This window comes from Flavobacterium sp. F52, from assembly GCF_000278705.1.
GTDB classification, from domain to species: domain Bacteria; phylum Bacteroidota; class Bacteroidia; order Flavobacteriales; family Flavobacteriaceae; genus Flavobacterium; species Flavobacterium anhuiense.
Genome location: NZ_AKZQ01000006.1, coordinates 57672 through 115342, shown reverse-complemented (window position 1 = coordinate 115342; position 57671 = coordinate 57672). Strand labels below are relative to the sequence as shown.

General features: G+C 33.4%; 55 protein-coding genes (2 of these 55 cut by a window edge). 17 read left to right on the top strand and 38 right to left on the bottom strand.

Annotated elements, in window-relative coordinates:
* Both FF52_RS02050 and FF52_RS02045 read right to left on the bottom strand, forming a co-directional pair.
* Nucleotides 1-1909: the 5' portion of a YfhO family protein gene (locus tag FF52_RS02050; RefSeq protein ID WP_008462525.1), read on the bottom strand. Its footprint begins 536 nt before the window's first position; only the first 1909 of its 2445 coding nucleotides appear in the window; it begins with the start codon at nt 1907-1909; its stop codon lies beyond the left edge, outside the window.
* Between the two features lie 49 nt (nt 1910-1958).
* Nucleotides 1959-2252 (bottom strand): DUF4834 family protein, encoded by a 294-nt coding sequence (locus FF52_RS02045; RefSeq protein WP_008462524.1) that lies wholly within the window; start codon nt 2250-2252, stop codon nt 1959-1961.
* 124 nt (nt 2253-2376) lie between these two features.
* Between FF52_RS02045 and FF52_RS02040 the strand changes: the two genes are divergently transcribed.
* Nucleotides 2377-3345 carry a transporter gene (locus FF52_RS02040; protein WP_008462523.1) on the top strand — a complete coding sequence of 323 codons (969 nt, stop codon included), beginning with the start codon at nt 2377-2379 and terminating at the stop codon, nt 3343-3345.
* 45 nt (nt 3346-3390) lie between these two features.
* A complete protein-coding gene (locus FF52_RS02035; RefSeq protein WP_008462522.1) occupies nt 3391-4509 on the top strand; it encodes a hypothetical protein in 1119 nt (372 codons plus the stop codon).
* Nucleotides 4510-4603: 94 nt separating this feature from the next.
* On the opposite strand, the gene FF52_RS02030 is transcribed toward FF52_RS02035, so the two are convergent.
* Both FF52_RS02030 and FF52_RS02025 read right to left on the bottom strand, forming a co-directional pair.
* Nucleotides 4604-5089 carry a hypothetical protein gene (locus FF52_RS02030; protein WP_008462521.1) on the bottom strand — a complete coding sequence of 162 codons (486 nt, stop codon included), beginning with the start codon at nt 5087-5089 and terminating at the stop codon, nt 4604-4606.
* Nucleotides 5090-5213: 124 nt separating this feature from the next.
* The gene (locus FF52_RS02025) at nt 5214-6473 is read right to left on the bottom strand and encodes an aminotransferase class I/II-fold pyridoxal phosphate-dependent enzyme (protein WP_008462520.1); all 1260 of its coding nucleotides are present in this window, start codon (nt 6471-6473) and stop codon (nt 5214-5216) included.
* 255 nt (nt 6474-6728) lie between these two features.
* Here FF52_RS02025 and nirK point away from each other — a divergent pair, with 255 nt between their 5' ends.
* Genes nirK through FF52_RS02010 form a run of 3 tightly spaced genes read left to right on the top strand, consistent with a single transcriptional unit; the run spans nt 6729 to nt 9581 of the window.
* Nucleotides 6729-8174, top strand: a complete 1446-nt coding sequence (gene nirK / locus FF52_RS02020; protein ID WP_008462519.1) for a copper-containing nitrite reductase — start codon at nt 6729-6731, stop codon at nt 8172-8174.
* Between the two features lie 16 nt (nt 8175-8190).
* Nucleotides 8191-8967: a formylglycine-generating enzyme family protein gene (locus FF52_RS02015; protein WP_008462518.1), complete on the top strand. Its 777-nt coding sequence runs from the start codon at nt 8191-8193 to the stop codon at nt 8965-8967.
* Between the two features lie 17 nt (nt 8968-8984).
* On the top strand, nt 8985-9581 hold the full coding sequence (locus tag FF52_RS02010; protein WP_008462517.1) for an SCO family protein: 597 nt from the start codon (nt 8985-8987) through the stop codon (nt 9579-9581).
* Between the two features lie 41 nt (nt 9582-9622).
* Here the strand turns inward: FF52_RS02010 and FF52_RS02005 are convergent, their stop codons facing one another.
* The 5 genes from FF52_RS02005 to FF52_RS01985 form a co-directional block, all read right to left on the bottom strand.
* Nucleotides 9623-10846, bottom strand: a complete 1224-nt coding sequence (locus tag FF52_RS02005; protein ID WP_237718511.1) for a cbb3-type cytochrome c oxidase subunit I — start codon at nt 10844-10846, stop codon at nt 9623-9625.
* A gap of 260 nt (nt 10847-11106) precedes the next feature.
* Nucleotides 11107-11838: an iron-sulfur cluster repair di-iron protein gene (gene ric / locus FF52_RS02000; protein ID WP_008462515.1), complete on the bottom strand. Its 732-nt coding sequence runs from the start codon at nt 11836-11838 to the stop codon at nt 11107-11109.
* A gap of 24 nt (nt 11839-11862) precedes the next feature.
* A complete protein-coding gene (locus tag FF52_RS01995; RefSeq protein ID WP_008462514.1) occupies nt 11863-14100 on the bottom strand; it encodes a nitric-oxide reductase large subunit in 2238 nt (745 codons plus the stop codon).
* A gap of 91 nt (nt 14101-14191) precedes the next feature.
* Nucleotides 14192-14719, bottom strand: coding sequence for an azurin (gene azu / locus FF52_RS01990; RefSeq protein WP_008462513.1), 528 nt, complete (start codon nt 14717-14719; stop codon nt 14192-14194).
* Between the two features lie 21 nt (nt 14720-14740).
* Complete coding sequence (locus FF52_RS01985) at nt 14741-15190, bottom strand: RrF2 family transcriptional regulator (protein WP_035690583.1); 450 nt, start codon at nt 15188-15190, stop codon at nt 14741-14743.
* Nucleotides 15191-15390: 200 nt separating this feature from the next.
* On the opposite strand from FF52_RS01985, the gene FF52_RS01980 reads away from it, so the two are divergent.
* On the top strand, nt 15391-16173 hold the full coding sequence (locus FF52_RS01980) for an NYN domain-containing protein (RefSeq protein ID WP_008462511.1): 783 nt from the start codon (nt 15391-15393) through the stop codon (nt 16171-16173).
* Nucleotides 16174-16208: 35 nt separating this feature from the next.
* Nucleotides 16209-17723, top strand: a complete 1515-nt coding sequence (locus tag FF52_RS01975) for an FMN-binding glutamate synthase family protein (protein WP_008462510.1) — start codon at nt 16209-16211, stop codon at nt 17721-17723.
* 53 nt (nt 17724-17776) lie between these two features.
* Here the strand turns inward: FF52_RS01975 and FF52_RS01970 are convergent, their stop codons facing one another.
* From FF52_RS01970 to FF52_RS01960, 3 genes are all read right to left on the bottom strand, one after another.
* Entirely contained in the window at nt 17777-18205 is a 429-nt protein-coding gene (locus FF52_RS01970) for a hypothetical protein (RefSeq protein WP_008462509.1), read from the bottom strand.
* Nucleotides 18206-18472: 267 nt separating this feature from the next.
* Nucleotides 18473-18877: a hypothetical protein gene (locus FF52_RS01965; RefSeq protein WP_008462508.1), complete on the bottom strand. Its 405-nt coding sequence runs from the start codon at nt 18875-18877 to the stop codon at nt 18473-18475.
* Nucleotides 18878-18883: 6 nt separating this feature from the next.
* Complete coding sequence (locus tag FF52_RS01960; protein WP_008462507.1) at nt 18884-20062, bottom strand: glycoside hydrolase family 88 protein; 1179 nt, start codon at nt 20060-20062, stop codon at nt 18884-18886.
* 293 nt (nt 20063-20355) lie between these two features.
* Between FF52_RS01960 and FF52_RS01955 the strand changes: the two genes are divergently transcribed.
* The 4 genes from FF52_RS01955 to FF52_RS01940 all read left to right on the top strand — a co-directional run bounded on the left by FF52_RS01955 (nt 20356) and on the right by FF52_RS01940 (nt 24436).
* Nucleotides 20356-20760: a DUF2809 domain-containing protein gene (locus tag FF52_RS01955; RefSeq protein WP_008462506.1), complete on the top strand. Its 405-nt coding sequence runs from the start codon at nt 20356-20358 to the stop codon at nt 20758-20760.
* Entirely contained in the window at nt 20726-21304 is a 579-nt protein-coding gene (locus FF52_RS01950) for a non-canonical purine NTP diphosphatase (protein WP_008462505.1), read from the top strand. Before FF52_RS01955 ends, FF52_RS01950 begins: the two co-directional genes overlap by 35 nt.
* A 203-nt stretch (nt 21305-21507) precedes the next feature.
* Nucleotides 21508-23412, top strand: a complete 1905-nt coding sequence (locus tag FF52_RS01945; RefSeq protein WP_008462504.1) for a DEAD/DEAH box helicase — start codon at nt 21508-21510, stop codon at nt 23410-23412.
* Between the two features lie 244 nt (nt 23413-23656).
* Nucleotides 23657-24436 carry a carboxypeptidase-like regulatory domain-containing protein gene (locus tag FF52_RS01940; RefSeq protein ID WP_008462503.1) on the top strand — a complete coding sequence of 260 codons (780 nt, stop codon included), beginning with the start codon at nt 23657-23659 and terminating at the stop codon, nt 24434-24436.
* A gap of 114 nt (nt 24437-24550) precedes the next feature.
* Here FF52_RS01940 and FF52_RS01935 read toward each other — a convergent pair whose 3' ends face one another.
* The gene (locus FF52_RS01935) at nt 24551-26011 is read right to left on the bottom strand and encodes an aminoacyl-histidine dipeptidase (RefSeq protein WP_008462502.1); all 1461 of its coding nucleotides are present in this window, start codon (nt 26009-26011) and stop codon (nt 24551-24553) included.
* A gap of 178 nt (nt 26012-26189) precedes the next feature.
* Between FF52_RS01935 and FF52_RS01930 the strand changes: the two genes are divergently transcribed.
* The 3 genes from FF52_RS01930 to FF52_RS01920 all read left to right on the top strand — a co-directional run bounded on the left by FF52_RS01930 (nt 26190) and on the right by FF52_RS01920 (nt 28545).
* Complete coding sequence (locus FF52_RS01930) at nt 26190-27251, top strand: DUF3810 domain-containing protein (RefSeq protein ID WP_008462501.1); 1062 nt, start codon at nt 26190-26192, stop codon at nt 27249-27251.
* A 158-nt stretch (nt 27252-27409) separates the two neighbouring features.
* Nucleotides 27410-27904, top strand: coding sequence for an RNA polymerase sigma factor (locus FF52_RS01925; protein ID WP_008462500.1), 495 nt, complete (start codon nt 27410-27412; stop codon nt 27902-27904).
* An 8-nt stretch (nt 27905-27912) separates the two neighbouring features.
* Nucleotides 27913-28545 carry a hypothetical protein gene (locus FF52_RS01920; protein ID WP_008462499.1) on the top strand — a complete coding sequence of 211 codons (633 nt, stop codon included), beginning with the start codon at nt 27913-27915 and terminating at the stop codon, nt 28543-28545.
* A 293-nt stretch (nt 28546-28838) separates the two neighbouring features.
* Here FF52_RS01920 and FF52_RS01915 read toward each other — a convergent pair whose 3' ends face one another.
* A complete protein-coding gene (locus tag FF52_RS01915; protein ID WP_008462498.1) occupies nt 28839-29648 on the bottom strand; it encodes a lysophospholipid acyltransferase family protein in 810 nt (269 codons plus the stop codon).
* Nucleotides 29649-29780: 132 nt separating this feature from the next.
* Nucleotides 29781-30425 (bottom strand): NUDIX hydrolase, encoded by a 645-nt coding sequence (locus FF52_RS01910; protein WP_008462497.1) that lies wholly within the window; start codon nt 30423-30425, stop codon nt 29781-29783.
* Nucleotides 30426-30516: 91 nt separating this feature from the next.
* Between FF52_RS01910 and FF52_RS01905 the strand changes: the two genes are divergently transcribed.
* Nucleotides 30517-30954 carry a DUF4268 domain-containing protein gene (locus FF52_RS01905; protein ID WP_008462496.1) on the top strand — a complete coding sequence of 146 codons (438 nt, stop codon included), beginning with the start codon at nt 30517-30519 and terminating at the stop codon, nt 30952-30954.
* A gap of 140 nt (nt 30955-31094) precedes the next feature.
* Here FF52_RS01905 and FF52_RS01900 read toward each other — a convergent pair whose 3' ends face one another.
* The 4 genes from FF52_RS01900 to mnmA are packed head-to-tail and all read right to left on the bottom strand — an operon-like array spanning nt 31095 to nt 35315.
* The gene (locus tag FF52_RS01900) at nt 31095-31505 is read right to left on the bottom strand and encodes a hypothetical protein (RefSeq protein WP_008462495.1); all 411 of its coding nucleotides are present in this window, start codon (nt 31503-31505) and stop codon (nt 31095-31097) included.
* A gap of 20 nt (nt 31506-31525) precedes the next feature.
* Nucleotides 31526-32470, bottom strand: coding sequence for an NAD(P)H-dependent flavin oxidoreductase (locus tag FF52_RS01895; RefSeq protein WP_008462494.1), 945 nt, complete (start codon nt 32468-32470; stop codon nt 31526-31528).
* 5 nt (nt 32471-32475) lie between these two features.
* On the bottom strand, nt 32476-34083 hold the full coding sequence (locus FF52_RS01890) for a S8 family serine peptidase (RefSeq protein ID WP_008462493.1): 1608 nt from the start codon (nt 34081-34083) through the stop codon (nt 32476-32478).
* A gap of 44 nt (nt 34084-34127) precedes the next feature.
* A complete protein-coding gene (gene mnmA / locus FF52_RS01885) occupies nt 34128-35315 on the bottom strand; it encodes a tRNA 2-thiouridine(34) synthase MnmA (RefSeq protein ID WP_008462492.1) in 1188 nt (395 codons plus the stop codon).
* A 141-nt stretch (nt 35316-35456) separates the two neighbouring features.
* On the opposite strand from mnmA, the gene FF52_RS01880 reads away from it, so the two are divergent.
* A complete protein-coding gene (locus FF52_RS01880) occupies nt 35457-37334 on the top strand; it encodes a PEP/pyruvate-binding domain-containing protein (RefSeq protein ID WP_008462491.1) in 1878 nt (625 codons plus the stop codon).
* Here FF52_RS01880 and FF52_RS01875 read toward each other — a convergent pair.
* The 19 genes from FF52_RS01875 to FF52_RS01795 all read right to left on the bottom strand — a co-directional run bounded on the left by FF52_RS01875 (nt 37331) and on the right by FF52_RS01795 (nt 57113).
* Entirely contained in the window at nt 37331-37888 is a 558-nt protein-coding gene (locus FF52_RS01875; RefSeq protein WP_008462490.1) for a DUF4956 domain-containing protein, read from the bottom strand. The two genes, FF52_RS01880 and FF52_RS01875, sit on opposite strands and share 4 nt — an antisense overlap.
* Before the next feature lie 87 nt (nt 37889-37975).
* Complete coding sequence (locus FF52_RS01870) at nt 37976-38701, bottom strand: toxin-antitoxin system YwqK family antitoxin (protein ID WP_008462489.1); 726 nt, start codon at nt 38699-38701, stop codon at nt 37976-37978.
* Between the two features lie 94 nt (nt 38702-38795).
* Nucleotides 38796-40718: a membrane protein insertase YidC gene (gene yidC, locus FF52_RS01865; protein ID WP_008462488.1), complete on the bottom strand. Its 1923-nt coding sequence runs from the start codon at nt 40716-40718 to the stop codon at nt 38796-38798.
* Between the two features lie 81 nt (nt 40719-40799).
* Nucleotides 40800-42413: a CTP synthase gene (locus tag FF52_RS01860; RefSeq protein ID WP_008462487.1), complete on the bottom strand. Its 1614-nt coding sequence runs from the start codon at nt 42411-42413 to the stop codon at nt 40800-40802.
* Nucleotides 42414-42667: 254 nt separating this feature from the next.
* Nucleotides 42668-43993 (bottom strand): HlyD family efflux transporter periplasmic adaptor subunit, encoded by a 1326-nt coding sequence (locus FF52_RS01855; protein WP_008462486.1) that lies wholly within the window; start codon nt 43991-43993, stop codon nt 42668-42670.
* Complete coding sequence (locus tag FF52_RS01850; protein WP_008462485.1) at nt 43986-46172, bottom strand: peptidase domain-containing ABC transporter; 2187 nt, start codon at nt 46170-46172, stop codon at nt 43986-43988. Before FF52_RS01850 ends, FF52_RS01855 begins: the two co-directional genes overlap by 8 nt.
* A 31-nt stretch (nt 46173-46203) precedes the next feature.
* Nucleotides 46204-46713 (bottom strand): hypothetical protein, encoded by a 510-nt coding sequence (locus tag FF52_RS01845; RefSeq protein ID WP_008462484.1) that lies wholly within the window; start codon nt 46711-46713, stop codon nt 46204-46206.
* Nucleotides 46714-46717: 4 nt separating this feature from the next.
* Nucleotides 46718-47305: a hypothetical protein gene (locus tag FF52_RS01840; protein ID WP_008462483.1), complete on the bottom strand. Its 588-nt coding sequence runs from the start codon at nt 47303-47305 to the stop codon at nt 46718-46720.
* Between the two features lies 1 nt (nt 47306).
* Nucleotides 47307-47459, bottom strand: coding sequence for a hypothetical protein (locus tag FF52_RS23575; protein ID WP_157498489.1), 153 nt, complete (start codon nt 47457-47459; stop codon nt 47307-47309).
* Nucleotides 47460-47529: 70 nt separating this feature from the next.
* Nucleotides 47530-47904 carry a hypothetical protein gene (locus tag FF52_RS01835; RefSeq protein ID WP_008462482.1) on the bottom strand — a complete coding sequence of 125 codons (375 nt, stop codon included), beginning with the start codon at nt 47902-47904 and terminating at the stop codon, nt 47530-47532.
* A 16-nt stretch (nt 47905-47920) separates the two neighbouring features.
* Nucleotides 47921-49084 (bottom strand): hypothetical protein, encoded by a 1164-nt coding sequence (locus tag FF52_RS01830; protein WP_008462481.1) that lies wholly within the window; start codon nt 49082-49084, stop codon nt 47921-47923.
* A gap of 51 nt (nt 49085-49135) precedes the next feature.
* On the bottom strand, nt 49136-49969 hold the full coding sequence (locus FF52_RS01825; protein WP_008462480.1) for a DUF6625 family protein: 834 nt from the start codon (nt 49967-49969) through the stop codon (nt 49136-49138).
* Between the two features lie 177 nt (nt 49970-50146).
* Nucleotides 50147-50473 carry a DUF2752 domain-containing protein gene (locus FF52_RS24015; protein ID WP_416371843.1) on the bottom strand — a complete coding sequence of 109 codons (327 nt, stop codon included), beginning with the start codon at nt 50471-50473 and terminating at the stop codon, nt 50147-50149.
* 75 nt (nt 50474-50548) lie between these two features.
* Nucleotides 50549-50959 (bottom strand): DUF4190 domain-containing protein, encoded by a 411-nt coding sequence (locus FF52_RS01820; RefSeq protein WP_008462479.1) that lies wholly within the window; start codon nt 50957-50959, stop codon nt 50549-50551.
* A gap of 104 nt (nt 50960-51063) precedes the next feature.
* Nucleotides 51064-51294, bottom strand: a complete 231-nt coding sequence (locus FF52_RS01815; protein WP_008462478.1) for a DUF3820 family protein — start codon at nt 51292-51294, stop codon at nt 51064-51066.
* A gap of 342 nt (nt 51295-51636) precedes the next feature.
* A complete protein-coding gene (gene nagB / locus FF52_RS01810) occupies nt 51637-53565 on the bottom strand; it encodes a glucosamine-6-phosphate deaminase (protein ID WP_008462477.1) in 1929 nt (642 codons plus the stop codon).
* Between the two features lie 24 nt (nt 53566-53589).
* Entirely contained in the window at nt 53590-54969 is a 1380-nt protein-coding gene (locus FF52_RS01805; protein ID WP_008462476.1) for a sugar MFS transporter, read from the bottom strand.
* A 165-nt stretch (nt 54970-55134) separates the two neighbouring features.
* Nucleotides 55135-56016: a sugar phosphate nucleotidyltransferase gene (locus FF52_RS01800; protein WP_008462475.1), complete on the bottom strand. Its 882-nt coding sequence runs from the start codon at nt 56014-56016 to the stop codon at nt 55135-55137.
* A 5-nt stretch (nt 56017-56021) separates the two neighbouring features.
* Nucleotides 56022-57113: a galactokinase family protein gene (locus FF52_RS01795; protein WP_008462474.1), complete on the bottom strand. Its 1092-nt coding sequence runs from the start codon at nt 57111-57113 to the stop codon at nt 56022-56024.
* A gap of 231 nt (nt 57114-57344) precedes the next feature.
* On the opposite strand from FF52_RS01795, the gene FF52_RS01790 reads away from it, so the two are divergent.
* Nucleotides 57345-57671 carry the 5' portion of a LacI family DNA-binding transcriptional regulator gene (locus FF52_RS01790; protein WP_008462473.1) on the top strand. The gene runs 714 nt beyond the window's last position, so 327 of the gene's 1041 nt are visible here — the first part of the coding sequence; its start codon is at nt 57345-57347; its stop codon lies beyond the right edge, outside the window.

The window sequence follows — 57671 nt, the reverse complement described above, 5'->3', positions numbered from 1 at the left end:
CGTCTTTATCCACTTGAATAACATACTTAACATTAAGCATATTAAGCACTTCAAGATTATTTTTAGCAATTTGATAATCGTACAATTGCTGCATTCTTCTTGGTCTTACCGCACTGTATCCTCCAATTGTTTTATGGAAATAAGAAGATCTTCCTTGCAATTGTCCTTGAAGATCAAATACACGGTAAATCGAAGTATCTTTTAAAATCTGAGCATCTGCCTGTGTTTCTTGGAAAGGTGCCGAAATCTGAACTGGACTAACAAAATCTTTAGCAGAAACATATTTTTTATCCACAAAAAACAAATCGAAAATCATTACGATTCCAATTACAATTAAAGTTGTAGTTTGAGAAAATTTGTTTTTGATAAACATCCATAGCACAACAAAAGTAATTACAATTAAGAATCCTGATCGTAATATATCAGCATAATACATGGTAATTCTGTCTTCTTTTAAAGCATCTACAAAACCTGGTCCGTAGCTTTCCAAATAAGCATTATCATTTATTCCTGTAAAATGGAAGAAACTTTTTGCTATCAATAAAATAACAAGCACGCCTAAACCAAAAACTCCTGTCTGCACTAATGCTTTCTGCTGTAATTTTGGCTCATCTTTAGCTTTAAAGAATGATTGTAATCCCATAACAGCTAAAACAGGGAAACATAATTCTAGAATAACCTGAATTGAAGATACAGCTCTAAATTTATCATAAAGCGGGACATATTCAATAAAAAAATCTGTCAATAAAGAGAAGTTTTTTCCCCAAGAAAGCACTAAAGTGAAAAGTGCTCCAGCAAGAAAAACATATTTGATTTTTCTTTCGTCAATAAATAAAGCTAAAACTGCCAAAAAGAAAACTACAGCTCCAATATAAGCTGGTGCCGAAACAATTGGCTGATCTCCCCAATAAGTAGGCATTCCGGAAACAAAATCCTGAGCTTGAGAAGCAGGAACTCCCTGTTCAAGCATAAACGCGTACATACGGCTGTCTGTCCCTACATTTTCATGGCTTGAACCTCCAAAAATTCTAGGAGCAATTAAATTTAAACTCTCTGCAATACCATAACTATATTCTGTAATATAATCAGTAGTCATGGAGGCAGTAGTTTCATTTTTAGATCCGTCTGGATTAAAAGTCAACTCGCTTTTATCTCTAATACTGTATTTAGCATATTCGTTTGTTGCCATTAAATTACCTGCATTGGCACCCAGGGCAAAAATTCCCGCAACTAATAAAACGCCGCAAGAAATAAGAAGTCCTTTAAAATCTTTTTCTTTGATAAAATTATACGCATAATATCCCACCAAAATCAATAAGAAAATCAATAGATAATAGGTCATTTGGAAGTGGTTCGCACTAATTTCTAATGCCACGGCAAACATAGTGAGCAGACCTCCCCAAATGTATTTCTTCTGAAAGACGAGTATAAATCCAGCAATTACCAATGGCATATAAGCAATAGCATGTGCTTTTGCATTATGACCAACTCCTAAAATGATTATCATATAAGTTGAAAAACCAAAGGCAATTGAACCGATAAAAGCTTTTAGGGGATCTGTTTTTAAAACCAACAATAAGCCATAAAAACCAAGAAAATATAAGAATAAGTAATCTGCAGGACGCGGTAGAAAACGCAATACGTCATCTACTTTACCAATAAAATCGTTCGGATAATTTGCTCCAAGCTGATAGGTTGGCATACCTCCAAAAGCAGAGTTTGTCCAATAAGGTTCAGCATTTTCAGCAGCTCTAAAGTCATTTTGCTCTTTGGCCATTCCGGTGTATTGAGCAATATCAGACTGGAAAATCTGTTTTCCCTGAAGAACTGGATAAAAATAAATTAATGAAACAAAAATAAAGCCCAATATAACAAGGGCATGCGGATAGAACTTATTTACTATTTTCAATTTTGGCTGGTTTGGGTTAAAATGAATCCTAAATTTTCAGGACACAAATCTAATCTATTTCTTCGTAATCAACATACTCTCCCACCTTTTTGGTTTCGCGCGGGTTTTTAGCATTAGCAGTATTAATAATTATTTCGTCTTTATTATTATTTGTGTTCTGCCAAGTGTTGCCTTGATTGTATTGTTGGTATTGCTGCTGTTGTCTTTGAAAATTTTCGCTAGCATTTTCTACTGCCTTTTTTACCAAAACTGGCAAAAAGATTCTAGCCAAAAATTTCATGATATAATAAAAGGCGATTAGCCCAATAATGAATCTTAAACCTGAAAATGATGCTTCTTGCATAACTCTATAATTTTTTTCCAAAATTAATAAATCCGTTGTTTAAAAATAAAATATGAATCTTAAATAAATAATAAAATATGTACATTTGAAATGCGTTATTATTTTTTAATCCAAAAAAAATTATATGTTCCAAATTAAAAACTTACTTGCCCCGGTACTTTTTTTTATTCCACAACTATTTTTTGCGCAATACACCGACGTTATTAATTCCAACCGCCCCGGAGAAACCATGTCAGCTTATGCTGTCGGAAAATCGGTTATTCAAGCCGAACTTGGAGTTTATGGCATTAAAGAAAAACACGATTTATTAGACTACGATGCCAGCGGTTTTGGCACAGATTTAACTATCCGATTTGGTGCTTTTCTAGAACAATTGGAATTTATTGCTGATCTTCAATATCAGACAGAAAATTTTGACACTCCGTACACTAGCTACAAAAAAAACAATTTTAGACAGACGGTTTTAGGAGCTAAATATCTTATTTACGATCCGTACAAAAATTACAAACGTGAAGTAAATATTTACAGTTATAAAGCCAATCGTAATTTTCAATGGCGAGAGCTGATTCCTGCAGTTTCGGTTTTTGCTGGAGCCAATTTTGTTGGTGCCGATAATCCGTATTATTTTTCTCCAGATGGAGCCATTTCTCCTAAAGTTTCGATCATTACCCAAAACCTTCTTGGAGGCGGATCTTGGGTTTTTGTTACCAATATTATTGCAGATTATATCGGTACAGACTATCCAAGTTACGGATATGTATTAACTTTGACGCACGGATTTAATGACAAATGGTCTGGTTTCCTTGAAAATCAAGGATATAAAAGCGACTTTTACAGCGATTCAATTCTTCGTACAGGTGCCGCTTATCTCCTTTCTTCGAACTTACAGGTTGATGCTTCAATAAGCACTAACTTTAAGAACACGCCTTCAATTTTATATGGCGGAGTTGGAGTATCATGGCGTTACGATGGATGGTATAAAGAAAAACTGATAGAAGACAAAACTGCTGCAAGAGCAAAAAAGAATCCAGACAATGAGAAACCTATAGATTATCAGGAAAGAGAAAGAAAACGTAAATCGAAATACGAATAAAACATAAATAACCAGATCCTTTTTAAGGACTCTCAATACCATCTAATGATTACAATTAAAGAAGCCAAAAGCAAGAAAGAATTAACCGAATACATTAAATTTCCTTTTTCATTGTATAAAGACAATCCGTATTGGGTGCCGCCTATTATTTCAGACGAATTGGAATCTTTTGACAAAACCAAAAATCCTGCATTCGATAATGCTGAAGCTTATTTTTATTTGGCTTACAGAGACAATAAAATTGTAGGACGTATTACTGCTATTATCAATTGGTCTGAAGTAAATAATCAGCACAAGAGGAAAGTTCGTTTTGGATGGTTTGACGTAATTGATGATATTGAAGTTACAAAAGCACTTCTAGAAAAAGTATATGAATTAGGAAGAAAACACAACTTAGAACATGCTGAAGGCCCGATGGGATTTTCAAATTTAGACAAGGTTGGACTTCTTACTGAAGGATATGATCAAATTGGAACTATGATAACGTGGTATAATCACCCATACTATGTAACCCATTTGGAACAATTAGGCTTTCAGGTTGAAAAACAATATATTGAAAGTATATTCCCATTTTCAAATGTGAAACCAGAATTCTTTCAGAAAGCACAAGAATTAATCAAAAAACGTTACGGACTTAAAGCGCTTAATTTTACGAGAACCAAAGACATTATGCCTCATGTAGACAAAATGTTCGATTTGTTTAATGAAAGTTATGCTAAACTAGCTTCGTTCGTAGCAATTTCAGATGTACAGAAAGAGTATTTCAAAAAGAAATATATCAGTTTTATCAATCCAGAATACATTAAATTTGTGGTTGATAAAGATGATAATTTAGTTGCTTTTAGTATCGTAATGCCAAGCTTCGTTGAAGCTTTACAGAAAATAAAAGGTAAATTATTCCCTTTTGGTTTTCTGCAATTATTAAAAGCGAAAAAACATAGTAAAGATGTTGTTTTTTACCTCATCGGAGTTCATCCTGAATATCAAAATAAAGGTGTAACAGCTATCATTTTTGATGAATATTACAAAACGTTTTCCGCAAAAGGAATCCAGAATTGCATTAGAACTCCAGAATTATTAGAAAATAATGCCATTCATTTGCTTTGGAAAAATTTTGATCCAATTATTCATTGTCAGAGAAAAACGTATTTGAAGAATCTTTAATTTTAGTATTCAGTCGTAGCTACACAATAAAAAAATCCATTCGCCCCCGAAACGAATGGATTTTTCACTTTATAAAACATATCATTACTCTACATTACTCCACTTTGCAATCTATTTTAACCAAAGTATTTTTTGCATCAAATTTCAGTTTTGATTTATCTTTAAAAGAAACCTTATTATTTGCATCGACAACATCGCCGTAACCCTCAACAAAAGCTCCATTTTTTTGAAGAAAAACAACTTCTCTAACAGATGAAACGCCTTCAGAGTTAAACGTATAATCAGCAATTAAAGTATCGCCTTTCATGTTTCCTATTAAGGTTCCTTCGTTTTTATCTTTTCCAACTAGATTGTAACTTAATTTTCCGTTTACTTCTTGATGAGAATTAACATTAAAACTCATCTCAATAACGTTTCCATTAGATTTCCATGCATAACATTGATCGCCGGCAGGTTCAACAATTTCAGCTTCTTTTGGTGGACTTGGTGTAATTTGTATCGGTTCTGTTGTCATCGCTTCTTTTTTACAAGAAGTAAAAACTGCAAGCGCCATCACCGTAAGTATTAGTGCTTTTTTCATAATTTTCATTTTTATCTTGTTGATTATGATACTAAAGTTACCTTAAATAAAAAAAAATCCATTCGTATAACAAATGGATTTTTTTATATAATTTCCACTTAAGGAAATCTATTTTATACTGAATTTACGAAACGTCTACAGTTGTACGCTCTGCAATTTCTTTATAAGTTCCGTTAGTCAGTTTCTCACGAATCGCTTCGAAAGCAGTTAACGTTTCATTGATATCTTCTAATGTATGAGAAGCTGTTGGTATCATTCTCAATAGGATAATTCCTTTTGGAATAACTGGGTAAACTACTATAGAAAGGAAAATACCATAATTTTCTCTTAAATCGTTTACCATTACCATTGCCTCAGGAATACTTCCTTCTAAGTAAACTGGTGTAATACAAGTGTTTGTATCTCCAATATTAAATCCTTTTTCTTTAAGACCGTTTTGCAACGCGTTTACGTTTTCCCAGAGTTTGTCTTTAATTGCAGAAGATTTACGCAATAATTCTAAACGTTTCAAAGAACCAATTGTTTGAATCATTGGCAACGCTTTAGCAAACATTTGAGATCGCAAGTTGTATTTCAAATAATCGATAACCGTTTTATCAGCCGCTACGAAAGCTCCGATATTAGCCATAGATTTTGCAAAAGTAGAGAAGTAAACATCAATCTGATCTTGAACTCCCTGCTCCTCACCTGCTCCAGCACCAGTTTTACCTAAAGTACCAAAACCGTGAGCATCATCTACCAATAATCTGAAATTGTATTTTTTCTTTAATTCAGCAATTTCTTTTAATTTTCCTTGCTGTCCACGCATTCCAAAAACACCTTCAGTAATAAATAAAATACCTCCCCCTGTTTCTTCTGCCATTTTAGTAGCACGCTGCAAGTTTTTCTCCATACTTTCCAAATCATTGTGTTTGTATGTGAAACGTTTACCCATGTGTAAACGAACTCCATCAATGATACAAGCATGTGAATCTACGTCATAAACGATAATGTCATTTTTAGTAACCAAAGCGTCAATGATAGACACCATACCTTGGTAACCAAAATTTAATAAATAAGCAGATTCTTTCATTACAAATTCTGCTAATTCATTTTCTAATTGCTCATGGTACGTAGTGTGTCCAGACATCATACGAGCTCCCATCGGATATGCTGCACCAAACTGAATTGCCGCATCTGTATCTGCTTGACGAACTTCTGGATGATTAGCTAGACCTAAATAATCATTTAAACTCCAGTTTAAAATATTTTTTCCGTGAAATTGCATTCTAGGACCCAACTCTCCTTCTAACTTTGGGAAAACATAATAACCTTCTGCTTGAGAAGCCCATTTTCCTAAAGGTCCTTTATTGTCCTGAATTCTTTCGAATAAATCTTTTACCATAATATATGTAGTAATTTTTTTTACTTAATCAGCGAGCAAAAATAATCATTATTAATTTAAAATGAAGAACCTCAATTATTTTTATTCAAAAATATTATGCTTACATAAAATAATACGATTTTACGTATATTTATATGCCTCGAAATATTTATTAGCTCGTTAATCATATAAAAACATGATTATTATCACAATAAAGGATAAAAAAGTCTTTTATTTTTGTTTAGGAATTTAACGCAAAAACAAATCTAATATATTATGAAAAGAACTAACAAAACCTGGATTAAAACGAGTCTGCTTATTGGCTCGTTATTTATGCTTCTAATCTTAGGAAGCTGTAAAAAAGAAGAAGCCAAAAATTACGCAGACATTATGACTGAAGGCGAAATGGATGCAGAACTTACATCTCCTCCGCACGTTCCAAAACCAGTTGGAGACAGAACTGCAATGAAACTGAAATTAAACATGGAAATCAAAGAACAAGAAGGTACAATGACTGATGGCGTAAAATATACGTATTGGACATTTGGAGGTTCTGTCCCTGGAAGTTTTATCAGAACTCGCGTTGGTGATGAAGTAGAATTTCACTTAAAAAACCATCCCGATAATAAATTGCCTCACAATATCGATTTGCACGCCGTAACGGGGCCAGGTGGTGGAGCAACCTCATCTCTTGTAGCTCCAGGACATGAAAAAGTATTTAGTTTTAAAGTAATTAATCCAGGATTATATGTATATCACTGTGCAACAGCTCCTGTGGGAATGCATATTGCAAATGGAATGTACGGATTGATTTTGGTGGAACCAGAAGGCGGACTTCCTCCTGTTGACAAAGAATACTATGTAATGCAAGGTGATTTTTACACTCAAGGTGAATATGGTGCAAAAGGACTTCAGCCATTTGATATGAATAAAGCCGTAAAAGAAACTCCTGACTATGTTGTATTTAATGGAAAGGTGGGCGCTTTAACGAATGGAAATGAATTGACAGCAAAAGTTGGAGAAACTGTTCGTCTGTTTGTTGGAAATGGTGGACCAAATTTGGTTTCTTCTTTTCATGTTATTGGCGAAATATTTGACAATGTACATATTGAAGGAGGTAGCACTGTCAATAAAAATGTGCAAACGACTTTGATTCCTGCTGGAGGCGCCGCAATTGTAGATTTTAAAGTAGAAACTCCTGGAACTTTTATTTTGGTTGATCACTCTATTTTTAGAGCATTTAATAAAGGCGCATTAGGAATGCTAAAAGTTGAAGGGAAAGAAAATAAAAATATTTACTCTGGAACTATTCAAGAAGGAATTTATTTGCCTGAAGGCGGAACAATTCAGAAAATGCCAGGCGGAACGTCTGCAAAAGTAGCAATCCCAAAACGTACAGTTGAAGAAAAAATTAAAATTGGAAAACAAATTTTTGGAACAACTTGTTTTGCCTGCCACCAATCTGAAGGACAAGGCATTCCAAATACTTTCCCTCCTTTGGCTAAATCAGATTATTTAAATGCTGATTCTAAACGTACAATTAAAACTATTTTACATGGCTTAACGGGAGAAGTTACTGTTAACGGCAAGAAATATAATAACGTAATGCCTGCTCAGAATTTATCTGACGATGAAATCGCTAATGTATTAACCTACATCTATAACAGCTGGGGAAATAACAAAACCGAAATTACACCAGAAATGGTAAAAGCATTAAGATAAACAGCAAACATTCAGCATGAAAAAATACATTTTCATACTAACTTTTTTTTTCTCTGTGTTTAGTGTCATGAAGGCGCAGGAAAAAGAAATGGCTTTCATAAAAGAGGGATCTTATATCCCTCTTTATGGAGCTGTTTCTCAAAAGCCTGTTACTGTAAAGTCGTTTTACATAGATATTTATCCTGTCACAAATATGGAGTTTTTAGCATTTGTCAAAAAAAATCCGTCCTATCAAAAATCAAAAATTAAAGGAATTTTTGCCGATAAAAGTTATTTGTCTTACTGGACAAACGATTTTGATTTTGGAAATGCAAAACCAAAATCGCCCATAACAAGTGTTTCTTGGTTTGCTGCAAAAAAATACTGCGAATGTCAAGGAAAACGTTTGGCAACAATGGACGAATGGGAATATGTGGCAATGGCTGACACCAAAAAAATTGACGCACGAACCAAAAAAGAATTCAACGAGTACATTTTATCCTGGTACGAAAAATCTAAAACCTATGAAAATGAAATTGGAAAAACGTTCAAAAATTACTGGGGCGTTTATGACATGCATGGTTTAGTTTGGGAATGGACATCTGATTTCAACAGTATTTTTTTATCTGGAGAATCTAGAAAAGATAAAAGCACTGACAAAAACCTTTTCTGCGGAAGCGGATCAGTAAACGCATCCGATTTAATGGATTATGCCGCTTTTATGCGTTACGCTTTTCGCGGAAGTCTAAAAGCACAATATTCTACAAGAAATCTTGGCTTTAGATGCGCTAGCACGACAAAACCGAAAATCTAATTTAAAATTAGTTTACAATGAAAAAAACAGTAATCGCTTTTCTTCTCTTATTCTCTTTTTACAGCTGTAAAGAAGCAGATAAAAAAGAAAACAAAGCAGAAACAAATAAAGAAATTAGTGATTTATCAATTTACAATCTTCCTTCAAAATGGACAAAACAAGATGGCAAAGACATTGAATTAAAATCACTCAGAGGAAATGTTCTCGTAATGGTAATGATTTACACAAGCTGCAAAGCTGCATGCCCAAGATTAGTAGCAGATATGCGAGACATTGAATCAAAACTCGAGAAAAAAACAAAACAGCATGTAAAATTGATTTTGGTAAGTATTGATCCAAAAACAGATACTCCTGAAAGATTAAAATCGTTTGCAATTGAAAATAAAATGAATCAAGATCCTTGGATTTTCCTTCGTTCATCTGAAGAAGATACAAGAGAATTTGCCGCAGTTTTAGCTGTCAATTACAAACAAATTTCTCCAATAGATTTTTCGCACTCTAATATTATTAGTGTTTTTAATCCAGAAGGAGAATTAGTTTTTCAGCAGGAAGGTTTAGGAGTTAATAATGAAAAAACAATTGAAACAATAAATCTGGAAGCAGCAAAAATATAGATATTTAAATAGGTTAATTAGTACGAAGCAAAAGTACGATTCTAAGAAGAAATCGACTCTTGCTTTTTATTTATAAAAGATCCCATTATCAAAGCCAATCCAAAAACCAAAAGAATACTGAATATCAAAATACTTTGAAAATATGCTGAAAGAGTTCCTTTTCCAAAAAAGAAAAACCAGCCTTGCAGAAACAATAAAACTTCTGTCGAAATATAGCCTAAAATAAAACACTTCATTCCTGCTTTTAATATTTCAGAATTAGCAGAAAGCATTTTATTCTGAAGTAAAATGCCAAACAAAAAACCTGTTATGATTCCTAAATTGGTTAAATGAATAAAACCAATTACAAAATTTCTTATTTGGTGTGAAACCTCAGCAAGATTTGGAAAAATAGTCAGTAATTGGATAACTACTTTTAGAAAAAGAGAAAACAAAGCCAAACCGTAAACCAATTTAGCAGTTTTATTTAATCCGTTTTTAAAAACAGTAATTTGTGGTTTCAGCATTTTATAGAAATAAATAAAAGCTATCAACTGAATTAAAACTCCCAAAACATTAATGTAACTCAAAAAATCATTTTCTATAAACCATCGTAGAGGAAAACAAACGGTTAAAAGTGTAGAAACAATAATCAAAAAGTAAAACTTTTTAAACTTTACCTCATCAATTTTATTTTGAAATTGTTTTAAAAACAAAGCTAGAATTGCCAATATGAACCAGCCATTAAACTGAAAATGCAGAAAAAACTGAATTGCAATCTGATAAAAAGCGTTTTGTTTTCCTAACGTGCTCACAGCTGGTCCAAGACACCAAACTCCACAAGTTGACAAAATCATAAATAGAATCGAAAGCAACAAAAGTCTTTGTGATGGCGATTTATCTGTTGAAATGTCTTTCCAGACCAAACGGCAAAAAACATAACTCAATAAAATATGTATGGTTGAAAAAATAATCGAAAACAAAGCATATCCTTGAATTGGAAAAGCAATCATCATTCCGATAACTGAAAATTCTGTTAGCCAAAATAAGCGATTATAAATTGGTTTCAGGCTTTTTTCTTTCGGAATGAAAAAATGAACAACCAAAACATAAACGATCAAATATACCCAGCCCAACATAGCAACATGAGAATGCGCATGAAGCAAGAAACTATAATTTAGAAAATCTAAAGGAAAGAGATACATAAAACGCATTAATAATCCGAAAACACAGGCAATCAGAAAATTAAAGAAACAGCATAGTATCCAAGCTTTTTGAGAATTCATAAATGAATAAATTTTATTTAAAGACATAGAAACATAGATTTTCTAGACGCATAAAGGCATTTCACTTGCATTAAAACACATAGTTATGTGTGAAAATCTAGATTTTCTAAAATCATCTTTTTGAGTTTTTTAAATCTATGTTTCTATGTGTTTAATTTTGAGTTCAATCCGTTAAATATAAGTTTTCTTAAAATAAAAAACACCGATAACTATCATGTTTAGATATTTTATCGGTGCTTTTCCACTATTAAAATCAACCTTTATTCTACTTCTACAAAGTCTTTTTCTAAAACCACAGCTTTTGGAAATAAAATATTGTTTTCCAAATGAATGTGTTTATGCAAATCTTCTTCAAACTCTTTCAGCATCGCAAAAGTCACTCTGTAAGTCGTACAGGCATCTGCTGGCGGAGTATAATTATCGGTTAAAGCCGCGATTTCTCTAAAGCGTTCCCCTTCATTGTCATGTTCGTGCATCATCATTGCAATCGGATTTGAAACGGTTCCGAAAGATGGTTGAGACAAAATCCCATGAGATTCTTTGGTTTTCACCATTCTTTTTACAAATGGAAATAAAATCAATTCTTCTTTTTTCATGTGCTGAGATAATTCTCCTGCACAGCCAATAAACAATTCATTAATCTTAAATAATTCAGGATGATTTGCTCCATGAACTTTGCATAGCTTATCTAAAAACGGTAGTAAAACATTCGTTTTTTCTTCTACATAACGGTGATGTGTTTTCTCGATATAGTCTGCCAATAAATCCAATGGCCATGAATTAAAATCAATACTTCCACTGTTTTCTGATTGTACAACTTGCAGCACATTTTCCAATAAAGCATCTGCATCAATATTTTGTTTTTCGCATACTTCGGTTACTGTTCGGTTTCCTTTGCAACAAAAATCTATTCTATATTTAGAGAATACTGCAGCTGTTCTAAAATCCTCAGCTACAAATGATCCTATTGTTTTGTTTTTTAAATTTTCCATGATAATCAATTTTAAATTTTGTGTTTATTTTTTTTTATTTTTTAACGTCAGCTCAAATACAAACCAAGCCATTGTTATGAACCCGATTCCGAAAATTGAATCTCCAATGGCACGAAGCCATTTTAAAATAATCATTGTTGGCTGTTGCATTAATTCTGATGAACGAGCATACCACATTCCGTGATTGATACTTTCAATTGCCTGCCATACGCCAATTGGTAATAAACTCAAGATTGCCATTAGGAACAAACCAATGTTTAACGACCAGAAAGTAATTTTAAGCAGTTTGTTATTCCAGCTTACATTTCGGTATAAACTTCTTAGTACAAATAATACCAGACCAATTCCCAACATTCCGTACACTCCAAATAAAGCCGTATGTCCGTGCAAAGGCGTCGTATTTAATCCCTGAACATAATACAATGCGATAGGCGGATTAATAATGAATCCGAAGATTCCTGCTCCAAGGAAGTTCCAAAATGCTACCGAAATCATAAAGTAAATTGGCCATTTATAATCGGCAATCCATTGTGTTGATTTTGAGATTTTATAGTTTTGATACGCCTCAAATCCAATTAAGGTTAAAGGCACAACTTCTAAAGCGCTAAACGTTGCTCCTAAAGCCATAATTGCGGTTGGTGTTCCTGAGAAATACAAGTGGTGGAATGTTCCTAAAATACCTCCAGACATGAAAATAATGGTGGCAAAAAGCACATTTAAAGTCGCAGTTTTCGTTTTTAATAAGCCTAAACGAACAAACAAGAATGCAATTACAACTGTTGCAAATACTTCAAAAAACCCTTCTACCCAAAGGTGAACTACCCACCATCTCCAATATTCTGCAATGGCTAAGTTGGTTTGTCTTCCCCACATTAATCCTGCTCCGTAGAACATGGCAATTGCAGTACAAGAAACTAGGAACAAAATGATTAGGTTTTTCTCTTCTGTTTTTTTCTTCAAAACAGGAAGCAAAGGACGAATCATTAAAGCCAGCCACAAAAACAGTCCAACTAAAAGGAAAATCTGCCAGAAACGACCCAAATCAACATATTCGTAACCTTGGTGTCCAAACCAGAAATTTTGAACTAAATTTAATTTCTGCATTACTCCAAACCATTGTCCAGCCATTGAACCTAAAACAATAATTAAAAGAGCAATAAACAAGAAGTTGATTCCAAAACATTGAAATTTAGGATCTTTACCAGAAACTGCTGGAGCAATATACAATCCTGTTGCCAGCCAAGCCGTTGCAATCCAGAAAATGGCCAATTGCGTATGCCATGTTCGCGTTACAGCATAAGGCAAGATTTTATCAATCGGAATTCCGTATAAACCATTTCCTTCCACTCCATAATGCGCAGTAATTATTCCGAAAACCATTTGTAAAACCATCAGCAAGCTTACTATCCAAAAATATTTGATTACCAATCCCATAGATTTTGTTTTGCCTTGTTTAATAAGCGGATCTTCTTTTGGAAGGGGAAACCCCTCTTCTTCACCAGATTTTGCATGATAGAAAACTAAGATTCCAACACTCAAAATCAATAAAATAATACTTACTCCAGACCAAGCTAAAAGTTCTGTTGTTGCTTTATTCCCAACCAATTCATCTGATGGCCAGTTGTGCGTATACGAAATATCTCCGTCAGGACGATTGGTAACCGTTGCCCAAGTTGCCCAGAAGAAAAAAGCATTCATTTTATGCATTCTTTCTACATCTGTAATAGAGTTTTTCGGAATTGCATATTCTTCTCTCAACTTATCAAATTGAGGATCATTCGTAAAAAGACCTTTATAATATTCGCTTAAATGCTCAATCGCAGCCAAACGATTTTCAGAAATGGTAAGCACACCAGTGTCAGCATTGTAACGATTGGTTCTTAAATCTTTCTGAAGTCGGATCTTTAAAGCCGATTGTTTTTCAGCATCCAATTCTTCATATTTTTTATTAAAGTCTTTTTTGGCATAAATATCCAATATAAAAACAGCTTCTCTATGGAGCCAATCTGCGGTCCAGTCTGGAGCCACATAAGCACCGTGCCCCCAGATAGATCCCACTTCCTGGCCACCTATACTTTGCCAGATATTTTGTCCGTCCTTAATTTCGCTTTCGCTAAAAACAACCTTTCCAGAATCGGTTACAATTTCTTTTGGGACTGGTGGTGCTTGCTGATAGATTTCGTAACCATAGTAACCCAGCACTGCAAATGATATACTCATTACCAATGCAAAAACCAACCATAATTTTTTTTCTCTTTTCATTCTTTTTTTATTTAATAAAAGACATTTTTATCCTTTATTAGTTTTTAAAAAAACTCCAAAACCAGTTACAGCATTTGGAGCTTTAAATTATTTACTCAACAATTAACATGCCTTTCATCATAGCTACATGCCCAGGGAAAGAACAAATAAATGGGTATGATCCTTTTTTGTCAATTGTAAACTCGATTGTATCTTCTTCTCCACCACCAATTAATTTAGTGTGTGCAATGATTGAAGCCTTTTCAGATTCCGGAATATAATCAGTCGCTTTAGCATCATTAGCTTTTAAAGCAAAAGCTGCTTGGTCTGTTCCTTCTTGCAAAATCACTAAATTGTGTCCCATTGCTTCTTTCGGGATTTTACCAACGTGTTTCAAAGTCAATTTGATTGGTTTTCCGGCAACGGCTTTCAATTCATTTACATTAAATTGCATTTGGTCATTTCCTTCAATAACTAAAACATTTTCCTCTGTGGCTGCAGCTACTGGAGCTTGTTCGCCTTCAGTAGACGTTTCGGTTGTTTCTGTCGGTTCAGCTGGAGTAGTTTCTTTTTTACCGCAAGAAGTAACTGCTAAAAATCCCATTAGGATTAGTACTGAAATTTTTGTTTTTGTATTCATTTTTTAAGATATTTAATAATATTAATTGTTCGCATTTGTCGCCTTAAGAAAGAAATCTCCCGATTTTACATCAGAAGCTAGCTGTTCTAAAGTTGTGTTTTTAAGCATTTCTAACAGCAGTCCTCTTATTTTCTTGAACTCATGGTGAACGGGACAAGGATGTTCTTCTGAGCATTCTTTCAATCCTATCCCACAGCCGCTGTATATTTTATTTCCGTCAATAGCATCTACAATCTGAATTAATTTTATTGTTTTTGATGCTTCGGGCGAAACTTCAAATCCGCCCCCAACTCCTTTTGTTGAATGAATTATGCCACTTTTGGTTAAAATCTGCATGATTTTGGCTGTAAATGGTTCTGGTGAATCAATTTCTTTCGCCACGTCTTTTATCCCAACCCTAAGTCCTTTAGAAGATTTTGTTGCAATAAATATTGAAGCTCTTATTCCGTATTCACACGCTTTTGAAAACATAGATCCTTAATTAATTCTAGACAAAGATAAAGAGGTTTTAAATAAAAGACAAATTTATCTTTAATTATTTTTCAAAAGAGCAAACATTATTTATAATGAAACTAATTAGTACTAATAATTATACATATTCATCTTTCAATTCTTATAAAAACCAATTTTAATTTTAACTTTGAGAGTATTAAATTTTAAATATTTAACAAATGCCTTTAAGCAATTCAAAAGATTTAAAACTGGCAGTTCTTATTGATGCAGACAATGTGCCGTACAGCAATGTAAAAGGTATGATGGAAGAAATTGCAAAACTAGGAACACCAACGACGAAAAGGATTTATGCCGATTGGACCAAACCAAATGCGAATGGCTGGAAAGGCGTTTTATTGGAACATGCGATTACTCCTATTCAACAATATAGTTACACGGTTGGAAAAAACTCATCCGATTCTGCTCTTATTATTGATGCAATGGATTTGCTTTATTCTGGAAAATTAGATGGCTTTTGCATTGTTTCTAGCGACAGTGATTTTACGCGACTTGCTGTGAGGCTTCGTGAATCGGGCATGAAAGTAATTGGAATTGGAGAAAAGAAAACGCCAAATTCGTTTATTGTAGCCTGCGATCGATTTATTTATATTGAAGTTTTGGACGGCGCAACTCAAAAGAAAAAACCAAAAGAGGTAGTCGCTGCAGACACCAAGAAAATTGTCGAAAAGCCTGCTGAAAAAGCGCTTCATAAAGTTGACAAACAAACAATCGAATTGATTGAATCTACGATTGAAGATATTGAAGACGATGATGGATGGGCATTCTTAGGAGATGTCGGCAATCTGATTGTGAAGAAAAAACCTGAATTTGACCCTCGTAATTATGGTTATTCTAAACTTACTCCTATGCTTAAATCGCTTACCGATATTTTGGAAATTGACGAAAGAGAGTCGGACAAAAAAGGAATCAAACACGTCTATGTCCGTTTAAGATTCAACTAATTATCGCATTTATTACCTATTAATTTTTTAAAAACATGAGAAAAAAATTCTTTATTTACGGATTCTTATTGTTTATAATTGTTGCCGCAATTTATTATTACACTGGACGAGGCTATTTACTCGTAATTATTCTTCCGATTTTGCTAATTGTGGGAATTTACAACGCATCTCAAGAAAAACATGCTATTTTAAGAAACTTTCCTGTCTTAGGCTATTTCAGGTACTTATTTGAAATGATTGCGCCTGAGATTCAGCAGTATTTTATTGAAAGATCTACTGATGGAAAGCCTTTTTCAAGAAATCAGCGCTCATTAGTGTATCAAAGAGCCAAAAATATTGACTCAAGTACTCCATTCGGTACACAACTAAACCTAAACACAGAAAATTACGAAGGAATAAAACACTCTATTTTTCCTGCGAAAGTAAACGAAGAACTGCCTCGCGTATTAGTCGGCGGAAAAGATTGCAAACAGCCTTATTCTGCTTCTTTGTTTAACGTCTCTGCAATGAGTTTTGGATCATTAAGCGAGCATGCCGTTCGCGCCATCAATATCGGAGCGAAAAAAGGGAATTTCTACCAAAATACCGGAGAAGGCGGTTTAACCGACTACCATTTGGAAGGTGGCGGTGATATTACTTGGCAAATTGGAACAGGATATTTTGGGTGCCGAGATGCAGAAGGAAATTTCAGTCCTGAAAATTTCTCAGCAAAAGCAAACCTGCCAAATGTAAAAATGATTGAAATTAAACTTTCTCAAGGAGCAAAACCAGGTCATGGAGGTGTTCTTCCTGCGAAAAAAAATACAGAGCAGATTGCTAAAATTAGAGGAGTTGTGCCACATACAATGATTCTTTCTCCTCCTGGACATCATGCTTTTTCTGATTCAAAAGGCTTAATACGATTCATTAAGCAATTACGTGATTTATCTAATGGAAAGCCTATCGGATTCAAATTATGTATTGGGAACACAGCTGAGTTCGAAGCTATCTGTCAAGAAATGATTAATGAAGATACTTACCCAGATTTCATTACCGTTGATGGAGCTGAAGGCGGAACGGGTGCTGCTCCGCTTGAATTTGCTGATGGTGTCGGAATGCCTTTTGAACCTGCCTTGATTTTCGTAAACAAAACTTTAGTGCGTTTAGGCATCCGCGATAAAATGCGCATTATTGGAAGCGGAAAAATCATTTCTGGATATTCTATTTTGCATGCCATTGCTCTTGGAGCAGATATGTGCAACAGCGCGAGAGGATTTATGTTTTCTCTTGGCTGCATTCAAGCATTACGCTGCCATAATAACGAATGTCCGACTGGGGTGGCAACACAAAACAAGATGCTTATGAAAGGTTTGGTTGTAACAGATAAATCTGAAAGAGTGTACCACTTTCATAAAAATACTTTGCATGCCGCTAATGAACTTTTGGCTGCCGCTGGAAAAACATCATTTGCAGATGTAGACATCAATATTTTTATGCGTGGAGACGAGTTCACTAACTTATCAGAACTCTATTTCCCGGATAACTTGAAAAACGTTACTCAATTCTCATAAAACAGAAAAGCCTCTTCAAAATTGAAGAGGCTTTTTCTTAAAATCTATTTTAATTACAATTTTGCTGTTTCTTTTGATTTTGCAGTTCCTTCTAAAACTGCCAATTCATCTTGATCTACTAATTCCTGCGCTAAAATAGCATTATTATAAGCCAAGAAGTATACATCGAACTTTACCCCTTCGGCAATCAAAGAAGGAGAAATTTGATCGTTTTTGATCATCTCTTTCAATAAATCTGGAAAAGATTCTTTGTAGGCTACTTTATTGGCATCGTTTTCTTCTAAATTAGTTTCAATTCTGATTTCGATTTTATTGTCATCCAGAAAAGCTTTTGCTGTTGTACTGGTAATACCACTCCCTTTTATCGAAGATAGATTGTTATAATTGCTTACATGCTCCTGTATTTTCTGCTTTGTATTTTTACAGCTGACTAAAAATAATGCAAAAGCAAGTGCAAATGCGATTTGGGTAATTTTTTTCATAATTCTTTGGTTTAATAGTTATTTTTTAACTCAAACATAATTAATTCCTAACATAAAAACAATATTCAATTAGAAAAAATCACATATAATTCTTTGAATACAAACCGATTATCTTCTTAAAAAGTGAAATATTTGTAAGAATAAAAACATTTCTTTCAAACTTAAATTTTACTCGTAAACATAAAAAAGCCTCTCTAAATAAATTTTAAAGAGGCCTTTTTTTATGTAAGAATTTAATCGTTTAATATTTTATAAAAATTTAATTTATTATTTTAAATACTGAAGCGATTCCTTTGTGAGCACTTCTTTATTTAAAACAGTATTATCATCGGCTAAATAATAGAGGTGAAATTCTACTCCTTCTTCTATTAATTCTGTTGGAATCTCTCCTTTTTTAATCATGGATTGTCTCATTCTTGCAAATGCTACAGAAGTACTCGCTTTATTACCATCGCTTTGTTTTAAATTAGTTTCAAAACGCAATTCTATTTTATTATCATTAATATAACCTCTTGCCGTTGTAAGCGTTACATTTTCAGATTTAAAACTCGGAGCAATAGTTTTGTTGTACGTAACAACATACTCTTGAAGTTTTTGTTTGGTATTTTTACAGCTTACAAGCATCAATACCATCATTATTGCAAAGGCAATTTGGGTTATTTTTTTTAGCATATTCTTTTATTTTAGTTTCTGAAGTCTTAAAAGTGCTTCAAGATAGTAATAATCTGCGTAATTTATAGAACAATCGATCTCACTTCCTGCTGGTTTATGCCCTGTTGAATGCAATAAAAATGCCGAATTCACATCATGGCTTTGATAATGATCTGAAAGCGAAACAATCATCTTTTTGGCTTTTGCCAAATATTCAGCTTTCAAACTCTTGTCTTTTGTGTACGAACTTAATTCTAAAAGTGCAGATGAAACAATGGCTCCAGCCGAAGCATCTCTTGGTTCATTAGGAATATTTGGCGCATTAAAATCCCAATAAGGCACTAAATCTTCTGTAGTTAATTTATCCAAATAAACTCGTGCTAATTTATGGGCAAAATCTAAAAACTTAGCATCTTTTGTTTCTCTGTACGTCATTGTAAAACCGTAAATCGCCCACGCCTGACCGCGAGCCCACATACTGTCGTCACTGTAACCTTGAGCGGTTCTTCCTTTTATCTTTTTTCCTGTTTCGTAATCGTAAATAATAACGTGATACGAAGTATTATCTGGTCTAAAATGATTTGCCATTGTGGTTTCGGCATGTTTTACAGCAATATCATAAAGTTTCTTGCTTCCACCATTTTTAGAAGCCCAAAACAAAAGCTCCAAATTCATCATATTGTCAATAATGGTATTATGTCCTCCCATTTTATTATGAGGCCAAGATTGGATTGTTCCCACCTTCGGATTAAAAAGTGTCGCCAATGTATCTGCAGTTCTTAAAATAATCTGTTTGTACTCTGGATTTTTAGTCAATCTGTATCCGTTTCCAAAACTATTAAAAATCTGAAATCCTAAATCATGATCACCTGCTTTGCTGGTAGAAAGTGGCGTTAAAAAGCGACTGAATTTATCAGCTTCTTTTTCCCATTTTTTGTCTTTGGTTGCTTCGTACAAAAACCACAGTTCTCCAGGCCAGAAACCGCTCGTCCAATCTTTATAGCCAACAAATTTCCATTCATTGCTTCCATTAGGAACTGTTCTAGGGGAAGTTCCGTCATTTGGAATCACTTTTAAAGTTTTAGAAGCTTGTTCTGCGCAATAATCCAATTGCTTTTTAATATTAAATGAATTGTTTTTTTGAGAATAGCCTTGATTTCCTAATAGAAATAAAGCTGCAATCAGGGTAAAAAATTTTGCCTTCATGTGGTTATTTTGATAGATAATTAATTAACTGATAAATGTATAAAATAAAGTGACGCTATTCAGGTTTTGTATTTTTTGTTACCTAAAAATGGATTATTGATACACTATTTTAAGACATAAGATTTAGTTTGTCATTCCGAGTAACGAGGAATCACACGAGAAATTCCGCAAAGTAATTCGCCAATCTTTGTCGATCTGCGAGTGCGATTTCTCGTTCCTCGGAATGACAAACGAGGCTTAATTTCTTTTAAAAATTTATCCTAAATTTGCTTTAACCAAAACCTAATCTCAACTTGAACAAAACCAGAATCAACTATTTTCTAATCTTTCTAACCATCATTTTCCTCGGAGTACTGTCAAGAAAAATTCCTTTTATCCCTTTATGGATCGGCGATTTTCTTTACGCTGTAATGATTTACTTTTTAGTTAGAATTTTCTTTCCATCAAAAAAGTTTTGGTTGGTAATACTACTTTCCCTTTTTATTTGTTATGGAATTGAGTTTTTACAACTTTATCAAGGCAATTGGATTGTTGAACTTAGAAAAACACTTTTTGGAAGATATGTTTTAGGTCAAGGATTTTTATGGTCAGATATTTTGGCCTATACATTCGGAATTTCACTTACCTTTATTATTGAAAAATCATTTTTAAAATACTACCACAATGAATCTCGTTTTCGCATCAAACAACAAAAATAAAATCGCAGAAATTCAAAGTATGCTTCCAGAAAGCATTAAAATATTAAGTTTAGAAGATATTAATTGTTTTGAAGACATTCCTGAAACAGCAGACACCATAGAAGGAAATGCAATTTTAAAAGCTGATTATGTAACTCAAAAATATGGTTACGATTGTTTTGCAGATGATACAGGTCTAGAAGTAGATGCTTTAAATGGCGAACCTGGAGTTTATTCTGCGCGTTATGCGGGCGAGCAAAAAAATGCAGATGACAACATGAACAAGCTTTTGGAGGCTTTAAAAAATAAGGAAAATCGCAGCGCCCAGTTCAAGACCGTTATTACTTTAAACTTAAAAGGAAAACAATATTTGTTTACCGGAATTGCAAAAGGAGAAATTACATTCACAAAAACAGGAACAAATGGATTTGGTTACGATCCTATTTTTAAGCCTCTAAATTTCAATGAAACCTTTGCCGAATTGCCTTTAGCTACCAAAAACACTATAGGTCACCGCGGAAAAGCTGTTAAGCAACTCATTGATTTTCTGAACACCACAAAATAATTGTTTAAAATACAACATTTTAGAGGCCAAATTTTACATTTCGCGACGTATTTTTTGGCTTGTTTCCGCATTTCTTGCAAAAATTTATTTTAATAAAACTGTAACTTTTTGATAATCAATTATTAATAAATACATAATTATTAAAAACGCATTAGTATATCTGAATAATTAACAGTAATTTTGCACCCTATTTTAAAACACATATGAATAAATTTGAACAATTAGGATTGAATGAATCGTTACTGAAGGCGATTTTAGATCTAGGATTTGAAAATCCGTCAGAGGTACAGGAAAAGGCGATTCCCCTATTATTGGAAAAAGACACGGATATGGTTGCGTTGGCTCAAACAGGGACAGGGAAAACGGCAGCTTTCGGTTTTCCGCTAATTCAAAAAATTGATGCCGACAACAGAAATACACAAGCATTAGTTTTATCGCCAACACGCGAGTTATGTTTACAGATTACTAACGAACTTAAAAACTACTCAAAATACGAAAAAGGTATTAATGTGGTAGCAGTTTACGGAGGAGCTAGTATAACAGAACAAGCAAGAGAAATAAAGAGAGGTGCACAAATCATTGTGGCAACTCCAGGAAGAATGCAAGACATGATTAACAGAGGTCTAGTAAACATTAAAAACATAGATTACTGTGTTTTGGATGAGGCTGACGAAATGTTAAACATGGGATTCTATGATGATATCGTATCTATTTTATCAGATACTCCAGACGAAAAAAGCACATGGTTGTTCTCTGCAACTATGCCTCAAGAGGTGGCTAGAATCGCAAAACAATTCATGAGCGATCCATTAGAAATTACTGTAGGTACAAAAAATTCAGGTTCATCAACAGTATCTCACGAATTTTATTTAGTAAATGCTCGTGACCGTTATGAAGCTTTAAAACGTTTAGCTGATGCTAATCCAGACATTTTCTCTGTAGTTTTCTGTCGTACAAAAAGAGACACTCAAGCTATCGCAGAGAAGTTAATTGAAGATGGTTATAGCGCTGCTGCGTTACACGGAGATTTATCTCAAGCGCAACGTGATGGTGTAATGAAATCGTTCCGTGGAAGACAAATTCAGATGCTTGTTGCTACTGACGTTGCTGCACGTGGTATTGACGTTGATAACGTAACTCACGTTGTTAACTACCAATTGCCTGACGAGATTGAAACTTACAACCACCGTTCTGGACGTACGGGTAGAGCTGGAAAATTAGGTACTTCTATTGTAATTGTTACAAAAAGCGAGTTACGTAAAATCTCAACTATTGAGAGAATCATCAAACAAAAGTTTGTTGAAAAAACTATTCCATCTGGAATTGAAATCTGTGAAATTCAGTTATTGCACTTAGCTAACAAAATTAAAGATACTGAGGTTGATCACGAAATTGACAACTATTTACCAGCAATCAACAACGTTCTTGAAGATTTATCTAAAGAAGAGTTGATTAAGAAAATGGTTTCAGTAGAATTTAACCGTTTCATCACTTACTACAAAAAGAATAGAGATATTTCTGTTCAATCTTCTGGTGAGAGACGTGAAAGAGGTGATTCTGAACCAAGAGAATTCAGTAATAATGGAGCAGTTCGTTATTTTGTAAACATTGGTTCTAGAGACAACTTCGACTGGATGTCATTAAAAGATTACTTGAAAGAAACGTTAGACTTAGGTCGTGATGATATCTTTAAAGTAGATGTAAAAGAAGGATTCTCTTTCTTTAACACAGATCCACAGCATACAGACAAAGTAATGGATGTTTTAAACAATGTTCAATTAGAAGGCCGTCGTATCAATGTTGAGATTTCTAAAAATGATGGTGGCGGAAGACGTGATCACAACAACCGTGGCGGAAGACGTGATTCTGGAAGAAGAGAAGGAAACTTCGCTCCAAGACGTGAAGGCGGTTTCAGAAGCGACAGAAGTTCTTCTAGAGATGGAGGTTCACGTGATGGAGGTTTCAGAAGCGACAGAAACTCATCTTCAAGAAGAGAAGGCGGTTTTAGAAGCTCTGCTCCAAGAAGTGAAGGTGGTTCAGATAGAGCTCCAAGACGCTCTGAAAACTTTGGAGATAGTTCAAGATCAAGAAGATCAAGAAGAGATTAATATTTCAATTTCTTTAAATACAAAATCCCAAATTCCATATTACTTGGAATTTGGGATTTTTTTTTATGTCAAAAATTTTATTTTTCGTAAATCGCTTCTGTAATCTAAACATAACCTTCACTACTCATTTTTATTTAACCTAAAAAAGCAACACTACTGCCTTTGTTAATTTTCTTATAATTAAATTCCAAGACTGCGAGATATTTAATCCCTATTTACTACTTTTAGAGCTTTAAATCAGGATATGAAATATTTCGCAATTTTCTTTTTTACACTTTTCGCTAGCATTGGTTTTGCGCAAGATACACAGCAACAGCCGACAGTTCCTCAAAGAGTTTCAGGTTATGTTATTAATGATGATAGCAAACAGCCTCTTGCCGGCGTAAACATCATTAACACCAACAAAGTACGAGGTGCAAAATCTGACGAAAAAGGGTATTTTGAAATTGACGTGCAAGTCAATGATACACTACATTTTTCTATTCTAGGATTTCAATCATTAAGAATTAGAGTCACAAATGACTGGATAAAAAATAAAGTAACGAGAATTCAGCTTACTGAAAAAGCAATTGCTTTGGAAGAAGTTGTCATTGCTCCTTTCTCTCTAACAGGATATCTTGAAATTGATTCTAAATTAATTCCAACAAAAGAAAACTATCGTTACAGCATTTCTGGACTTACGCAAGGTTACGAAGCTGGTGAATATGCTCCAAATGCTTTTGGAAAAGTCCTCGGTTCGATTTTTAACCCCGCCGATATGCTCTACAATTTCTTTGGAAAAAATGGTAAAGAACTCAAGAAACTTAAAGAGATGAAAAAGGATGATACCGTACGAACGCTCTTGGAGTCCAAATATGACCGCGAAACAGTTGCTGTACTATTAGGAGTAAGCAAGGATGAAATCCCCGAAATTATGCACCGCTGCAACTATTCTGATTCTTTCATCCAGACAGCAAACGACCTTCAGATTATGGATGCGATAAGCGCTTGTTACGAACAGTATAAAGTCTTAAAAAGAAATTAATAATATTTTATCATAAAAAAATCCTCAATTTAAGATTGAGGATTTTTTTTAGTCGCAGTTGACAGTCTCAGTTTAACAGTTCTACGAACTGAATACTGAGACTGCGACTGAAAACTATTTAACTGGTATATTCTCAAGAATTTCTAATACAAATTTCCAATATTTTTGTGCCGATGAAATACTTGCTCTTTCATCTGGAGAGTGCGCTCCGTGAATTGTCGGTCCAAAAGAAATCATATCCATATCAGGATAATTTGTTCCTAAAATTCCGCATTCTAAACCTGCGTGACAAGCTACAACTTTTGGCTGTTGGCCATTTTGTTTTTCATAAATGCCTTTTAAAACTTCTAATATCTCAGAATTCACATTTGGAGTCCAACCTGGATACGAACCTGAAAGTTCTACTTCGCATCCCACCAATTCGAACGCAGAACGTAACGAATTAGCCAAATCAAATTTAGAAGATTCAACAGAAGAACGCGTTAAACATCCTACCAAGATCTCTCCATCTTTAATAACAACACGAGCAATATTATTTGAAGTTTCAACCAAATCAGCCATATCAGCGCTCATTTTATACACTCCATTTTGAGCTGCATAAATCGCTCTGATAATCCCTTCTTGAACTCCTAAATCCATTACTTTTTCAGGCAATTCACTTTTTACGATTTCAATAGTCAAGTTAGGCTCCGTTGTTTTGTATTCGGCTTTGATATCAGAAATGATTTCCTGCATATCATACACATAAGCCTCATCAAACATCTGAGAAATGATAACCTTTGCAAAACTTTCTCTTGGAATTGCATTTCTCAAACTTCCTCCATTGATTTCAGCAATCTGCAACCCGAAATTTTCAAAACCATCAAACAACAAACGGTTCATGATTTTATTGGCATTTCCTAAACCTTTATGAATGTCCATTCCTGAATGTCCTCCGTTTAAGCCTTTTACTGTAATAGTATATCCAACAGAACCTTCTGGAACTTCTTCTTCATGATACGTTCTTGTTGCTGTTACATCAATTCCGCCAGCACACCCAATATCAATTTCATCGTCTTCTTCAGTATCCAGATTTAATAAAATCTGACCTTGCAGAATTCCTCCTTTTAAGTTTAAAGCTCCTGTCATTCCAGTTTCTTCGTCAACAGTAAACAATGCTTCTATTGCCGGATGCGGAATATCTTTGCTTTCCAGAATAGCCATAATAGTCGCCACTCCTAACCCATTATCAGCTCCAAGTGTTGTGCCACGAGCGCGAACCCAGTCACCATCAACATACATGTCGATTCCTTGTGTATCAAAATCAAAAACTGTATCTGCATTTTTTTGGTGTACCATATCTAAATGCCCCTGCATTACGATTGGTTTACGATTTTCCATCCCTGGAGTTGCCGGTTTTCTGATGATTACGTTTCTGATTTCATCTTCGAGAGTTTCTAAACCTAAACTGTTTCCAAAGTTTTTCATAAACTCAATGACACGCTCTTCTTTCTTCGATGGACGAGGAACTTCGTTTAAATCTGCGAATTTATTCCAAAGTGCTTTTGGTTCCAGATTTCTTACTTCTTGACTCATTATATTTTGTTTGATGTTTAACAATTAAGAGCTTCAAAGTTACAAAGTTTAATTGCTTTTTTTGCCACGAATTGCACGAATTAGCACAAATTATCGGCTTTAAAATTAAAACCCCAAAATACTATTCTTTTTAGTTATAAATAATTGTATTTATATTTACGTATCTAAAAATTGCGCCGTGAAATCAAAATACATTTTACCTTTATTTCTTATAGTTCAAATTATTTTTTATAAAATTCTTGTTTACTTTCCAGATTTTGTGGAGGGCTTCTACAGCAAAAATTTATATATCAGGATTTCACATTTTTCAAGAATGCTTTTAGGCAAAATTCCATTTTCTGTTGGAGACTTTTTTTATGGCCTCTTAATCATTTCTATGATCAGCTGGTTTTGGAGAATCAGAAAGACATGGAAAACAGACTGGAAAGATCATCTTTTAAAAATAGTAGGCAAAATTTCTATTTATTACTTTTTGTTCCATCTGCTTTGGGCTTTCAATTATTATCGTGAGCCCCTTTCTCAAAAAATGAATATTAAAAGAGAATATAGCGATGCAGATTTATTGGCCTTTACCAAAAAACTAATTATAAAAACCAATGAAATTCAGTTTAAAATCACAAAAGATAAAAACGAAAAAATTCAGCTTCCTTATTCCCAAGAAGAAGTTTTTAAAATGAATATAAACGGATATGATAATCTTGTTCGAGAACATTCGTATTTTAAGTACGAGACTTTAAGCGTTAAAAAATCATTATTCAGCCTTCCCTTAACTTATATGGGATTTGGAGGTTATCTTAATCCGTTTACAAACGAGGCACAAGTAAACAATTTACTTCCAATGTATTCTTTCCCTCTTACCTCTTCTCACGAAATGGCACATCAGATAGGTTTTGCGAGCGAAAACGAATGTAATTTTATTGGCGTTTTGGCATCTGTGAAAAACGATAATTTGTATTTTCAATATTCAGGATACAGTTTTGCTTTGCGTTATTGCCTTGGAATCTGGAAATTTAAAAACGAGAAAATTTTTGAAATTTTAAAGAAGCAAGTAAATACTGGAATTTTAAAAAACTATCAGGAAAGTCAAGATTTCTGGAAAAAATACGACACTTTTATAGACAAAGGTTTTCATTTTTTATACGATAATTTCCTGAAATCAAATAACCAGAAAGATGGCATGGAAAGCTACAGCAGGTTTATTGACCTCATGATTAATTATTACAAAACAAGGGAATTATAATTTCTTTTGCTACAGATTAAATGATTGAAAATGATTTCTAATCGCTTTAATCATTTAGCGTAAAAATAGAAATCATTAAAATCTATTCAATCTGTGGCAAAAAAAAAAAAAAATACATTGAACTGTAACAAAAATGATTTCATAACTACTAATACATTATGAGCGAAAATCTAGAACAGTCATTTGTTGCGCAGCTGCAGGCAAATCAGAATATAATCCACAAGATTTGTAGATTATATACTGCTGGAGAAGATGCTCATAAAGACCTGTTTCAAGAGATTACCATTCAGCTTTGGAAAGCTTATCCAAAATTTAGAGGCGACAGTAAATTTTCGACTTGGACATATCGTGTTGCCTTAAACACAGCAATTACCTTATACCGCAAAACCAAAAGAACTATTTCGACCGTAGATTATGAAAACCATCAGCATTTTGTAAAAGATGTTGACTACAATTATGAGGAAGAGGAACAGATTAAACTGATGTATAAAGCAGTTTATCAATTGAATGACATTGAAAAGGCATTAGTTTTTATGTATTTAGAAGACAAAGATTATCAAGAAATAGCTGAAACCTTAGGAATCAGCGAAGTGAATGCGCGCGTGAAAATGAACAGAATTAAGGGGAAACTTAAAAAAATACTAAATCCTTAAAAATTATTATGAAAGAACTGGATTTATTAAAAAAAGATTGGCAAAAGAACTCTGATTCTTTTCAACAAATTTCTGAAAACGAAATCTATAAGATGATTCACAGAAAGTCATCTTCCATTGTAAAATGGATTTTGATTATCAGTATTTTGGAAATTTCGTTTTGGACATTTTCAAATTTATTCATCAATACAGACGACGTATTGCATAAAATGAATCACCCTGAAATTGTAACCGCTTTAGAGTTTCTAACGTACTTTAATTATGTTGTCGTACTGATTTTTGTTTACATTTTCTATAAAAATTACAAAACAATTTCGACCACCATAGCCACAAAATCATTAATGAGTGCTATTTTAAGAACCCGCAAAACGGTTCAATATTATGTTTGGTATAATCTAGGAATGATTGTTATAACAGCTATTTTAAGCTTCTTTATTGCATTTGTTTACAATCCAGACATGGAATTTCTAAGAGAAAAATTAGCCATGAACGGAAAAGCCATGTTTGTTACAATCGGGATATTATTCCTGGTGATATTAGGCTTCTTCGGATTGTTCTGGTGTTTCTACAGAATTATTTACGGAACGCTTTTAAGACGATTGTACGCAAATTATAAGGAGTTGAAGAAGATTGACTTTTAAAGTTGCTAAGGTTCTGAGACGCTATGCCGATAGCTATCGGGTCTAAGCTTTTTTTCTGAAATTCCAAAGATGAAATTCCAAATTCCAACTGATAAAACTTGAAAACTTGATACAAAATCGATTTGTCACCCTTAGCGAAGTCGAAGGGCACAAAGTTTTAGGTAAGTTTCGACTTCGCTCAGCCTGACAAAACAAACTTGAAACCTGAAACTTTAAACAAAAAAAAGGCAAAAAGTTAGGCTTCAACTTCGCTCAACCAGACAAACTTTAAACTTTAAACCTGAAACAAAACTCTAGTAATCCCATTGTCTCATTTTATTCAGTTCTTCTTGTGCTTTAATTTCTTCAGCTGGAATAACTTTTAAAAATGATGGATGCTGTTCGATGGCGTATTCTACTTTTTCTACGATTTGTTCGATGGTATCGTTTTCATAATCAATATCAAGAGGTTCTTTGATGATGAAAGATTGCAGAATTCCTTTTTTCTTCATTCGAAGTCCTTTTTTGTCGAATGATCTACGGAAACCATCAATTACAATAGGAATAACGATTGGTTTGTGTTGTTTAATGATATGAGCGGTTCCTTTACGAACTGGTTTAAATGATTTTGTCGTTCCTTGCGGGAAAGTAATAACCCAACCATCTTCAAGCGCAATTCTGATGTTTTCAGTATCATTCGGATTCACTTCTCTTTTTTCGGTTACATCAACACCTTTTGATCGCCAAGTTCTCTCAACTGTAATGGCGCCTACATAAGCCAAAATTCTTGGCAGTAAACCAGCCTGCATCGTTTCTTTTGCCGCCACATAATAAATATTCATTTTTGGCTGCCACAAATAACCAATATTCTTAATCGTGTCTTGACGTCCTGATAAACTTGCGTTAAAGACATGAAACATCGCTACAACGTCTGCAAAATAAGTTTGGTGGTTGGAAATAAACAAAACATTAGTATCTGGAAGTGTCTTAATAATTTCAGATCCTTCAATCTGTAATTCATTAAAACCTCTATATCTCTTATGAGTCATGGCACCTAGAACTCGGATCAACCATTTCTTGATGAATAATATATGCCCAAAAGGATTTCGTTTAAACAATCCCATAACTAATTTATCTTATTTTTTTGTTAGGTCGCAAACATACAAAAATTATTCTTTTAGCAACACTTTAAAACATTTTCTCGAATTAAGCGATATTCAAATGAATATCAAATCGTTAAATAAACTTTATCAAATTTATTTTACCATGGCTTCTTTTAAAACATCTCGCAATTCACTCAAAATCATTGCCGTGGCTCCCCAAACAACATGATTCTGGATATTAAAAGCAGGAACTAAAATATTGGCTCCGTAAGAAGTTGATAATCTGGCTTCGATAATAATATCATCATTTAAAAAAACAGATAAAGGCAGTTCGATAATTCCGGCAACTTCTCTTATATCAGGATAAAAAGAAAGCTCTTCTTTGGCAATTCCTAAAAACGGATGCACCAAAAAGTTGCTTGGCGGAATATACATCGGTGAGAAATGTTTAACAATGTCTATTTTATCACTCGTAATTCCAACCTCTTCATAGGTTTCTCTAAGCGCTGTAGTTTCAAAATTTAAATCTTCCTTCTCGTATTTCCCGCCTGGAAATGCAATCTGAGCTGAATGAACTCCGTCATAAGCATTTCTAACAATCAAAACCAGATGCGTTTTTCCCTGTTTGGGATAAAACAGCATCATTACTCCAGCCATTCTGGCGTTTAATGCTTCAATATCAAGATTTTTTAATCCCTCTATACGCTCTTTTGGAGCCATTTTTAAATGTGAAGTTACTGCTGGCAGCTCTACTGGAATTATATTGGGAACATATTTCAAAAAGTCTTGAAAATTCATAATCAAAGCTTATTTTTGTATTTTCAAATAAAACATAAATATACTCCAGAAAACGCAGTACCACAAGTTTTCTGTTATTAAAGCCTAAAAAATGTACAGTAAAGAAGAATCACAAAGAATAAAAAGAGAATTTTGGGTAGCATTTGCCGAAAAATATCCTCGCAAATGGGTGCTTTATGATACGAAGATTAAAGACTTTTCTTTTAAGTTTTATGTTGACAATAAAAAGGCTCAGGTTTTAATTGATATTGAACACCGAAGCGATGAAAAACGTATCGCTTATTTTGAAAAACTTGAAGCTTTAAAAAATATTCTCGAAGAAGAATTCATCAAAGATTTGGTTTTCGAAAAAAATTATACTCTTGAAAACGGCAAAACCATCAGCAGAATCTGGGTTGAAAAAACTGGCGTTGGTTTCAGCAATAAAAATACTTGGGATGCAATTTTTGATTTCTTCAACGAAAACATGCACGCTCTAGAAATGTTCTATTTAGAATATGATGAGTTTATTAAGGATGTGGAGAATTGAGGTTCTAAGATGCTAAGTTTCTAAGATTCTGAGACACTAAGATTATATAGCAAACCCGACAGGTTTTTAAATCTGTCGGGTTTATTATTTTGTTAAATCTAAAAAACTTAGAGCTTAGTATCTTAGTATCTCAGAAACTTTTACACCGTAATAATATTATACACAATAATATGATCGTCGTAATTGATGTAAAGCTGTTTGCGGTAGTCTTGTTTTTTACGGGTAATGATGGATAACTTGCATTCTTTTCCGTCGTTGTCTTTACATATAAAAGAATATACAATATCGGTATCATTTTCTTCTCTTTCGATATAATCTAAAATATTGTAAAGCTGAATTTCTTGCGAATAGACTACAATTCTATGTTTATTAGTGTCTAAAACCACTGAGAGATTTACCAAATCGAGATTAGACCATTCTCCCCATTTTCCTCTTTCATTTTTTTCTAAAACACTAAAACCTGACGTTTTAAAATGATAAGACTGACTTTGAATCTGTTGCAATCCAAAAGTCAAAAACAATAACAATATGTAGGGGCGTATGGAATTCATAAAATATTTCTTGCAGTCAATTAAAACTCAAATGTAGTCTTTTCTTTGGATGCGGTTTCAAATTCGGCTATCATTTGTTGAATAATTTCTTCAACGGGTAAAATTTCATGAATCAGACCTGCTACTTGCCCAATTTCTAATTCTCCCTCTTCCAAATCTCCTTCAAACATTCCTTTTTTGGCTCTAGCTCTTCCTAAAAGCTGAACTAATTCTTCTTTAGATGGGCATTTTTGGTACAAATCCTGAACGTCCTGATAAAATTTATTCTTTATCAATCGAACAGGCGCTAATTCTTTCAGAGTCAATTGAGTGCCCCCTTCCAAAGTATTAACTATTGTTTCCTTGAAATTATTGTGCGAAGACGATTCTATAGATGCTGCAAAACGGCTTCCGACCTGAACACCATCTGCTCCCAAAATCATGGCAGCAAGCATTCCTCTTCCTGTTGCAATTCCTCCAGCAGCAATCAGCGGAATCTTGATTTTTTCTTTTACCATCGGAATCAAAGTGAAAGTAGTGGTTTCTTCGCGTCCGTTGTGTCCACCTGCCTCGAAACCTTCAGCTACTACTGCATCTACGCCGGCATCTTGAGCTTTCAAAGCAAAAACACTGCTGCTAACCACGTGAACAACGGTAACACCTCTTTCTTTCAAAAAAGAAGTCCATGTTTTCGGATTTCCAGCAGAGGTGAAGACAATTTTAACGCCTTCTTCGACCACAATATTCATAATCTCTTCAATATTTGGATATAACATCGGAATATTGACCCCAAAAGGCTTATCGGTCGCTTTTTTACATTTCTGAATGTGTTCTCTTAAAACTTCTGGATACATAGAACCTGCGCCAATAAGTCCTAAACCTCCTGCGTTGCTTACAGCAGAAGCCAATTTGTAACCGCTGTTCCAGATCATTCCGCCTTGAATGATTGGGTATTTTATATTGAAAAGCTGAGTGATTTTATTCATTAAAATTATTGCTTAATTATTTTTCCTGTTTTATGCAGCTTATCGGCATCAAAACTATAAATATACAATCCGCTTTGAAGCGATTGCAAGGAAAGAACTGGATTTGAATTATTGATTTTTTCTTCTATTAATTTTTGCCCCAATATCGAATAAATGGTTACTGATGCAGTATTATTTTCATTTAGAAAAGAAAACGAAACTTCATTTTTAGCGGGATTTGGATATACCGCAAACGAAGCTTCCGCTACAAAATTATCAACACTTAATGCTGCTCCAAAATTTGGAATTCCATATCCGTAATTATTATCTGGATTAGCATATCGATCAGCAGATTGGATAATCATTTGTCTGATTTCTTTATTGGTTTTGTTTGGAAATGCCTGCCATAAAGAAGCTGCCATTCCCGCCATAATTGGGCAAGAAAATGACGTTCCGTTTGCAGTAACGATATTTCCATTTGCATCAGAAACTACCGCTGCTGCTCCTTGCGCCATAACATCAGGTTTTATTCTGCCATCATAACTTGGTCCGATTGAACTTGAACTAGCTTTTACTTTAGAAGCATTAACTGAACCTATTGCCAATACTGAAACAGCATCGGCAGGAGCGCCAACATGTTTTTCTACTTGATTCCCTTCATTTCCAGCAGAAGCCAAAACCAATATTCCTTTACTAAAAGCAATTTCGGCACCACGAGAAATAAAAGTCGTAATTCCGTTCATATCGCTATAGGTATGGTTGTAATTTGGATTATCACGATCACCAAAATACCCCAATGAAGTTGTAATTATATCAACGCCCAAAGCATCTGCTTTCTCTGCAGCCTCAACCCAAAGCGATTCTTCTAACGGAATCTCCTGGGCATCAATCTCTGTGATAAAAAGATAATACGATGCATTTGGGGCTGTTCCAACCAATGAATTTACCTTATAACCGCCCATTGTAGACAATACTAAAGTACCATGATCATCTCCTGCGTAAAAATTGGCATTTCTTGTAGTATAATCGTAACCGCCTAAAATTTTATTATTATTTCTGAGATTTTCAAAAGGCTGAGCCGTGTTTACACCGGGAAATCCTGCATCCAAAACTGCTATAATTTTTCCTTCTCCTGTATAATTCTGCTTATGCAAAACTTGTCCGTTCAGCATTTGAATTTGATTAGCAGAATTTCCGTAAGAATAGTCAATTTCCGTTTTTAACTTATCATGAGACTGATTAATAGAAGTTTCCGAAACTCTTTTTCCTGTCGTATTTAAAGTTTTATTGGCAAACTCAATTCTAGCAACAAAAGCTAACGATTTTAAAGCATTAATATTAGCCTGGGTTCCTTGAATATGAAGTGCATTCAGCCATTTTGACTGTGCTTTTACGGTAATTCCTGTACTTGAAGTAATTTGATTTACATAAGAAGTTTCCAGAGGAGCATCTGTAATAGCCAAAGCAATGTTTTGGCTCGTTCTTCGATCCAAAGCTCTTTGAGAAAGTTCGGTTAGCGGATTGTTGTAAAAAGTTTGTGCATTAGGTTTGTCACTAAAATAAACCCACGCATCTTCTTGTGAAAATACTGTAAACGAAAGAAGTAATAAAAGAAAAGTAAAGTTATATCTCATCAATTCATACCTTTAAGGGATTTGCTCCCAAATAAAGTATAAAGCTAAGAAATTACTCCCGAACCAACTAATTCATTTTCTAAATACCAAGCAACAAATTGTCCTTCTGTAATAGCAGACTGCGGCTCTTCAAACTCCACATACATTCCGTCTTCAAATTGGTACAAAACCGCTTTTTGCAAAGGCTGACGGTAACGGATTCTTGCCATCACTTCCATTTTTTCTCCTGCTTTTAGCGTCATATCTTCTCTAATCCAATGCACTTCAGATTTTCCAACAAAAAGTGCTTTTTTGAATAAACCTGGATGCTCGCTAGACATCCCTGTATAAATGGTGTTGGTTTCTACATCGGTTGCAATTACAAATAAAGGCTCTGTTGTTCCTCCTACATTTAGACCTTTTCTTTGTCCAACTGTAAAGTAATGAGCTCCTTGGTGTTTTCCAACCACTTTTCCCATTGTTGGAACATAGTCTAGCTTTTGAGATTCTACCTTTAATCTTTCCTCCAAAGAAAGGTCAGCTGATTTCTCAATATTGTAAATCGGATCATTTTTATCAACCTGAACAATTTTACCTTCTTTAGGTTGTAGTTTTTGCTGTAAAAATTCTGGAAGACGAACTTTTCCAATAAAGCATAAACCTTGAGAATCTTTCTTTTCTGCAGTAACCAATTCCATTTCAGCCGCAATTTCTCGCACTTCTGGTTTTGTTAAAGCTCCAATAGGAAATAAAGCTTTTGATAATTGCTCTTGCGACAACTGACATAAGAAATACGATTGATCTTTGTTTACATCATTTCCAGCAATTAATTGAAACACCGTTTTTCCGTCCACTTCGATTTCGCTTTTTTGGCAATAATGTCCCGTAGCCACATAATCTGCACCAAGACTTAGAGCAATTTTCATAAACACATCAAATTTGATTTCGCGATTACAAAGAACATCAGGATTTGGAGTTCTTCCTTTTTCGTATTCGTTGAACATATAATCAACGATTTTCTCTTTGTATTCTTCACTCAAATCAACTGTTTGAAACGGAATTCCAAGCTTTTCAGCAACAAGCAAAGCATCGTTACTGTCTTCCAGCCAAGGACATTCGTTAGAAATAGTAACCGAATCATCGTGCCAGTTCTTCATAAAAAGGCCAATAACTTCGTATCCCTGCTGCTGCAATAAATATGCTGCAACACTAGAATCTACTCCACCTGAAAGTCCAACAACTACTCGTTTCATTTTGAATGTTTAATTTTTTAAGGTTGCAAAGGTACGCCAAATAATAGAAAATTTCACAAAGGTTTGCATTAGTTTAAGCAATCCCGCAGTAGATAAAACTTATCACTTTTTTAAGTACATTTAATCATTCATTTTTTATCTATGAAAAAATACATTTACAGTTTGTTTTTCCTTTTCGTCTTAACCGCCTTAAGTGCGCAGCGATTTAGCGCGTCTTTGCCAAATTACGAAGCCTACAAGGCATTTAGAGGAAAACCTTTATCTGATAAATTTTCGAATATCGAATCTGTAAAAGTAATTTATGATCTTCGAAAACAGAAAATGTATTATTTCAACAGCAGTGTTATTTTGCTCCACTATGATTTCGTTGTCAATTATTTGGGCTACAGTCAAGATCTTGAAGTTTTTAATAATGAAAATTATAGCAATACGGATAAAAATAGAGACTTTCTTCTCGGAAATTTAAATCACATTAAAGGAACCGACAAGTGGATTTTTGAACTTGCAGCGTCCGATCATATGCCTTTAGCATTGATTGAACGTTTTTTCAATATGGTTAAAACTTCTACTTTTATAGGAGAAAAGCTGAAATTCTATTTGAACAATCCAGAAATGATGGAATGGTTTCAACAGCAAAAATTCAAAATTCCGTGCGTGAAATCAGATTATATTTTTGGAGAAATTAAATATCAAGAAGTTGTTCGAGGGACAAATGTTGGCATTCTAAAAAAATATAAAATAAAAGAACTAGAAACCACAAAACCCAATTCTGATGAAATCATTATTTTGGATGGAACACCAGATATTCTGCCAAACGTCCGAGGCATTATTGTAAATGAACTTCAGACACCTTTAAGCCATTTGGTTCTTTTAGGAAAAAACAGAAAGATTCCAATTATGGCTTATACTGATATTGAAAAAGATAACAATATCAAAAAGCTGCTTTCTAAAAAAGTAGAACTAAAAATAGAAGTCGATACTTTTTTCATAAAAGAAACCACTAAAAAAATTCCAGTGAAATCTGCTGGAAAAAAGAAAAAACTAACAATTGACAATTCTGTAACTGATTTGGTCAACTTATCAGAAATTCCAAAAAAGGGAGTGAACTATATCGGTTCGAAAGCTCAAAACATGGCGTATTTAATTGCTATTTCAAAAGAAATTCCGTTTAAAGTTCCAGAAAATGCACATGCTATTCCGTTTTATTTTTATACGAAACATATTCAAAAAGCTTCTATTTCTACATTAATTTCAGAACTTTTGGCTTATCCGCAAAAAGATTCAACGGTTTGGGTTAATAAACAGCTTAAGAAGATTAGAGATGCCATCAAAAAAGAACCTATTGATCCTGAATTAATTTCAAAATTGAATATTGCTTTTAAAGATGCCAAATTCAAAAATTTCAGATTTCGTTCTTCCACAAATGCAGAAGATCTAGATGATTTCAATGGCGCTGGATTGTACGATTCTAAAACTGGAATTTTAGGCGATTCTATCAAAACTTTTGAAAAAGCTATAAAACAAGTTTGGGCAAGTGTTTGGAATGAAGCTTCTTATAACGAAAGAGAACTTTTTGGAATCGATCAGCAAAATATAGCCATGGGCGTTTTAGTTCATCGTTCTTTTCCAGATGAATTGGCAAATGGTGTAATTATCACCAAAAATATTTTTAGAGAGAACTTTCCAGGAATTACGGTTAATGTTCAAAAAGGAGAAAACTCTGTTGTAAAACCCGAAAAAGGAGAAATCTGCGAGCAATTTGTCGCCTATCATTTTAATGACGGAAAAGACGAAACCGATTTTGATATCGATTATACTTCCAATTCCAATTTGAACGATAATGAGCCGTTATTGACTCGAAAAGAAATGAGTAATCTATATGATGTAAGCAAAAAAATCGAAACAAAAATGTATCGATATTGGCGTAAAAACCAATTTCATCCTGTAGATATCGAGTTTAAAATTGTGGGCGAAAAAAGAGATTTATACATTAAACAAGTTCTTCCGTTTAACGACTAATAAAAAACCAATACATCTATTTCGTTGGCCGCCGTATTGATTAAGACAATTCTAAAATCAAAATCTTCAATCTTAATTTTTTCTTGAATTGATTTTCTAATTATTTCTGGTTTTAAGGAAAAGTTTTCGTCAAGCGGAATTTTTACATCTACAGAATTGAAATATTTTGAAGCTTGTTTATTAACGATGATTGAGGCAATAACATAAAATCCAATTATAATGATTTGAAAGAACAGCAGTAATTCAATCTTTTCAAACGGATACATAATATCCAAAATGGACAGTGTAATGGTTGCAAAAAGAAAAATGATCGCATTTACTGTAAAAGACTGTGTCCTAAATCGGAGTATCGAAAAAATGGCGAAAAGACCAAAGCCAATTCCGACACCAATTTCAATTTTTGTAAAAAGATAGCAAAGCGAAAAAGTGCAAAGCCCAACAATAACCATCAACGGATTTATGGTTGCATTATCTTTTCTATTCGAGAAAAAATACAGAACTAAAATTGAGCAAAACAGCAGTAAAAATCGTCCTAAAAGTTCATTTAAATCCATTGGTTAGCAAAATTGGTTAATCAAATGTAAACATTTTACAATTAACCTTTTATTATTTTAAGCAATGAATTCTGAGATTTTAAATTCTTATTTTTTTGGCGTTCCTCCTTTTTCAGAAGCTTTATTCGTGTTTTTAGGATCGCTCATATTCACTTCTTTTACCAATTTTCCTTTTTGGTAAAACTGCCAAATCCCTGCTTTTTTACCATTTACGAATTTCCCTTTAGAAGCAATAGATTTGTCTGAATCATAGAAAACAGTTTCTCCGTTGTATTCGTTATTTTTAAAGTACGATTCTTCTAGAAGCGTTCCGTCTTGCCCTATTTTTTTATAAGGACCTTCTTTTAAACCATTTTTATACGTCATCTCTTCTGCAATTTGTGCATTTGGATAATAAATAGTTCTTGGACCGTCTAGTTTTCCGTTTTTATAATTTTCAACCGTCATTAACACTTTAGAAGCTTTATGGTAATATTTCCACTCGCCTTCACGCGCTTTTCCTATCTCTTTTCCTTCACTTACTTTATTTTTATTCTGATCATAAAAAATAGTATATGAACTTCCATCATTGGCGCTGAAATCTCTCGTAGCTATAACGTCTCCTTTTTTTGTATCATCAAAAAATTTAAAAATTCCAGTTTCTTTTCCGTGATCAAAAGTGCCTTCGTACCGAGGGCGTTTAGATTCTGCATAAGTACCTTTCCAAAGTCCGTCTTTTTTCCCAGCTGCATCGACTTTATTAATATCTGTCTGGGCATTTGACACTAATGCTGTTAGGAATAATAATCCAAATATGATTTTTTTTGAGATCATAATAAATTCTATTTTTTAAGCTTAACGAAAATCTTAATTATAAAGTATAATGGTATAAAAAAATCCCGATAAATCGAGATTTTTTTATTGAGAATTATTTCTTCTTTTTGTTTGCTTGAGCTGCTTTTGCCGCTTCTTGCTGTTCCATTACTTCTTGAAGACGCTGTTGGAACTTGCTTGGTTTCTTAGGCTCTCTTTGTTTGTTTTCTTGAATCTGAGCGTGAATTTTATCACTGTCTACTATGTAATTCTTGATCACAAACATAATTCCGATTGTAATTAAATTCGAAATGAAGTTGTATAAAGATAATCCAGAACCGTAGTTGTTGAAGAAAATTAACATCATTAATGGCGAAACATAAATCATGATTTTCATCATTTTTGCCATATCTGGCATACCTTCTTGCTGAGGAGCAGCCATTTGCTGATCTCCAGAAGTCATTTTCATGTAGAAGAAAATCGCAATTGCTGCCAAGATTGGGAACAAACTGATATGGTCTCCATACATCGGAATGTTGAATGGTAATTTTACAATCGAGTCAAAAGATGATAAATCATCTGCCCAAAGAAAACTTTTTTGTCTTAATTCAAATGCTGCAGGGAAAAATTGGAAAGATGCATACATAAAAGGCAACTGAATCAATGCTGGAATACATCCTGCCATTGGGTTTACACCTGCTTTGTTGTACAGTTTCATTGTTTCCTGTTGTTTCTTCATTGGGTCTTTTTTGAATTTCTCTCCCAACTCTGCAATATCAGGTCTTAAAACTTTCATTTTAGCCTGAGACAAGAACGACTTATAGGTAATTGGCGACATAGCCAATTTGATGATAATTGTAAAGATAATAATCGCGATACCTAATGATAAACCGATTGTTGAACTTAAGAATCCGAATAATGGAATGAAAATCCATTTGTTAATCCATCCGAAAATTCCCCATCCTAATGGAATGATCTTTTCGAAGTTTTTATCGTAAGCTTTTAATGTTTTGTAATCTGCAGGACCCATATACAAATTCATTTTGTAATCGATCTCTCCATTTGTAAACGCTAAAGGCAAATTAGCTCTAAACTGTTTTGTGAAAACTGTATCAATTTTATCATCCTTAACTAAATCGTCAGATTGTAGTTTTGAAGTTTCAAAAGGTTTTTCTGTAGATAAAATTGTAGTAAAGAAATGCTGTTTAAACGCAACATAACTAACTTTAGTAGGAGTTTCTTCTTTACCTTGTCCGTGTGAACTTACGTTATTGTATTTTGATTCTTCGTATTTATAATCAATTTGCGCATAACGATTTTCATAAGCAACGCTTTTTTCGTTTCTGTATGTTTTTAAATCCCATTGCAAATCAACTGGTTTAGCAGAATTTAAAACTCTGTTTAAGCCTTGAGAACGAATATCAAAACCAACTAAATAATCGTTTGGCTTTAAAATGTATTTATATTCCAAAAATTCATTAGCTCCAGCTTTCAAACGCATAGAAAGAACTTGGTCTGCACCAATTTTTTCTAATGTTGGCTCAAAATATAAATCTTTAGAATTTAATGTTCTATTATCTGTAGTAAGAAGCTGTAAATTTAAATTTGAGTTGTTGTTTTTGATTAACTCAACTAATTGACCAGAACCTTTTTTTAATCTTTCGAATTCTTTTAAAGTAGCTTCAACAATATATCCACCTTTATTAGCAATCTTTAATCTTAATTTTTCGTTTTCGATTGTAGTAAAAGCTTCTTTTGCAGAAGGAAGTGTTGCAGAATAAGCAAATCCTCCTAAAGTTTTTTGCAATTGAACCAATTGAACTGTATCTCCAGGAGTTACAGCTGCAGCTGGTAATGACGCAGTTTTAGCTTTATCTGCTTTTGCTTGTGCTTCTTGTTTAGCAACTAATTCTTTCTTGGCTTTCTCAGCAGCAATTTCTTTTTCAGAAGGCTGATTTTGGTACATAATCCAAATCAAAATTCCAAAGATCAATACAAAACCAATGATCGAATTGAGGTCTAATTTTTTTTCTTCCATTATTAATTTAAAAAAGTTATTCGTTGAAGGTTATTAGTAATGAGTTTCACTCAAAAGTTACATCTTCACAGAATATAATTATTATTTTTTATGTGCATTTACAGCAGCTGCCACAAAGTTCACAAAAATAGGGTGCGGATTTGCAACTGTACTCTTGTATTCCGGGTGGTATTGCACACCAATGAAAAATGGGTGATTTTCAAGCTCCACAATTTCTACTAATCCAGTATCAGGATTAACTCCAGAAGCTTTTAAACCAGCTTTTTGCAATTCATCAGCATATTTATTATTGTACTCATAACGGTGACGGTGACGCTCCGAAATAGTTTTTTGTCCGTAAATTTTGTACGCCAAAGTGTCTTGTTTAATATCACATTTCCAAGCACCTAAACGCATTGTTCCTCCTTTATCGGTTACATTTTTCTGCTCTTCCATTAAACTCACAACTGGATGAGGCGTTTTGTCGTTCATCTCAGTAGAGTTAGCCTCAGCGTAACCTAAAATATTTCTAGAATATTCGATAACAGACATTTGCATTCCTAAACAAATTCCGAAGAAAGGAATATTGTTTTCACGCACAAAACGAACTGCTTCGATTTTTCCTTCAATACCTCTTTCACCAAAACCTGGAGCAACTAAAACTCCGTCTAAAGAACCTAATTTTTCTTCAACATTTTCAGCATTAATATGCTCTGAGTGAATTGAAATTACATTTACTTTTGTTTCGTTTGCAGCTCCTGCATGAATGAACGCCTCTAAAATAGATTTGTAACAATCCTGCATTTCTACATATTTACCAACCAAACCAATGTTAACCGTTTGTTTTGGACTTTTTAATCTTTTTAAGAAAGTATTCCAAGTTTTAAGATCTGGAGATGCTTTTTTAGGCAAATCTAATTTCTTTAAAGCCACAACATCTAATCCTTCTTCAAGCATTAAATTTGGAACTTCATATATTGTAGAAGCATCAATTGACTGAATAACTGCTTCTTTTTTCACATTACAGAATAAAGCTAATTTTTGGCGTAATTCCTGAGATAATTCGTGCTCAGTTCTACAAACCAAAATATCGGCTTTAATACCGCTTTCCATTAAAGTTTTAACAGAGTGTTGCGTTGGTTTTGTTTTCAACTCACCAGCTGCAGCCAAATAAGGAACTAATGTTAAATGAATCACGATTCCGTTATTTTCACCTAATTCCCAAACTAACTGACGAACAGATTCTATATAAGGTAGAGATTCGATATCACCAACTGTACCACCAATTTCAGTAATCACAATATCATAATCGCCAGATTTACCTAGCAATTGCATTCTGTCTTTGATTTCGTTTGTGATATGAGGAACAACTTGAACTGTTTTTCCTAAAAATTCTCCTCTTCTTTCTTTTTCAATAACCGAAAGATAAACTCTTCCTGTAGTAACGTTATTAGCCTGAGAAGTAGGAACGTTCAAGAAACGCTCGTAGTGTCCTAAGTCTAAGTCAGCTTCAGCTCCATCATCTGTCACATAACATTCTCCGTGCTCATACGGGTTTAGTGTCCCCGGGTCAACGTTAATGTATGGATCAAATTTCTGAATAGTTGTGCGGTATCCTCTTCCTTGTAACAATTTTGCCAAAGATGCCGCGATAATTCCTTTTCCTAATGAAGAGGTCACACCTCCTGTAACAAAAATATATTTTGTTTGATTCATTCTGTTGTTTGTTTGTAAGTAGTTGTGTAAAAAACTTGGCAAAAGTACAAATTTAATTAGACAATTTATCAATTCCAGAATGAGATAATTTTTAATTTTTTAAAGCTCTTTCGAATTAAATAAAGGTTTAAAGATCTACCATAAGAAAACCAAAGGTTTTCCTGCTTTTAACTAAAAATTCGCAAATAATAAACAATAATCTTAATGATTTAAAAATCTGATTTCAAGGTTTTAAATTTAGTTTTTTATTGAATCTATTTTAACTTGTAACGTAAATTATCAAAGAAACGTTCAATTAACCTTCGATCTTCTGTAATAATTTCAGCTGTTCCTTTTGCTTCAGCATGAAAATTCAATTCTACGCCATAATTCGTTTTCAATCCAAATGGCAAAGTGACATCAACTAAATAAGAATTAATTTTATTCTGATTATCTGAAAGGGCTTGTTGATTTGTCACTAGCGAAATACTTTTCACTTTCCCTTTTATTGAACCATATTCATTGTACGGATAATTATTAAGTTTAATGATAACACCTTGTCCAATTTTTACTTTTCCTGCACCGTTTTCAGGCAGATTAACCTGACCAATCAATTGATTATTATCAGGCATTATTTTAAACAATTCCTGCCCTGATTGTATATAATCATTTGTTTTAATAAAATTTAAGAAATCAACTTTGCCATCAATTGGCGAAACAAAAACATAAGTACGTTCCCATTTTTTTATTGCATCTATCAGATCATAGTAGCTGTTGAATAAATTAACAACAAGCTCTCTTTCTTTTACTGCTTTTTCAATCGCAATAACTTGTGCTTTATTTTGAGTTTCCTTTATTTGATAATTTGTATTATTTATTTCTTTATCAATTGCATTATAATCGAGAATGCTATTTGCTTTTGCAATAATTGACTTCTCTATATCAGCTTTAGAAGTTACCTCTTTTTCAAATAAAATAGAATCTTTTTTAAAAAGGCTCTGCGATATTTTATATTTAATCTCCTGATTTTTAAAATCATTTTTTAACTGAGAGAATTTGCTTTGCTGCAGTTCTAATAACTTTTGATTTATCTGTTTTTGAAATTCATATGGCTGTTGGACTGAGTAATCTAAATATTGATACAACGAATTTAAAAAATTAAAATACTTATTATTTATTTCCCCCAAAGATAAATTTTCAGGAAACAAATGACGATGCTTATTATACACAACCTCATGAATATTTGTTTTATTAAGCAAATCATCCAACAATTGCACATCCTTTAAACTTGCTTCATTCTTTATATAAGCTAAATATGTTCCTCTATTTACTTTTACACCAGATTTATTCTTTAATAAAATTATATTCCCCGAAGTTGAAGCTACCAATTTAACTGGAGCTTGCTGTGTATTCACAACAATCTGCCCAGACAAAATTGATGGGTATTTGATTAGCCAGCCAAATAATAGCAAAAGCAAAACAAGTCCAATAACAACCCCACTAATTGTTGCACCAAATTTAGTTGGCATTTTTTCAATTATTGAAGCAACTTCTTCGGTTCTATTTTCGTTTAATGTTTTATGGAATCCTTTGTTAGCCATTTACCGTATCTCCTATTTGAGTTTTAACTAATTGATAGTAATGTCCATTTTCGCGAGCCATCAGCATATCATGATTTCCAATTTCGGTGATATAGCCGTTTTTTAACACTATAATCTGATCTGCTTTACGAATTGTACTTAATCTATGTGCTACAACAATTACTGTTTTATTTTTAAATATTTCTTCTAATGCCACTACAATTTTCTGCTCATTTATTACATCTAATGAATTTGTTGCCTCATCAAAAAACAGATAATCAGGATCTTTATATAAGGCTCTTGCAATAAGAACACGCTGTTTCTGGCCTCCGCTTAAACCTCTTCCATTTTCTCCCATTATCGTTTGATATCCTTTTGGCATTGATTCAATTTCAGAAGCTATGTTTGCGGCTGTTACTGCTTTTTTCAACCTTTCATAATCTATATTTTCATCGTCTAAAACAATATTATTTTGAATTGTATCACTAAATATTTTGCCATCTTGCATTACAGCTCCACAGCTTTCTCGCCATTGTTTTAAATTAATATTCTGAATATTCAAATTTCCCATTGACAATTCGCCATGAGTAGGCTTATACAATCTTAATAATAATTTCAACAAAGTAGTTTTCCCACTTCCGCTATCACCAACGATTGCTGTAACTTTGCCTTCAGGAATTACCAGAGAGATGTTGCTCAAAATATAATCACCATTACGGCTATACTGAAAACTTACATTTCTTAAAAGCAAACTTTTGTCCTCTGGAAGCTTTATATTATTGGTAATATCATTTTCTTCCTCATTCTCCAACTCATGTATTTCATTCAATCTTAAAAAACTAATTTTAGCATATTGCCCTGATTGAATAAAAGATATAAACTGCATAACAGGACCATTTAACATTCCTATTATAAATTGAGTAGAAATCATTACCCCGAAAGTAATATCACCTTTTATTACTGACTTCGCACAGTAAAAAGTAATAATCAAATTGGTTAACTGATTAATAAACTGTGCTCCTAAATTTAAAGCATTATTGATTCTTAGTATTTTTTGATCAATTTTGAATAATTGAACCTGCAAAGCTTCCCATTTCCATCTTTTGTGCTTCTCATAATTATTGATTTTGATATCTTGAATACTTCCAATAGTTTCTACCCAATAACTTTGGTTTTTAGTGTGTATGTCAAAATATTCCCAATCTAGTTTCTTCCGAAACTGAAGAAAAAATAAAACCCAGCCAATAAATAATATGCTCCCTATAACATAAATCAAACATAAAACGGGGCTGTATATCATCAAAATTATTCCAAAAATGAAAAATGTTAAAATCGAAAAAATAAAATTCAGAGAATTATTCATTATAAAATCACGAATACGTTCATGATCTTGTGCTCGCTGCAAAATGTCTCCGATTAATTTATTTTCGAAAAAAGTAATGGGCAACTTCATTAATTTAATCAAATAATCTGAAATTAGTGAAACATTAATTCTCGATGTTAGATGAAGCAGAATCCAATCCCGAACCATATTACTCAATAAAATGCTGACTATAATTGTTATATTGGCAATTAAAACCAGATCAATAAAATCTAAATCATTTGTTTGGATTCCAACATCAATAACAGCTTTTGAAATAAAAGGCAAAAATGCTTGCAAAACTGTTACTATTAGCATGACTACAAATAAGTTTACAAAACTCTTTTTATAGGGTGTAAAATAACCTAAGAAATTTTCAAACGTTTTGCGTCTTTCTATTTTATCATTTATAGAACGCTGTTTAAAATCTGCCATCGGTTCGATAGCTAAAACAGCTCCTGTTTTAGATTCTTTCAGCCAGCTATTTTTAAAATTTTCATGCGAGTATTTTAACAACCCTTTTGCAGGATCTGAAACAAATACTTGTTTATGAGTTATTTTATAAACCACTATAAAATGATTATCCTGCCAGTGTACAATACATGGCAACGGAATAGTCCTAAAAGTCTCAAAATCTATTTTAATGCTTTTAGTACGCAAACTTATTTTTTCGCAGGCATCGCTAATGTCTAAAAAACTTACTCCCTCTCTTGTAATACCGCATAAATCGCGTAAAAAAGGCAGGCTGTAAAACCTGCCATAATATTTCGCAATTATTTTAATACAAGCCGGACCACAATCTTTGGCATCGAGCTGATACTCGTGGGGAAATTTGAACATATTTTTTAAATATATACTGCTTGTTCATTTATCATTTTACTCTTCTCAACAATCTATAATAAATAACATTTCCAGTTTGTGCACCATCATCTAATGTCATCATCAAATCTCCTTTTTTAGCTATCCCTTCTATATCTTTGGCAAAAATATTTGTTCCCCATATCTCCATATAATTTTTAATATCTGGATTATCAATTTTTACAAATGAACCTTCAACCTTATAATTAGGAATTTTACTTTTTGGGAAAACTTTAAAAATAGTATGCAATTCATTCGCAGAATATTCTTTATATTCAGAACTCATCATTGAACTTACTTTTCCATCTTTTCTAAATTCAAACCATTGATAAGGCTTGGGCCATGGATTTACTTTGTTAACCGCAAGATTTGGTATAGGAATCATTTTCCAATACCCTATAAGCTCTTGTGCTGTTGCTGGTCCTCCTGCTGGTGACTTCTTTTGGCTATCTTGAGCCACGCCACTAAATGAAAACAACAGTACAAAAAACAGAAATAAACTTTTCTTGATTTGTAATACCATTTCTTTATTTTTTGCTTAATAATTCAAAAATCTCTCCTTCACTTGTATCATAACGAATCAACCCTTCTTTTTTATCCCAATGAAAAGATTTTATAAAGGTTAACGAAGAGTTTTTTGCATTAACACCATCTTCAAACTTATACACATCATTGAACCTTTTATCTGTTGTTGATATTTTAAAATTTTCTAATTTCGAATCTTCGTTTTTAAGATTTCCTTCTTGATACAAACCAAAAGCATAAAAACCAGGAAAACATTTTTTATCTACTTGATCTTTACTAACAGATATTCCAACATCACAATTCCATTCACTTTTGCAATTTTTAAGTTTAAGAATTATATACATTATGTGAGGCTGAATTGGCCCAATTCCATAATAATTGCAATTCTCGTTTCCATGACCTTCTTTTTTTTCCGAAACAAACAAGGTATCCAAATTTCCTTCATTACTTTTGAAAATTATGGTTTGTCCTTTTTCATAAATTGAAAACCATTCTTTTTCTTCATCGGTTAAATTTGTTTCAATACACTTACCACAAGAATTTAAAAGCAATAGCAATAAAATTAAAGTCAAAAATATATTATTTCTCATTTTACTTTGGGTTTGGAACTATTTTTAAAGCCGCAATCATTGCATCTATGCTATGACCTCCTGAACTAGATCCGTTTTGTGAAACAAAATGTTTCTGCCCTCCTGCAGTCGTTAAGCCAGGCGTAACCATTTGCACTATGTTTTTCAGTTTCATTATTGCAACCGAAAAAAGACAGAACAAAGCAAAAAAGCATTATTTTACTATTTATAATTATATTCCCCCACTATTTTTTACTTTTCTGGAGATACCTACTAGCTATTTCTTTTGTTTGGCTATCTAAAATTTCATTATTTGATGCCAGTATATCATAAACATCAAATGAAGCTGTTTTGTAATTAAATTTATTAGACATAATCAAAGCATGATATAAAAATCCAGTATTTTTTTGCTCTCCAATAAAGTAAATCCCCTTCAGTTTATTGTAAGCAATAGTATCTCCTTTGTTTAATGCTAAATTATCCAAACTATCCATTAATTTTTTATCATATAGTTTTTCCCTAAAATAACTTGCTGAATTAGTAGAATCTGTAATTTCTACCTTTTCTTTTTTATTACAAGAAATAAATAGACAGCTAAAAAAAAGAATATAAAATTTCATAAATTTTTATTTTAAGTTAATATTTTCTTCTATAAACTTCAACTCCATTTTTATACGCAACAATCGCTCCATCATTTTTTCCCGAGTCCATAACAGTATCAATTCCTGTAATTCTATACAAGCCATCTTTTTCACCATAATTGACAAAACCATCGGCGCCTGTCACTGTTATATTTGGATGTGCTAATGAAATCATTTGTGCCATAGACAAATTATTTTGAGAAATGGTACCAGATTGGCATGACCATAATGATAAAACTGTTCCACTTTTATCTTTTGCATTTTTCCAATTAGAATTCATCATTTCCATATACTTATCAAAATCTGTTGCATTTCTGATACCAACACTATGTTTTTCATCTAAGATAAAACCTGGTGCGCCATGAGCGAATAAAGTAAACTTGCCATCTCCAACAGTATAAGATCGAGAATCAGCTACTCCATTAAATACATTCCTACCATCAGCAAAAAGATTAACTGGTTGTTCACCTAATAATACCCCAGACGTTCCAGATAAAGCTGTATAAACTGGAGTTCCTCCACCTCCACTTCCCATCAAAATACCTAACGATAAAATGCCATTTTGATAATTAATTCCAGAAGATGTAGAACTTGGTGCTTTATAATTATTAATGACAGTTACATTATCAAGCACAATTGAACCATAAGTCGCATTGTTTAATTCACGGCCTTGGATAGTTTGTTCCCTATTGAGAAAATTGGCAATGTCGTTCCATGAAAAATTTGGATTTGTAGCACTGGAAGAAATTGCGAAATTTAAAAAGCGACTTATATCATTAACATTTGTTGTTACTATACCGTTGCCTGTACTCGCCCAACCTTGGGTATTACTACCTGTACTTCCGCTTCCATAACTGCCATTATAATTGCTTCCATAATTTGTAGATCCATAACCATAGGTATTCTGGTTTGAGGAAATTGAAGGATTATTATAGTCTCCATTAGGAGTAAATAACAATGTTCCCGCAGGACTAAATTGCGAAGATAGTCCTTTGTCTGTAGCATAATAGCCCATATTTCCAGAACCGCCACCACCCATCTGCTGGGTATAAGAACTACCATTTATAACAGATCCACTTCCTGCCATAATAAACTTCATATCTTCGATAGAAATATTCTCTATTAAAGCGTCAAAACTCATTTTCTTTAAAACTCTCATAATAAAATTTTTAAAAATTAAACAAAAGCATATTTAATCAACCCCATTTTTTTAATGTGTAATCTTTACAGGGCCTATTTTATAAGTATTTGGTATATTTTTAGGTGGTATTTTGGGAGAGTATGTTTTCTTTATCCAGAAGAGATGAAACAATAACCCTTCATATTCATTTTTATAAATAATTTTTCCATTATCAAAAATCACATCCCCAGTATAGCCCTCAACAATTATAAAATCAAAATGCGCTCTAATTTCTTTGGTTATCTGTGCCGCCTTTACAAGATGAGTAAAACTCACTATTTCAGTATGTATTTCGAAGATTGATCGCCCATAAGTAAGAGGATCCCAGGCAAAATTGCATTCATCGAAACAATAATGTTTAGGATTTGAAAAAACAAGCTTATAATCTTTACTTTTCATAAAAAATGCATTCATTTTTTCATTATTCCGATACAAGGCAAAACACCCTGTAGTATAATCATGACGCATGCTTATAAAATCATAAGAAGCCAAAAAATCTTCTGTAAGAAACAATCTTATATCTCCAAATATGATATCAAGATCACTTTGCGCCCAAAAATCATAACCTTTAATAATTTCAGGAAATAAAAATCCATAAGCAGGCTTAAAATCGCAAAGTTTATATGGATAATCAATATTTACTTTAAAACCCAATTTCCTAGAAGCAATAGCTTTGATTTCATCAAGTGTTTTGTAAATGATCTTTACATTGTCTGGTTTATTGTCAATTTTTTCGTAATTATCGGTTATAATAATAAAATCAACTGTTGGATTAAAAGCGCAGGAATGCAAAAAATAAGGAAAATACCACGGAAATTTTCCGTACCAGCAAGTAATGCTTGCTATAGAGGAAAGTTTAGGCATAAAAAAAATATTATAATTTAAAAAACACTGACTTGTACACATTTATGAATTCAGGCTTGAATTCTGTGGTATCATTTTGTTTTTGGAAATTATAATATTTTATATTTCAAACTTATATAAAAAAATCCAAATCACCAAAGATTTTTCTTACTTTTATTTAAGTTTCTAATTAATTTCTTAGTAAGGAAGCACTAAATTATAAAAGCAGAAGAGAAAAGAAATTGCACTTATGAAGACATCAAAAATTAATATCCTTCTAAATAGGGAAAAAGAAATGATCCGATTGATCAAAAACCTAGCAATAAGCTGAAAGAAAAAGAAGCAAAAAATTTTTATAGAAAATGGATTGTAAGCGATTGCTCGCTGGAAATGAAATCTAAGGATTTGAGAAAAAGCTCTCGTAAGTCCGCGGCTTTTACAGTATGCCAATGGCAAACCTTCACAAGATGAACGCAAACCAAAATTTAAATACGGAAGAAAAAAGCAATAAAAAAAGATAAACATAATGATGAAAATCAAAATTACATTTATCTTTTTATAAGAATCAATTTCTTGATAAACAAACATTTATTCAGGAAATTATTTTACAGTAGTTTCAATTGTAGTCGAATCTACTTGTACTTTCACATTTAAAGAATCATCCGTTTGTATTTTCTCTATTTTGACAGAATCTAAAGCTCTCTGTATCTCATCTTTATGCTCTAAAGCCATAGAACCTACTGAGCCTACAAAAATTGCAACCCAGATAATAACGAAAATTGTTGCCGCAATTCCTAAATAAAGACCTGCTTTTGGTAAAGAAGTCGATGCATTTTCTTTTTTTGCCTGATTTAAAGCAATTGCTCCGAATACTATTGCAAGAATTCCGAATAAAACTGCAATAAAACCAAAGCAAGGGATAAATGCTGCTAATACACCGATAATACCAAAAATTAAGGCGATAATACCTAGCGACTGGCCAGCATTTGAAGAGGGTAAATTGTTTTCCATAAAAAATTGTTTTGTTAGTTCAAACAAAAATAGAAAACGGCTAACACAAACTAGGGCGATCCAATCTAAGTTATCAACAATTAAATTAACGTACTTTTTCTGAATTAAGGTTTTGGATATTGTTTTTTGATGTTTCGAATCAATTCTTCCAATCCGTTCAATTTCAACTCATAAATCAATTGTAATTGCTGCCCTAATTCTCCTTTTGGAAATCCTTTATTATGATACCAAACCACATAATATTCAGGCAAGTCTATTAGATATTTTCCCTCGTATTTTCCGAAAGGCATTTTGGTGTGGGCTAATTTTATGAGCTGTTTTTTGTCTTGATCCATTTTTTTTAGAGAGGAAAGAGAATAGAAGAAAGAAAATAGATTTCTCTCCTCCTGCTTTTATTTCGTACAAAGCTATTGCTATTTTTTTTCTTTTGCCACAGATTAAAAAATAGTTTTCAGTCTCAGTCACAGTTTACAGTTTTAAAACAAGGACTAGTGTAAAGACTGGAAAACTTAGCCTCTCAGAGCCTCAGTCTCTTAGAACCTTAGACAAAAAAAGAAGCAAGAAAAAAGAACATATTTTCATCCTCTCTTCCTGCTTCAAAAATATCATTATGGCAAATTACTGACTCCTAAAAGACTAAAAAACTTAGAATCTTAGCATTTCAGAACCTTAGCAACTTAGTAATGCCATCTCACAAAAGCTTCCATTGCAGCATACGTTGCTAGACCTAATTGATGATACAATTCTGCTGTTTCGCGGTTTCTGTCTTCAGCTCTCTGCCAGAACTCTCTTGCGTCTGTTCCTTGGAAAACAACTCCGTCTTTTTGAGATTGGTGTTTGAAGATTCCGTGACGTTTTGCTAAAACTTGGTCTGGACTCATCGGAACAGCCATTTCAACTTCGTCAATTCCCCACTCTTGCCAAGCTCCACGGTATAACCATAACCAGCAATCGTTCATGAATTCTTTTGGTTTTAAAACTTTAACCGCTTCAAAAATTGCATCTAGACAAACTTTATGTGTTCCGTGCGGATCAGCTAAATCTCCAGCTGCATAAATTTGGTGCGGTTTAATTTTTTCAATTAAATCAACTGTCAACTGAATATCTTCTGGTCCGATTGGTTTTTTCTCGATTGTTCCTGTTTCATAGAAAGGCAATTCCATAAAGTGAATTTGAGAATCTGGAAGACCCACAAAATAACTTGTAGCTCTCGCCTCTCCTTTTCTGATCAAACCTTTAATGTAACGAACTTCTGGAATATCAATTTCGCTGTTCTTTTTGTTCTGTAAAAATGCTTCTGCTTTTTTGTAGATGTTATCTGCTTCCTCGCTTTTGATTCCGAATTTCTCATTGTAATCAATTACGAATCTTGCAAAACGCAATGCTTCATCATCAGCAACCGCAATGTTTCCAGATGTTTGGTATGCTACATGCACCTCATGCCCTTGCTCTTGCAGACGCATAAAAGTTCCCCCCATACTAATAATGTCATCATCAGGGTGCGGGCTGAAAATCAATACACGTTTTTTTGCAGGTTCTGCTCTTTCAGGACGATTGGTATCATCTGAATTTGGTTTTCCACCTGGCCAACCTGTAATTGTATTTTGTAATTTATTAAATATCTTAATGTTAGTATCGTAAGCCGGACCTGAATCTGCCAATAAATCGCTCATACCGTTTTCAATATAATCAGCATCAGTAAGCATTAAGATTGGTTTTTTCAGATCTAATGCCAATCCTAAAACAGCTTTACGAGTCAATTTATCTGTCCAAACGATTTTCTCAACTAACCAAGGCTTATTAATTCTAGTAAGTTTTGAAGAAGCTTCTTTATCTAAAACAAAAACCGCATTGTTGTGCTCTTGCAAGAAAGATGCAGGAACTCGGTTTGTAACTTCATCTTCAACAGATTTTTTTACAATACTTGCTTTTCCTTCACCCCAAGCCAACAAGATTACTCTTTTTGCTTCCATAATTTTTTTAACTCCAAGTGTAATTGCTGTTCTTGGCGTATTATTTAAACCAAAGAAATCTTTACTTGCTGCAACTCTTGTAATATGATCTAAAGCCACCAAACGCGTTTTAGAGTTTTGAAGCGAACCAGACTCATTAAATCCGATGTGTCCGTTTCCTCCAATTCCAAGAATCTGAAGGTCGATTCCGCCTAAAGCTTCAATTTTAGCTTCATATTCGTGGCAATAATCCGCAATTTGTTCTTTTGTTAAAAGTCCGTCTGGAACATGAGCATTTTCAGGTAAAATATCGACATGATCAAACAAAAGTTCTTTCATGAAACGAACATAACTATTGATTGAATTTGGTTCCATTGGATAATATTCATCCAAGTTAAAACTGATTACGTTTTTAAAACTCAAACCTTCTTCTTTATGCAGACGCACTAATTCAGCATATAAACCTTTTGGAGAAGAACCAGTTGCCAATCCAAGAATACATGGTTTTCCTTCTTTTTGCTTTTCTTTGATTAAAGCTGCAATTTCTTGCGCCACTTCTTTTGAAGCTTCTGTTGAGTTTTCAAAAACAACCGTATTGATGTTTTCGAATCGTTTTTCGAAACCCGTTGCTTTGTCGATTTTACTTTTTAACATGATATATTAATTTTTTATTTTTGTTCAACTATTCCATTTCCTGTATTTATGCCCTTTTACAGCATAAAACAAAATCATTGCATAAGAAGGTAATAACATTAAATACGCCAACTGATTACCGCTTCTTGAAACACCTTGCATATTTTTTGCAATATTTGCAGAATTGATGCTTTCAGTAATCATTCCGTAAAACAGTGGGAAAACTGCTCCACCGATAATTCCCATAATCAAAATAGCGCTTCCAATTTTTGTATAACCTCCTAAATCCTGCAAAGCCATTGGCCAGATTGCCGGCCAGCACAATGCATTTGCTAGTCCTAAAAGCGCTACTAAAAGTATTACCAATGGTATATTTGGAGTTCCAGGAAATACAACCATTATCTTTGGCGAAATCAAAACAATTGCCAAGACCAGTACTAAACCTAGCATTCCAGATACTTTTAAAGCAGTGACTTGCGAAACATATTTAGGAATTAAAACTATACCAAGAATATATCCGATTACCATTGCTGACATGGTAAATGAGGTTAATTTGAGATAAAAATTCCCTCCTTCGCCATAAACCCCCAACTGTTTCCCAAAAGCTCCAATAGAATCTCCCGCCAAAACTTCGGCAGACAAATACAGCATCAAAGTAATGACTCCTAAAACCAGCTGCGGATGCTGAAAAGCATTTTTAATCTGTTTAAAAACACTTAAATTCGAAACATTTCCTTCTTCATCCAAATCGATTTCTGGCAAAGGAGAAAATTTCACCATAATAGCTAAAACGGTAATAATCAACCCCATATAAAGATACGGTGTTTGCAATTGCAAAGCAAGAGAATTTAATGCGCTAGTTTTTGCAGCTTCATCCATCAAGGCAATTTTATCTGCGGTAAAGTCCTGCATATTAGATAAAACCAAAACCGTAAGCACAATTGGCGCTACAAATCCTGCCAATTTATTTGCAATTCCTAAAACACTGATTCTTGCTGCGGCACTTTCTCTCGGCCCAATCACCACTACATAAGGATTTGAAGCCGTCTGCAGAACTGCCAAACCGGTTCCCATTACAAATAATGCTAATAAAAAGAAGATAAATGTACGGCTAGAAGCCGCTGGATAAAACATAAAAGCTCCTGCGGCGATAATTAGCAATCCTAAGGAAATTCCGTTTTTATATCCCACTTTTTCAATGATATACGAAGAAGGAACTGCCATTACGAAGTAGGCAATATAAAAGGCGAAAGTCACAAAATAAGCTTGAGAAGAAGTTAGTTCGCAGGCTAATTCAAAAAACGGGATTAATGGTCCGTTAAGCCATGTTACGAATCCTAGAATAAAAAACAACAAGGTTAAAATTACCATCGGAACAATGGCACTTTTTTTCTCTACCTGTAATGTACTTTGAAAGTTTGTCATAATTTTTGGTTGATTAGTTTATAGATTTATTTAATTCAAAATCTAAATTAGAATCAACACTCACATTATTGATTGCGTAATTTATGCAAATATCTGCATTTTTTTTGCAAAACAAAAGTACTACATTAAATTTCCTTATTCTCTAATTTAGATATGAAAGTTTTGTTAATTTTTGCTATTCCAGTTTAAATGAGGGTAATATTTTGCCAAATACGTTTTTACATCGGCAATATCTTCTTTGGCTGTTAGGTCTGGAACATGCTCCGAAAACGGAATTCCGACAGTAGTTTGCGGATTTTCTTTAACAGAGTTTAAAAGTACCGTAGGAAGTTCCTTTTCATCACGCTCAGGATGAACTGGACAATTTTCAAGATGCTTATATAAAGTCTTTCCATTAAATTTAAAAGCATTCATGCTCACACGTATCTTTCCTTCTGCATCTTTATATTGTTCCAAATCTTTTTCTGTAGGCTTTTCTAAAATATCCAACAGCTGATTATTTGCATCCAATTTAGCAATTGCAAAACGCGAAATACGCTCCAGCGGAAAATCCATTGCATCGCGATCGTAACTAATAAAAGCATTCGGACTTTTAGTTTCTCTTAAAGCACGCAATGCTTCAGCCGAATACAAATTATCGCTATTACAAACCGAATAAAATTGCGAATTCAATTCTGGATATTGCTCTACTGCCTGAAACAAAGCGTCTGCAGTTCCAAAAGGTTTCACTCTTCCTTCAGGAATATATTGAATCGCAAATGAGATGTTCAATCCATGAAAATCATTATCCTTCATTTTACTTCCGTAAAACTCTTTAAATAATTCTCCTTGCTCACCTATTATAATATAGACATTTTTATAGCCTGCTTTTTTTGCATTCCATAAAAGATAATCCAAAAGAGGTCTTCCGCTTGCGCCAACACCTATTAAACCTTTACTCCTTTCATTAGCCTGAGCAATTTCTTCTGGAGAAAGATTATCTGTAACCGCTTCTTTTTTCATACGAGAAGAAGCTCCGCCGGCTAAAATCACTAAATTGTCGTGCATTTTATTTAATTTTCAATGTTATCAATAATTCGTACTCCGGGATCAACATTTACCGCATAAGCCTCTTGCGCTCCTGCGTCTAAAATTGCTTTTATAACCGCATCTTCATTCTTAGGATCAGCGATTACAACAATACTTCCGCCACCGCCAGAACCCACGATTTTTGCCCCGTATGCTCCTGCTTTTAATGCCGCGTTAATCATTGCATCAATTCTTGGAACGGTTATTTTCAATAAATCGCGCAAAACTTCATGATGACCATTCATTAAGAATCCAATTTTTTTAAGATCTAAAACTGGTTTTTCAAATTCTTTTAAAGCTTCTTTAGTATAATGGTAATTTTTAACAGCAGCTTCAAAAAACGGAATTAAACGATCTGGAAGACAATTTCTGTACTTATCTAAATCCTCAATTTCCGAAGTATTTAAATCAAACTGCGGATAATTTTGCTTTACAAGATCAATTGCCATCAAAGCATTTCCTTTTAATTCGCCAAGCAAACCTATGGTTTCCTTTGGAACGCCCGAAACACCTGTAATCAATCCTTTCAATTCTGTACCTATAACATCAAAAGAAAAAGGCTTTTTAGTATTGATGTAAACGATATTTCCAACTCCAATACTAAAATGATCCATCATTCCTCCAGGTTCTCCGTGTTCCAAAACTTCAGACTCGTAGCCCAATTTCGAGAGAAATTCAGGCGTAACTTCATGATCTATTCCAAAAGCTTCTATCAGGAAACGAATCCAAGCCATCAACAAGGCGGAAGAACTAGAAGTTCCAGAATTAATTGGAATATCTCCAGTAATTGTAATCGTATAACCAGAGGTTGGCTTACAGCCATATCTGCGCAAGACGCGTAATGAGGAAGCAAAATAATCTCTGGATTCTAATTTTTCGAAAGCCTCATGTATATCGATAATCCGAATTTCATTAATATCAATCATATTCAGAACAAAAGTTTCGGTCTGATTTTGTTTTGCAATTAATTTAATATTTCGATCTATCGCACAGGCTATAACAGGCAATCCTAAGTAGTCTTGATGATCTCCAAAAAGACAGGTTCGGCCGGGAGCTAATGACGTGATTTTTTTCACTTAAACACTTTGTATTAAAACGCTTCAATTCAATAAATTACAGCGTAAATTAGTTATAAATTTATTTTCGGTTTTCGGTTTTGATTTCACGAAACTAGAGATTATATTTTTATAAAACAAGAAAAAACATAAAAATGTGCTCGAACACACATTTTTTGTGTTCTCGAGCACATTTATTAATTCTTACAGAAAAATTACGTTTATTAAATCAAAGTTTTTATATTTGCTCATATGGATAAAAAGTACACAATTAAGGATATAGCACAAATGGCTGGAGTTTCTAAAGGAACTGTAGACCGTGTCCTACACAACAGAGGAAAAGTCTCTCCTGCTGCACTCGAAAAAATCAATGAAGTTCTGAATGTTATTGATTACGAACCCAACTTAATTGCACGAAATTTAAAAAGCACCAAAGTTTACCGCATTTGTGTCTTGCTTCCAGATCCCGTATTTGACCCTTATTGGCTTCCGTGCGTTAATGGAATCCAAGATGCCGTTAAAGAATTCAAGGCTTACAATGTCAACATAGAAATTCATTACTTTAATCCAGAAAGCACC

What these genes read in the sequence shown, in the direction of transcription:
- FF52_RS02045 (WP_008462524.1), bottom strand. Translation starts at nt 2,252, where the DNA reads ATGCAAGAAGCATCATTTTCAGGTTTAAGATTCATTATTGGGCTAATC.
- FF52_RS02040 (WP_008462523.1), top strand. Translation starts at nt 2,377, where the DNA reads ATGTTCCAAATTAAAAACTTACTTGCCCCGGTACTTTTTTTTATTCCA.
- FF52_RS02035 (WP_008462522.1), top strand. Translation starts at nt 3,391, where the DNA reads ATGATTACAATTAAAGAAGCCAAAAGCAAGAAAGAATTAACCGAATAC.
- FF52_RS02030 (WP_008462521.1), bottom strand. Translation starts at nt 5,089, where the DNA reads ATGAAAAAAGCACTAATACTTACGGTGATGGCGCTTGCAGTTTTTACT.
- FF52_RS02025 (WP_008462520.1), bottom strand. Translation starts at nt 6,473, where the DNA reads ATGGTAAAAGATTTATTCGAAAGAATTCAGGACAATAAAGGACCTTTA.
- nirK (WP_008462519.1), top strand. Translation starts at nt 6,729, where the DNA reads ATGAAAAGAACTAACAAAACCTGGATTAAAACGAGTCTGCTTATTGGC.
- FF52_RS02015 (WP_008462518.1), top strand. Translation starts at nt 8,191, where the DNA reads ATGAAAAAATACATTTTCATACTAACTTTTTTTTTCTCTGTGTTTAGT.
- FF52_RS02010 (WP_008462517.1), top strand. Translation starts at nt 8,985, where the DNA reads ATGAAAAAAACAGTAATCGCTTTTCTTCTCTTATTCTCTTTTTACAGC.
- FF52_RS02005 (WP_237718511.1), bottom strand. Translation starts at nt 10,846, where the DNA reads ATGAATTCTCAAAAAGCTTGGATACTATGCTGTTTCTTTAATTTTCTG.
- ric (WP_008462515.1), bottom strand. Translation starts at nt 11,838, where the DNA reads ATGGAAAATTTAAAAAACAAAACAATAGGATCATTTGTAGCTGAGGAT.
- FF52_RS01995 (WP_008462514.1), bottom strand. Translation starts at nt 14,100, where the DNA reads ATGAAAAGAGAAAAAAAATTATGGTTGGTTTTTGCATTGGTAATGAGT.
- azu (WP_008462513.1), bottom strand. Translation starts at nt 14,719, where the DNA reads ATGAATACAAAAACAAAAATTTCAGTACTAATCCTAATGGGATTTTTA.
- FF52_RS01985 (WP_035690583.1), bottom strand. Translation starts at nt 15,190, where the DNA reads ATGTTTTCAAAAGCGTGTGAATACGGAATAAGAGCTTCAATATTTATT.
- FF52_RS01980 (WP_008462511.1), top strand. Translation starts at nt 15,391, where the DNA reads ATGCCTTTAAGCAATTCAAAAGATTTAAAACTGGCAGTTCTTATTGAT.
- FF52_RS01975 (WP_008462510.1), top strand. Translation starts at nt 16,209, where the DNA reads ATGAGAAAAAAATTCTTTATTTACGGATTCTTATTGTTTATAATTGTT.
- FF52_RS01970 (WP_008462509.1), bottom strand. Translation starts at nt 18,205, where the DNA reads ATGAAAAAAATTACCCAAATCGCATTTGCACTTGCTTTTGCATTATTT.
- FF52_RS01965 (WP_008462508.1), bottom strand. Translation starts at nt 18,877, where the DNA reads ATGCTAAAAAAAATAACCCAAATTGCCTTTGCAATAATGATGGTATTG.
- FF52_RS01960 (WP_008462507.1), bottom strand. Translation starts at nt 20,062, where the DNA reads ATGAAGGCAAAATTTTTTACCCTGATTGCAGCTTTATTTCTATTAGGA.
- FF52_RS01950 (WP_008462505.1), top strand. Translation starts at nt 20,726, where the DNA reads ATGAATCTCGTTTTCGCATCAAACAACAAAAATAAAATCGCAGAAATT.
- FF52_RS01945 (WP_008462504.1), top strand. Translation starts at nt 21,508, where the DNA reads ATGAATAAATTTGAACAATTAGGATTGAATGAATCGTTACTGAAGGCG.
- FF52_RS01940 (WP_008462503.1), top strand. Translation starts at nt 23,657, where the DNA reads ATGAAATATTTCGCAATTTTCTTTTTTACACTTTTCGCTAGCATTGGT.
- FF52_RS01935 (WP_008462502.1), bottom strand. Translation starts at nt 26,011, where the DNA reads ATGAGTCAAGAAGTAAGAAATCTGGAACCAAAAGCACTTTGGAATAAA.
- FF52_RS01925 (WP_008462500.1), top strand. Translation starts at nt 27,410, where the DNA reads ATGAGCGAAAATCTAGAACAGTCATTTGTTGCGCAGCTGCAGGCAAAT.
- FF52_RS01920 (WP_008462499.1), top strand. Translation starts at nt 27,913, where the DNA reads ATGAAAGAACTGGATTTATTAAAAAAAGATTGGCAAAAGAACTCTGAT.
- FF52_RS01915 (WP_008462498.1), bottom strand. Translation starts at nt 29,648, where the DNA reads ATGGGATTGTTTAAACGAAATCCTTTTGGGCATATATTATTCATCAAG.
- FF52_RS01910 (WP_008462497.1), bottom strand. Translation starts at nt 30,425, where the DNA reads ATGAATTTTCAAGACTTTTTGAAATATGTTCCCAATATAATTCCAGTA.
- FF52_RS01905 (WP_008462496.1), top strand. Translation starts at nt 30,517, where the DNA reads ATGTACAGTAAAGAAGAATCACAAAGAATAAAAAGAGAATTTTGGGTA.
- FF52_RS01900 (WP_008462495.1), bottom strand. Translation starts at nt 31,505, where the DNA reads ATGAATTCCATACGCCCCTACATATTGTTATTGTTTTTGACTTTTGGA.
- FF52_RS01895 (WP_008462494.1), bottom strand. Translation starts at nt 32,470, where the DNA reads ATGAATAAAATCACTCAGCTTTTCAATATAAAATACCCAATCATTCAA.
- FF52_RS01890 (WP_008462493.1), bottom strand. Translation starts at nt 34,083, where the DNA reads ATGAGATATAACTTTACTTTTCTTTTATTACTTCTTTCGTTTACAGTA.
- mnmA (WP_008462492.1), bottom strand. Translation starts at nt 35,315, where the DNA reads ATGAAACGAGTAGTTGTTGGACTTTCAGGTGGAGTAGATTCTAGTGTT.
- FF52_RS01880 (WP_008462491.1), top strand. Translation starts at nt 35,457, where the DNA reads ATGAAAAAATACATTTACAGTTTGTTTTTCCTTTTCGTCTTAACCGCC.
- FF52_RS01875 (WP_008462490.1), bottom strand. Translation starts at nt 37,888, where the DNA reads ATGGATTTAAATGAACTTTTAGGACGATTTTTACTGCTGTTTTGCTCA.
- FF52_RS01870 (WP_008462489.1), bottom strand. Translation starts at nt 38,701, where the DNA reads ATGATCTCAAAAAAAATCATATTTGGATTATTATTCCTAACAGCATTA.
- yidC (WP_008462488.1), bottom strand. Translation starts at nt 40,718, where the DNA reads ATGGAAGAAAAAAAATTAGACCTCAATTCGATCATTGGTTTTGTATTG.
- FF52_RS01860 (WP_008462487.1), bottom strand. Translation starts at nt 42,413, where the DNA reads ATGAATCAAACAAAATATATTTTTGTTACAGGAGGTGTGACCTCTTCA.
- FF52_RS01855 (WP_008462486.1), bottom strand. Translation starts at nt 43,993, where the DNA reads ATGGCTAACAAAGGATTCCATAAAACATTAAACGAAAATAGAACCGAA.
- FF52_RS01850 (WP_008462485.1), bottom strand. Translation starts at nt 46,172, where the DNA reads ATGTTCAAATTTCCCCACGAGTATCAGCTCGATGCCAAAGATTGTGGT.
- FF52_RS01845 (WP_008462484.1), bottom strand. Translation starts at nt 46,713, where the DNA reads ATGGTATTACAAATCAAGAAAAGTTTATTTCTGTTTTTTGTACTGTTG.
- FF52_RS01840 (WP_008462483.1), bottom strand. Translation starts at nt 47,305, where the DNA reads ATGAGAAATAATATATTTTTGACTTTAATTTTATTGCTATTGCTTTTA.
- FF52_RS23575 (WP_157498489.1), bottom strand. Translation starts at nt 47,459, where the DNA reads ATGAAACTGAAAAACATAGTGCAAATGGTTACGCCTGGCTTAACGACT.
- FF52_RS01835 (WP_008462482.1), bottom strand. Translation starts at nt 47,904, where the DNA reads ATGAAATTTTATATTCTTTTTTTTAGCTGTCTATTTATTTCTTGTAAT.
- FF52_RS01830 (WP_008462481.1), bottom strand. Translation starts at nt 49,084, where the DNA reads ATGAGAGTTTTAAAGAAAATGAGTTTTGACGCTTTAATAGAGAATATT.
- FF52_RS01825 (WP_008462480.1), bottom strand. Translation starts at nt 49,969, where the DNA reads ATGCCTAAACTTTCCTCTATAGCAAGCATTACTTGCTGGTACGGAAAA.
- FF52_RS24015 (WP_416371843.1), bottom strand. Translation starts at nt 50,473, where the DNA reads ATGTTTATCTTTTTTTATTGCTTTTTTCTTCCGTATTTAAATTTTGGT.
- FF52_RS01820 (WP_008462479.1), bottom strand. Translation starts at nt 50,959, where the DNA reads ATGGAAAACAATTTACCCTCTTCAAATGCTGGCCAGTCGCTAGGTATT.
- FF52_RS01815 (WP_008462478.1), bottom strand. Translation starts at nt 51,294, where the DNA reads ATGGATCAAGACAAAAAACAGCTCATAAAATTAGCCCACACCAAAATG.
- nagB (WP_008462477.1), bottom strand. Translation starts at nt 53,565, where the DNA reads ATGTTAAAAAGTAAAATCGACAAAGCAACGGGTTTCGAAAAACGATTC.
- FF52_RS01805 (WP_008462476.1), bottom strand. Translation starts at nt 54,969, where the DNA reads ATGACAAACTTTCAAAGTACATTACAGGTAGAGAAAAAAAGTGCCATT.
- FF52_RS01800 (WP_008462475.1), bottom strand. Translation starts at nt 56,016, where the DNA reads ATGCACGACAATTTAGTGATTTTAGCCGGCGGAGCTTCTTCTCGTATG.